This window comes from uncultured Amphritea sp., from assembly GCF_937127095.1.
GTDB lineage: Bacteria > Pseudomonadota > Gammaproteobacteria > Pseudomonadales > Balneatricaceae > Amphritea.
Map to the genome: position 1 here is coordinate 56,239 of NZ_CAKZLP010000011.1, position 57,671 is coordinate 113,909.

The window sequence follows — 57,671 nt, forward strand, 5'->3', positions numbered from 1 at the left end:
AAAAAGAGCGAATAAGGGTTACTAACAGAGATGCGCATCGATGATGGTGCGCATCTTCTCCTCTGATATTAATCCGATACAGTTCGTTTTTAACCCGTCGATTAGTGTAAAATGCAGCCCAAAACAGAGGCTGTAACCGGGCTAAATCTACAACCAGCTAAGCCTGTGCAATCTCTTTGTCGGTAGTGATATCGATATTCTTATAAAAGTTTCCGATAGAGTATTCAGATGGAAATCAAAGTTAATTTTTTAGAAAACCTCAGGCTTGAAGCTAAGTTTGACGATTTCACGGTCACCGCCGATCAGCCGATCCGTTATAAGGGGGATGGTTCTGCCCCCAGCCCATTTGACTACTTTCTGGCGTCATCAGCGCTCTGTGCTGCTTATTTTGTTAAGGTTTACTGTAACGCCCGGAATATACCGACCGATGATATCCGTCTCTCCCAGAGTAATATCGTTGATCCGGAAAACCGTTATAACCAGATCTTCCAGATTCGCGTTGAACTGCCTGAGTCGATCTCCGACAAAGATCGCACCGGCATTCTGCGTTCCATCGAACGTTGTACCGTGAAGAAAGTGGTACAGGAGGGGCCGGAGTTTAAGATCGAAACCGTTGAAAATCTGGATGCCGATGCCTCGATTATGGCGATGGGGATCCCTGATGATGGTGTGAACACCATGATTGAGGGGAAAGATCTGCCGCTGGAGAAAACCATCGCTAACATGACCGGCCTTCTCGAAGGGCTGGGCATGAAGATCGAGATTACCTCCTGGCGTAATATCGTGCCCAACGTCTGGTCGCTGAATATCCGTGATGCAGCCTCAGAGCTTTGTTTTACCAACGGTAAAGGCTCAACCAAAGAGAGTGCGCTCTGTTCCGCGCTGGGTGAGTTTATCGAGCGTTTGAGTTGTAACTTTTTCTACAACGATCAGTTCTTCGGTGAAGAGCTGGCTAATGCGGAATTTGTGCATTATCCAAATGAGAAGTGGTTCCCGCTGACAGGGGATGATTCCATTCCGGAGGGGTTGCTGGATGACTACTGTCTGGAGATCTACAACCCGGATGGTGAGCTGCAGGGTTCTAATCTGATCGATACCAATTCCGGTAACTATGAGCGGGGTATCTGTGCGATTCCTTATGTGCGCCAGTCTGATAATGAAACCGTCTATTTTCCCTCTAACCTGTTGGAAAACCTCTTTCTCAGTAACGGCATGAGTGCCGGTAACAACCTGTTCGAAGCGAAAGTGCAGTGTCTTTCAGAGATTTTCGAGCGGGCCGTAAAGCGGCAGATCATCGAACAGGAGATCGTGCTCCCGGATGTACCTCAGTCTGTTCTGGAAAAATTTCCAGGCATTCTGGCCGGTATTCAGGGGCTTGAAGAGCAGGGCTTCCCGGTGGTTATCAAGGACGCATCTCTGGGGGGTCAGTTCCCGGTGATGTGTGTGACTCTGATGAACCCTCGTACCGGCGGTGTGTTTGCCTCTTTTGGAGCACATCCCAGTTTTGAAGTCGCGCTGGAGCGCAGCCTCACAGAGTTGCTACAGGGCCGAAGCTTTGAGGGTCTGAATGATCTGCCACCGCCGACATTTAACAGCCTTGCGGTCACTGAGCCGAATAACTTTGTTGAGCACTTTATCGACTCAACCGGTGTGATCTCCTGGCGTTTCTTCAGTGCTAAGCATGACTACGGGTTTGTTGAGTGGGATTTCTCCGGTACCAACGAGGAGGAGTGTGGCCGTCTGATGGCGATCCTTGAAGCGATGGGTAAAGAGGTCTATGTCGCCACGTTTAATGGCTTCGGGCCTGATCAGAGCGCGTCTGCTTGCCGGATTCTGGTGCCGGACTACTCTGAGATCTATCCGGTGGAGGATCTTGTCTGGGATAACACCAATAAAGCTGTTTATTTCCGTGAAGATATTCTCAACATCCACGCACTGGATGATGAACAGCTGGCTGATCTGGTTGAACGGCTGGAAGAGAGTGAAGAGGATAACTACACCGAGATCAAGACCTTTATCGGTATTGAATTCGATGAAAACACTGTCTGGGGACAGCTCACCATTCTGGAGTTGAAGATTCTCACCTATCTGGCCCTGCAACAGCATGAAGATGCACTGGAGCTGGTGGAGAGCTTCCTGCAATACAATGACAACACGGTTGAACGGGGACTCTTCTATCGGGCGATGAGTGCGGTGCTGACAATCGTGCTGGATGATGAGCTGGAGCTGGACGATTACCTGCACAGTCTGCGGCGGATGTTTGGCGCAGAGATGATGGAAAATGTGGTTGGTTCTGTAAATGCTGAGGTGAAGTTCTACGGTCTGACACCCACCAGTATGAAGCTGGAAGGTCTGGACAAACATCTGCGTCTGATTGAGAGCTATAAGAAGCTGCATCAAGCGAGACAGGCGAATATCTAACGTTTTTATCCCTGTATAAAGGGTCGGGCATCAGGTTAGATAAACAAAAAAGACAAACCGGGGTTTGTCTTTTTTTGTTTTGAACTCAGGACGTTCTGCTATTCACTGCTTATACGAGCACTTAATAAAAGCACTTATAGCGATGGAATCACCGTTTCATCATGATTTTTAACGTCACCCAGGAGGATAGTTTTGTTTCCGGTGATTGTTCTTACCAGCGCAGAGTAATCGGCAGCACCGTCTCCGTCGGGCAGAAATTCAAAGATGGTTTCTCCATGGGAGGGCGAGCGGCTTAGCTGCTCGTCATACCGGATCGGTGTGCACACCTTATCTCCGTATAGGCTCTGCAGCTTACGGTAGATGTTTTGCGGCTGTTCAACCCGGGTATCGAGAAAGGTCGGCAGAATGTAATTGAGATCGATCTCTTTGTATTTCTTTATCGCATGGAGGTTCTTGGTAAACTCAGCCAGACCATGCAGCGACATGACTTCCAGTGATACCGGTGTCAGCACTTCGGTGGCATAAAAAAGCACGTTGACGGTTAACTGATCCCAGCCGGGAGAGGTGTCGATGATGACATAGTCATACTCTTTATCCAGATTCTCCATCGCTTCGGACAGGGTCCACTCAGAACCAAAACTTTTTTTATCAATAATTCGTTTGACGCCCGCCAGGGATCGTCCCCCGCCGAGCAGAAACAGATTTGGCCGCGCCTCTATGATGGTCTCTTTAGGCGTCAGTTCACCGGTTAGCAGCTCGGTCAGACCTGCCGGGGGTTTTTTACCTAACATAAAGGACGACTGACCCTGAGTATCGGTATCGATCAGCAGCACTTTATAGCCCGCCATCGCCAGGCCAGCGCTGAGATTTACGGCGGTTGTGGTTTTTCCCACCCCGCCTTTGCTGAGTGATACACAAATTTTCCTCGGAGTTTTCTGGCCTTGAGGAGGGGTAGGGGGTTGCAAACTTTCAGCTCCGGGATTGCTGGCAACCTGAGGCTGCACCGTCGGTGCAGGAGCTGCGTGAGTAACAACTGGCTGGATGACCTCGCTGTTATCAAGATTGATCAGAAATTTATGATCACACGCCTTGCACCGCACCACGAATCGTTTCTTCGCAGCCACTTTACTGGTATCAGCATGGTGCTTACGAGAACAGTTAGGGCAAACAATAATAGTCATGGGTTAGCCTTCTTAAGATCTTCCAGGATTGCCTTCAATGCAATCTTGGCCAGTCTTTCCACTGAGACGTTTGTTTTGGACTTGGTGATAAATTTAAGACTTATTTTGCCTTTTAACTTCCAGGCATGAATAGCAAACTGGTCGCTTTCGGTTTGCCAGATCAGCTCACCCTGGTCCTTACGCGACTCGGCTTCGTTTAAAGGTGTCGTTTCGGTGTCGCAAAAAATGAAGTTATTGAGTTGCTGCAGCTCATCGATATCGTCGCCGACCTCTTCGCTGAGCAGCATTCCCATAATATCCAGCTTTTCATTATCAGGCATTATTAAAAATCTCCTTGCGGAGGCGTATTAACATCTGCTCTAAGGATTTAAGAGTTTGTTCGTCGATCTTCAGCCACTGAATACCACAGATCCAGTTGCCGTCACCATCCAGAGAGGCATGAACGACCTCTCCCTCTAAGCCATCAAAGCTCTGCTCACCCAGAATCAGTTTGCAGCTCGGTTTGATATCTTCCGAGGAGATAGGGGATGCTGCTTCGATAGCGATACAGACCCCTTCCATACTAATGTCCATTAGAGGGTATGTTTTACCGTTGGCTTCAAGTAAGTGGGTAGCCCGGTCTCCGATGGGCAAACGGTATGATTTTCGGGAGACAAGTATTGATTCTGAATCACTCGAAATTTCTTCAAATTCAAGCGTGTCATCATTTATGAGTTTCATCGAAAAACCTCTTTGAGCACCAGGTCTATCCCCGCATAGTTGTAGTCAGATCGAAAGAATTACACTATTCATCTGATAATGAGGTTGATAAAGCTGAGAAAGACACTAAAAAGCCTTATAGCAAGGCTAGATTAAAAAACAGCTTATAACACCCATATAAACAATATTAACAGGCTTTCTCAAGAGGAGTACCTCTTAAAATGGGTATTACCTGCTGCGGTTTCTCTGCTCTGGATCAAGTTTTGCTGTTGTTACGCTGGCAGTGCCAACAACTGTTTGAATCGGCAATATCAGCATTGCAAATTTTCTAAATGTCATTGCTGGTTGCGGCTCTGTGGTGAGCGTTTTATCCTCTGGCCTGAGTTTAGTATATGATGAGACTGATGGCCCCGCCTGAATGTACTGGAAGATCAGTTCTAAGGGCATGTTTATAAATGAATTAACAGATGCTTAACTAATAAAGACCTCTTTTCTGCTCAGTTGAGTCAGGTTAGCGCTGATAAGTGAGTTCTAACCTGACTTTTTTGAGGGCTTCAAATGAAAACAATCGTAATCGTAGGGGGAGGTGCCGGTGGTCTTGAGTTGGCAACAAAACTTGGACATAAGCTGGGCAAAAAAAAGCGCGCTAATATCATTCTGGTTGACCGTAACCGCAGTCATATATGGAAACCATTGTTACATGAGGTAGCCACCGGCTCACTGGATATGAACAGTGACGGCGTTGTCTATCGGGCTCATTCGGCGGCGCACTATTATCAGTTTCAGCTGGGTACCATGATTGGCCTGGACAGGGTCGCGAAATCTATCCGTTTACAATCGTTTAAAGACGAAGAGGGTAAAGAGGTGTTGCCTGAGCGCGAGATCTCCTTTGATACTCTGGTGATGGCGGTCGGCAGTGTCAGTAATGATTTCGGTACCCCGGGTGTGGCGGAGCACAGCTACTTTCTGGACTCGCATCAGCAGGCTGAACGCTTTCATCGGGCATTGTTAAACCAGTTCTTACGTATCAATCAGAAAGCATCAGAAGCGAAATTGAGGCTGGCGATTGTCGGTGGTGGTGCCACCGGTGTTGAACTGGCGGCTGAGCTCTATCATGTTGCCGATCTGTTTAAGATCTACGGTATGCCCGAGATGTCGCGTAAACGACTGACTATCGAGCTGATAGAGGCGGGGCCAAGAATACTGCCTGCACTGCCGCTACGTATTGCTACGGCAGCTAAAAAAGAGCTGATGGCCCTGGGTATTACCATCCATGAAAATGTGCGGGTAACCAGTTCGACAGATGAAGGCTTTATAACCCATGAGGATACTCTGATTGGTGCGGACCTGCAGGTCTGGGCTGCCGGGGTTAAGGCGCCTGACTTTATCAAACAGATCGGTTTTTTTGATACCAATCGAAATGGCCAGATCGTGGTTAAGCCCACTTTACAGAGCACCGTGGATGACGCCGTGTTTGTCATCGGTGACTGTTGCGCTTGCGAGCAACCGGATGGCAGCTGGGTTCCGCCCCGGGCGCAATCGGCCCATCAGATGGCCAGTCTGGTCTACAAGAATATTCTGTTAATGGAGCAGGGTAAGCCGTTACAGGAGTACATATATAAAGATCACGGCTCATTGGTTAATCTGAGTCGCTATAGCACCGTTGGCAGCTTGATGGGTAATCTCACTAATGGGTCGATGTTTATCGAAGGAAAGCTTGCCCGGCTGGTGTATATATCTCTGTACCGGATGCATCAGATTGCTATCCATGGCTGGCTGAGAGCGGCCGCAGTGTACTGGGCTCAGAAGATTAGCGGTGCGGTGAAGCCGAAAATGAAGCTGCATTGATGTTGCGGAAGGTCATTGCTGGCTGTTAGCTTAAACGTTTGCTCTGACAATCGTTAGAACGTAAAAAAACCGGATCAGTTAAACTGATCCGGTTTTTTTGTCACTGCTTAAACTGAGGTTTTACGCTCAGGAAAGTGCCGCCAGAGCCGCATTCAGTGTTGCGCTAGGACGCATAACTTTTTTAACCGCTTCACGATTGGCGTGGTAATAACCACCCAGATCAGCAGGGCGACCCTGAACAGCACTCAGCTCAGCAATAATCTGTGCTTCGTTGTCTGCCAGTGTTTTCGCCAGCGGAGCAAACATCGCTGCCAGTTCGGCATCTTCTGTCTGAGCAGCAACTTCCTGTGCCCAGTACATACCGAGGTAGAAGTGGCTGCCACGGTTATCAAGCTCACCGGTTTTGCGTGAAGGAGACTTGTTGTTCTCCAGCAGGGTGCCGGTTGCAGCATCCAGGGTTTTAGCCAGAATCTCAGCGCGCTTATTGCCTTCTTTAATGCCCATCTCTTCCAGAGATACGGCCAGAGCAAGGAACTCGCCCAGTGAGTCCCACCGCAGATGGTTCTCTTCCTCAACCTGCTGTACGTGCTTAGGCGCAGAACCGCCGGCACCTGTCTCATACATACCGCCGCCTTTCAGCATCGGCACGATGGACAGCATCTTAGCAGAGGTGCCCAGTTCCATAATCGGGAACAGGTCAGTCAGGTAGTCGCGCAGAACGTTACCGGTGACAGAGATAGTATCGTTACCACGAATCATGCGGTCCATGCTGAAGCGGATCGCCTGATTGTAGGTCTTGATAGAGATTTCAAGACCTTCGATATCATAATCCTGCAGGTAGGTGTTAACCTTTTTAATCAGTTCACGGTCATGGGCACGTTTGTGATCCAGCCAGAACACAGTCGGCATGCCGGACTGACGGGCACGGGTAACGGCCAGCTTAACCCAGTCACGCACAGGTTCGTCTTTGGTTTGACAGGCGCGCCAGATGTCGCCTTTCTCAACATCGTGCTGCATCAGTACGGTGCCGTCAGCGGTGACAACACGCATGAAACCGTCGGCCATCATTTCAAAGGTTTTGTCGTGAGAACCGTACTCTTCTGCTTTCTTAGCCATCAGACCAACGTTGGGTACAGTACCCATCGTGGTAGGATCGAAAGCGCCGTTAGTTTTACAGAAGTTAATCATCTCCTGATAGATACGGGCATAGGTACTTTCCGGCATAACCGCTTTAGTATCCTTTGGCTTGCCGTCAGGGCCCCACATCTTACCGCCGTTACGAATCATCGCAGGCATAGAGGCATCGACGATAACGTCAGAAGGTACGTGCAGGTTGGTGATCCCTTTAACAGAGTCAACCATCGCCATTTCCGGGCGGTGCTCTAAACACTCATGGATCGCTTCTTCGATCTCTTCGCGCTTAGAGGTTGGCAGAGTGGAGATCTTGTCGTATACGCTGCCGATACCGTTGTTTGGATTAACGCCCAGCTCATCGAACAGGTCCTGATACTTGTCAAAAAGCTCTTTGTAGAACACGGTTACAGCATGCCCAAACACGATTGGGTGAGACACCTTCATCATGGTCGCTTTAACGTGCAGAGACCACATCACGCCGCTATCTTTAGCGTCCTGCATGGTTTCTTCAAAGAACTCACGCAGCGCTTTGCAGCTCATGCGCATGCTGTCCAGAATCTCGCCCTGTTCCAGGCTCAGTTCTTTCTTAACTTCGACATTGCCAGCCTTATCAACGAACTCAAGGCGAACATCGCCAGCCTGATCCATAGTGATGGACTGCTCGCTGGAGAAGAAATCCCCATCGCGCATATAGTCAGCGTGGGTACGGGATGCTTTGCTCCACTGGCCCATAGAGTGAGGGAACTTACGCGCGAAGGCTTTAACTGCTCCGGGCGCGCGTCGATCAGAGTTACCTTCACGCAGTACCGGGTTTACCGCTGAACCAAGAATTTTTGAGTAACGCGCCTGAATCGCTTTGTCTTCATCAGTCTGTGGCGCTTCAGGGTAGTTCGGGATGTCGCAACCCTGAGCCTGAAGTTCAGCGATACAGGCTTTCAGCTGAGGAATAGACGCAGAGATGTTGGGTAGTTTGATGATATTTGCGTGTGGATCCTGGGTCAGTGCCCCCAGGAACGTCAGACCATCTTCAGCTTTCTGTTCTTCAGACAGTTTTTCGGGGAATGCTGATAACACTCGACTTGCCAGAGAGATGTCGCTGATCTTGACGTCGATGCCCGCAGCTTTGGTAAAAGTCCTTACGATTGGCAGTAAAGAACAGGTTGCCAGTGATGGTGCTTCGTCGGTAAGGGTCCAGTAAATAGTTTGATTCGTTGTAGTCATTTTATCCCCTTGTCATTTGGCTGGTAGCCAGAGGCTTAACAGGGCAGCTTGTGACTGTCCTTAACATCTTTGCTTAAGCCTTATAATTAATTATTCCGCGGGCGCATTATACGTTAAAAAACTACTAATACTGAAGTAGGCACAGGTATTCCGTCGGGCTATATCGACTAAAAGATAGTATGGATGTAGTTTTTTTACCGCAGTGCAGCATCTGTTTTGGTGTTTTCTGAGTGGCCAGAACAAAAAAAAGGGATCCGAAGATCCCATTTTTGTGTCATTTAGCGTTTAGCGATTAGGTAACACGTCTTTCAGTTTAGCGTGCATCTCTAACAGCGTTTTCTCAGTGGTGTCCCAGTCGATGCAGGCATCAGTGATAGACACGCCGTACTGCAGATCTGCAGGGTTCTCAGTCATTTTCTGATTACCCCACCCCAGATTGGACTCAACCATCAGGCCAACGATGGATTTGTTGCCTTCGATAATCTGGTTGGTAACGTTTTCCATCACCAGAGGCTGTAAGGCCGGGTCTTTATTGGAGTTTGCGTGGCTGCAGTCAACCATGATGTTTTTCTTCAGGCCCGCTTTATCCAGTGCCTGTTCACACAGGGTAACATTGACCGAGTCATAATTCGGTTTGCCATTACCGCCACGCAGCACCACATGGCCGTACTTATTACCTTTGGTATGAACTTTAGAGACCTGTCCCTGCTCGTTAATACCCAGAAAATTATGCGGGTGAGACACCGATTCAAGTGCGTTGATGGCGACAGTCAGGCCTCCATCGGTACCGTTTTTGAAACCGACCGCGCCGGACAGGCCGCTGGACATCTCCCGGTGAGTCTGAGACTCGGTGGTGCGTGCACCAATGGCAGACCAGGCAATCAGATCTTGCAGATACTGCGGTGAAATAGGATCCAGCGCTTCAGTTGCCAGCGGCAGCCCTGCCTCAGACAGGTCAATCAGCAACTCGCGACCGATATGCAGGCCCTCTTCAATCTCAAAAGAGTCATCCATATGGGGGTCGTTGATCAGGCCTTTCCAGCCAATAGTCGTCCGGGGCTTCTCAAAATATACGCGCATAACCAGATAGAGAGTGTCCTGAACCTGTTCAGCCAGCTGTTTCAGCTTGTGACCATATTCGATCGCCGCTTTGGTATCGTGAATAGAGCAGGGACCCACCACGATAAACAGTCGCTTATCTTCACCCTTCAGAATGTTTTTTATCACCTGACGACCTTCCATCACAGTGGTCGCTGCAGATTCACTCAGGGGCAGTTTTGTTTTCAGCTGGTCAGGGGTGACCAGAACCGTATTACTCTCAATATTGAGGTTTTCGACTCGGTTATCAGACATCTCAATTTCCTAAAGTGTACAGCCTTTACCCTGTACACCCGTTAGCGCGTTCGTAAAGGACGTACTTTGTAACATATTAATGAACAAGGTTTAAGTGCTGATACGGGCTATCCGGTGATACAATCGGGTAAATTTACCGGCTTATGGTAAAGCCGAAGGTTATTTTCAAATTTTGATAAGCTTTCTGCCTGTTTATCCACAGGCTGGATCGAACTCCCCAGACCGCTTGCTGTCAATAAATCGTTCGATCAGACTTATACATTAAGGGGTTATTGTGCCGTTACTGCTTCAACGACTGACCACTCCAGTCATCGTTATCCTGATGTTATTGATAATGCAATTCAGTACACCTGCGAAAGCGGGCCTGTTTGATAACGCTAACCGGTTTGCTGCTGATGATAGACCGCTGCAGGTGGAACAGGCGTTTATCTTTGATTATGAACAGGATGCTGATGGCGCTGTAAAACTGGTCTGGACCATTGCCGATGGTTACTATCTATACCGGGATAAGATAGAGCTTACTTATGGGCCGGAACTGGAAGAACTCGATCGACGTTACTCCGATGCAGAACAGAAAGATGACCCCCTGTTCGGTCAGGTATGGGTCTATCATAATCAGGCGGTGATCAATCTTGATCTGACCAGCACCACCGGGCAACCGGTAGACAGTGTCGTGACGGTCAATTATCAGGGTTGTTGGGAAGGGGGGATCTGCTACCCGCCGGTTACTAAAACTTTCAATCTGAAGCAGTTGCCGGTAAATCCGGGAATGGCTGATGACGCGGAGGCCGTTACAGATAACGCCGTTACAGATAGCGCTGTTATAGATCGCTCTCAGGCAGCAGTCTCTCAGTCTGGTGTAACGTTACCCAGCGCGTTGCCTGCATCTTCAGTCATCCAGAGCGAACAGGACCGCTTTGCGGCACTGATTTCCGGTAGCAGTCTGTTACTTACCCTCGGAGCATTCTTTGTTGCGGGGCTGGCGCTGGCGCTGACGCCCTGCGTATTTCCGATGATTCCGATTCTTTCCAGCATTATTGCCGGTCATGGGGATAAAACTACGGCCCGGCATGGTTTCTTTTTATCCCTCATCTATGTGTTATCGGTTTCCCTGACCTATACGGTTGCCGGGGTTATTGCCGGAATGTTTGGTGAAAACCTGCAGGCGGCCTTTCAGAATGTCTGGATTATCGGGTTTTTCAGCCTGATCTTTGTGCTTTTGTCACTATCGATGTTTGGCTTTTATGAGCTTCAGTTGCCTTCGAGTTGGCAAAGTCGCCTGAACAGTATGAGTAATGGTCAGAAGGGCGGAACGGTGATGGGCGTCGTCGTGATGGGCCTGCTATCAGCATTGATTGTTGGACCCTGTATGGCGGCACCGCTGGCCGGTGCGCTGATTTATATTGGTCAGAGTGGCGATCCGTTATTAGGGGGGGCAGCGTTGTTCAGCCTGAGCTTAGGTATGGGTGTGCCGTTACTGATTGTCGGCGCGTCTGCGGGTAAGCTGCTACCCAAAGCCGGGGGCTGGATGGAGAGCGTTAAAGCAGGTTTCGGTGTCATGCTGTTGTTGCTGGCCGTCTGGATGCTGGACCGGGTGATTGCCGACAATATCGCCTTACTGCTGTATGCCGTGATTCTGCTGGTGGCAGCGGTGCATATGAAAGCGCTTGACCGGTTAAAGGATAACGCCGCTGGCTGGAGCTATTTCTGGAAGGGGATTGGGGTTGTGTTACTGCTCTACGGCGGCATCCTCTTTATCGGCGGACTGACTGGCGGTAAAAGCCTGATACAACCGCTGAAGGGTTTTGCTGTCACAGGTGCTCAGGCCCGGACTACTTCAGAGATGAGCTTTGTCACGGTCACCAACAAGCAGCAACTGGATAGTTTGCTCAGCGATGCTAAAGAAAAGCAACAACCGGTGATGCTGGATTTTTATGCTGACTGGTGTATCTCTTGTATCGAACTGGACTACGTCACCTTTGCTGATAGCTCAGTACAGCAGGGCCTTAGGGACTTTCAACGCATAAAAGTTGATGTCACTGCGAATGATGATGCGGCAAAAGAGTTAAGCGCGCTGTATAGCGTTATCGGCCCTCCGGCTCTGATCTTCTTCGATCGGGCTGGTCAGTATCATCCGAATATGACGCTGATCGGGGTGATAGACCCGAACGTTTTTGTCAGGCATATCGCCGGGCTTAATTAGTAGGTTATTCTAAATTAAAGCCCCTAACCAGACGCTTTAAACTAAACTTCCAGGGTAAACAACGAGCAATCAGCACACTCTTATCGCCCTGTACCGGGACATAAAATGCCGTCAACACACGAATGATGAAATCATCAAAGCATGACCCGGTGTTTAAACGTGCAAATAAACAGGTACATCGGCTGCTGAAAACACTTTCAGCGTCCCTCCCATCATCAGACACTCTTTCTGCAGAACAGGTACACAAGATTCGTGTGTGTAGCAAAAAACTGCGGGCATTATTACCGTTGTATCGACCCTGCTGCAAAAAGGCGGCGATCAGAAGTGTTAACCAGCAGATCAAACAGCTTTCAGCAGCATACTCAGGTCAGCGAGATACTGATGTTCAATGCGAGATGCTATCCATGGCGGCCATCGGTCTTGGTCAGCAAAGCGGATCAGATATTGAGGATTTACGAAGTTATTTTAACCGGGCGCGAGAGCAGGTTATCAGTCAGCACAGCTACTCTGACACAGAAAGTCGCTTGAAACAGATACTTGAATATTGGGACGTCACCTTAGCCACTGGTTCCTCTCCTGAGTGTCAGCAGGGGATCGATTTCACCTACCGTAAAGCCCGAGAGCTAGCCGATTCCGCATTATCAACGGGTGACGATGGCGCCCATCATCAGTGCAGGAAATGGGTTAAATACTATCTGTTCCAGTTACAGATGTTGTTGCCTGAGAAGATCACTAAAAAGAAGGGCACTAAAAAGCAGGGCACTAAAAACAAAAAGTATCTTAAAAAATTAACCCGTTTAGGTCACCGTCTGGGCGTGCTGCATGACCGTTGTGTACTGGAACAAACGTTAAACGATTTGTTAAGTTCCGTTAAAAGTGAAACAGATACACAGACTAATCCAGACTTAGAACGTTCCATCTCACTGACGCTAAACTGGTTAGCAGAGCAAAAACAGCAGGATAAAGCATACTGTCATACGCTGTTTAATAAAGTGTTCAAACAGTCAGAAAATCCAGTGACTCTTTAACTGTGAACGTTTAAACGCTCCGTTAGAAAGCCCAATAAAAAGGCTGAGGTATAAACAACAGCCCTTTAACTTAACCTGCACCAAAGCCAGGCAATCACGACGTTCATACGTGTTTTCCTTCGATGAACAACGAACCACTTATTTCCCCTATGCACTTTTCCCTGGTGCCCACTATTCAGGTTTTTGATTTCACTGAATGTCCAAACTATGATTTATCGATGGTTTTAGATAATAAAATGATATCTGAAGTTTACTCATATCGATTGTCAGTCACTCAATATGACACATGGGGAGTCGTGAAATGTTTGTAACATATTCACTGGAAGATGCGCGAATGCAGTTGCAGGATGCTGCGAATAAGCGACGTTTACACCAATGGACTAAAGAGCACCCTGATTCCTTTGCGCCTATAGTTTTTCCTTTTGAGTGTGTGCGCTTTCCGGTCGGTGTGTTTTTTATTCGAGGCGACAGGGCCGGTCCCGGTAAAACCCTTGCTGAGCAGGTCGTAGCCAGCTTTGGTTATTGGAACGATGATTCTGGCAAGTATTTTGACATGGTCTTCCCTGGATGGGCAAAAGATGGTGAGCTGATCCATTTCGACAGGGATGCTTTTCTCTCTTTCAGGCGCGAGATAGAGGCGATGTCTAAGTACAGATACAGTGGCCAAACAGACATTTTACTTCTGAATTACGATTACCCAGTTGGTGGAGAAATAGGGGACTTCTCTTTAGACGAAGCCATAGTGCTTCCAGTTGAAGAGATGGTGCGTGATGGCAGGATCAGCAATCTGGATGCTTTGATGCACGAACTGATTTGTGATGCTAAGGATATGTTTCAACAGGAAAGCAGTAATGTCATCTGGGATATAAGTGATAAAAGAGCTGTTGAAGGAGGCCGTAAAGCCTTACTTAAACTGATAAAACAGAAGTTTCTCAAAGATCTCGTCAAAGTCTACGATGAGTTGAAACCGTTTGCAGTCTGCGATCTACGCTTACCAAAGTGACGCTAATCGCTATGAGTAATACACGAAAGGCGATGGTTTATAGGGTCGTATGAACCTGAAAAAGGCTGATACATCAGGTATCAGCCTTTCTAAATAGACCAATGATTATTGTTTCAAATGTCCAATTATCACCACGTCCATACGCCTTTTCTAACCACTAGCAAGCGGCGAAGCCGCATCTAACTACTGCTTTTAAGCGAAGGTCATCTCTGGCACGTGGTCAGGTACAATCAGCTTGCCTTCGGTCTTCTCAATAATCTCTTCCACAGATACCCCTGGAGCACGCTCTTTCAGGTGGAAAGCGCCGTCCTTGATTTCCAGGAATGCCAGGTCGGTGAGGACTTTCTTGATACAACCCGCGCCGGTGAGAGGCAGGGTGCAATTGGTCAGCAGTTTTGATTCGCCATGTTTGGAGGCATGGGTCATGGTGACGATGATGTTGTCAGCGCCTGCCACCAGATCCATTGCGCCACCCATCCCTTTAATCAGTTTGCCGGGGATCATCCAGGATGCAATATTGCCATTAACATCGACTTCGAATGCGCCGAGCACGGTCAGGTCGACATGCCCGCCACGGATCATGGCGAAGGATTCAGCGGAGGAGAATATCGATGCGCCGGTGGCGGCGGTGACGGTCTGCTTGCCAGCGTTAATCATATCCGCATCAATTTCATCTTCGGTGGGGAAGGGGCCCATACCGAGCAGGCCATTTTCGGATTGCAGCATCACCTCGATGCCATCGGGAATATAGTTTGCGACCAGTGTCGGGATACCGATTCCCAGGTTGACGTAAAAACCATCTTCCAGTTCGCGTGCAATACGCTGTGCTATCTGTTCACGTGAGAGTGCCATTGTCTTTCCTCTTCTTTCTGACAGCGGTGTAACGCCAGGGCTATCAGAAATTCAATAAATTACCGGAGTGTCGTATCAGCCCTGGCGCACGGTGCGCTGCTCAATACGTTTTTCGAAACTGCCCTTAATCACACGATTAACGTAGATGCCTGGGGTGTGAATCTCGGTGGGTTTCAGTTCACCCGGTTGCACAATCTCTTCTACTTCTACCACGGTGATTTTACCGGCTGTTGCCGCCATTGGGTTGAAGTTCTGTGCCGTATCACGGTAGACAACATTACCGTAGGTATCTGCTTTCCAGCCTTTTACGATGGCAAAGTCGCCGGTGATGGACTCTTCCATAATGTATTTACGGCCGTTGAATTCGCGTACCTCTTTACCGTCACCCACTGGGGTACCGTAACCGGTAGCCGTATAAAAAGCTGGAATACCCGCGCCGCCTGCGCGCATCTTCTCCGCCAGGGTTCCCTGAGGGGTTAGTTCAACTTCAAGTTCGCCCGCCAGCAGCTGTTTTTCAAACAGAGCGTTTTCACCCACATAGGAGGAGATCATCTTTTTGATCTGGCGATCGACCAGCAGAATGCCAAGACCGAAGTCATCAACACCGCAGTTATTCGAAACAAAGGTCAGCTCTTTGGTGCCCATTTTTTTAATCTGAGCGATCAGATTCTCCGGGATACCACAGAGGCCAAAGCCGCCCGCGATGACGGTCATGCCATCTTCCAGGCCTGCCATCGCTTCTTCGTAGCTGTTTACAACTTTATTGAAACCCGACATGTGTGCAACTCCGCATTTTCGGTTCTTGTTATTAAGTTCTACTTAATGAGGTAGATACCCGGCTGGGACCGTTCCGTTCCCGGAACACCGGATATCTGTTTAGCGAATGGGTTAAGTCTCATATAGGTGGTATTATTTAGCAAATTTAATGATTTTAATTATTTATAAATTTTGTTTATAAATTTAACACATGTTAAGTGTGGCGAGATGCGTTTGAATAAAATTGGTCGGATGGCAGAAAAATGACGAATATTACCCTGAAGCAGTTAAGAGCTTTTGTTGCGGTTGCCCGTACTCAGAGTTTTACTGAAGCCTGCGTTCAGGTGCACCTGTCTCAACCCGCCCTGAGTATTGCGATTAAAAATCTGGAAGAGGAAGTGGGTGGCGCGCTGTTTAGTCGCACCACCCGCGCAATTGCATTGACGCCGGAGGGGGAGGAGTTTTATCCCGTGGCGCAGAAGATCCTGCATGATTGTGAATCTGCACTGGATGATCTCAACCAACGCTTTGCCCTTAATCGGGGACGGGTGGTACTGGCGGCGATGCCATCGTTTGCCAGCAGCTTGTTGCCGGGCATTATCAGCCAGTACCGCGCCCTCTATCCCAATGTCAGCATTACGGTGAATGATGTTATTGCGGAGGATGTGGTCGATATGGTGCGTAATGGTCAGGTTGAAGTGGGCATTACCTTTGACCCGGGCCGCTCTGAAGATCTAACCTTTACTCCGCTGTTTGATGACCGGTTTGTGGCGGTGGTTCATGCGGATCATCCACTGGCGGAAAGCGGCAGCATCCCCTGGCAGGCGCTGCTTAAAAATGACTTTATTACCTTGCAACGGCCCTCCAGTATTCGTCTGCTGATCGAAGCTAAACTGCGTCAGTTGGGGATGCAGGTGTCACCTGAATTTGAAACCCATCAACTGGCAACTATCGGCAGAATGGTGGCAACCGGTCTGGGGGTGAGTGCGGTGCCTTCTCTGTGTATTCAGCAGATGCGGGAACTCGGGGCGGTCTGCCGGGAACTGGATACCCCGGTGATGCAAAGGCCTGTCGGTGTGGTGATGCGCAAACGCTACCCACTGTCGACGGCAGCACGCAGTCTGGTTGACATTATTCTCGGTTCTGCCACGGATCTAAGCGAGAGGATAAAGCTATAACGCGGGCAACAAAAAGGGAGCCTCAGGCTCCCTTATCATTCATCACAAGTCAGTCAATAGTTAGCGTAAAAACCGAGTACTGAACTCTTTAAATTCCGGGGTCCCGGACTGCTGAATCCATTCGAAACCCACCATCTCTTTGGTGACGATATGGATACCGCAGTGGCGCATCCGCTCCAGCGCGGCCTGTTTGTCTGCTGGGTTACGTGAAGAGACTGCGTCGGCCACCACATAGACCTCCCGGGCCTGCTGTTTAATCTGAATTGCGGTTTGCATTACGCATACATGGGCTTCCATGCCGACAATCACCACCTGATTAGGACGAATGCTGTTGATCTTGGCATTACAGGCGTCATCAGCCATACATGAGAAGTGCAGCTTTTCCATAAAGCCATCTTCGGGGAGTACATCCAGTAACTCGGGCACTGTGCGTCCTAGTCCTTTCGGGTATTGTTCCGAGGTAAGCACAGGCACACCGGCCAGCTTTGCCACCTCAGCCAGCCAGCGGACATTGGTGACAAGGGCTTCACTTTCATGCACTGCTGGAACCAGTTTTTCCTGGATGTCGACAACTAGAAGGCAGGATGAGTTTGGGTAGATCAACATAAAATTCTCCAGCAAAATCGTACTTATTATTTGGGTGCTTTTTAATCTGAGCTTTTCAATCAGAGCTTATCAATATGAGCTGAGACATTGTGATGCTGATAGCATCATGGCAGACGAGAATGTCAGGTCTGCCAAAAATAAAGTGAATAAGGATATACCCTTATTAAAATTTTGGCTACGGTCGTGGGTATTGAAATTTAAGCCCTGAATATAAGCCAAGGATTTAAGCCCTCAATTTTTTTTCAATTCAGGCCTGAGGTTGTGTTCTGACGACTGGTGTGGGCTTTACGAGAAAAATGAAAGACACCATAGCCAGCATCGCCATCGCTGCGATAGTGACCGCCATCGTGGTGGGTGTGCCGCTGTGATAGTGGCCAACCAGCATACCCACCGTTGCAGCACAGATCGATTGTAAAAAACCAAGCAGTGAAGAGCCGGTGCCGGCAATCTTGGCGAAAGGTGCGAGTGCGCCCGCCATTGCCTGAGGCATTACCATGCCAACCCCAATCATATAAACGATCTGCGTTATTGTGGTTATCCAGAGGTAGTGAATATTTAATAGTGCGGGTATCAGCATCGCTATACCTGCGATGACCGAGATAGTTGTTCCCCGTTTCAGGACTCCGTTTATACCCACCTTAGAGCCAATTCGCTGAGCGATAATAGTACCGGTTAAAAATCCGAACGAGGCGACCGCATAGAAAATGCCACTGTGTTCGGCGGCTACGCCGAAGTAATCAACCAACACAAAGGGTGCGCCTGAGAGGAATGCAAATAGCCCTGAAAAGATGAAACTGCAACACAGGGAGTAGCCCAAATACTGACGATGCCTTAGTAGCGTGCCAAAGTTGTTGAGTATGGTTAACGGTTTAAGTGAACTGCGGTTTTCCGCTGTCAGTGATTCAGGTACTTTAAAGGCAATCAGAAGAGTGACTATGATGGCGTAGACGCTGAGGAAAATAAACGTTGAACTCCAGCTAAACAAGGCGACCATGTAACCACCGATAACCGGCGCAACCGCAGGCGCAAGTGCCATGATACTGCCCATCATTGAGAGCACCTTTGCTGCGTTTACCGGGCCATGGATATCCCGCACCATCGTCCTCCCCAATACCGGGCCACCGCAGGCGCCCAGTGCCTGGAGAAACCGGAACAGAATCAGTTCCTCTATGGAGGTTGAAACGGCACAGCCAACCGAGGAGACAAAGAACAGTATCAGACCACCGATCATCACCGGCTTTCGTCCATAGCGATCAGCCAGCGGGCCATAGACTAGTTGTGCAAAGGCAAAACCAAAGAGAAATACTGACAGCGTTACCTGCACCCGGTCCACCGATGTAGCAAAAACCCGGGTGAGATCGGGCAGGCTTGGCAGATACATATCCGTTGATAACGGGCCAAGTGCAACGACTGACGCAAGGGTGATAATGACCGCTGTAGACTGGGGTTTAAGCATTGGAAGTATAATCGCTACTGTTTCAGAGAATGGGGGATTGTGGGCAGTGACGATATATATTCTGCCACTATTAATTTATTTAACAAGTTAACTATATTGCCCGGAAATAAATATTGGGGTATTCCTGTATATTGAAATCCGCTAAAGTAGCGTCTGAATGCTTTACTGTCGGTAAAGCTGTTATCAGAAATATGGAAAACAGCTATGAAAGTCTACTCAATTGATGGTATTACCCCGGTTGTTCATCCAACGGCTTATGTTCATCCCACCGCTGTATTGATCGGTGACGTAATTGTCGGCCCCGGCTGTTATGTAGGACCGGCCGCCTGTTTGCGCGGGGATTTCGGTCGCCTGGAGCTTAAAAAAGGTGCCAACTTGCAGGACACCTGCGTCATGCATGGTTTTCCCGGCACCGATACGGTAGTGGAAGAGGACGGTCATATTGGTCATGGGGCGGTGCTTCATGGCTGTGTTATTGGCAAGAATGCCCTGGTGGGAATGAACTCGGTGATTATGGATGGGGCCATTATTGGTGAGTCATCTATTGTCGCGGCGATGTCATTTGTTAAGGCAAAGATGGAGGTTGCACCACGCACTCTGGTCGCCGGTTCACCGGCCCGCGTTATCAAAGAGCTGACCGATAAAGAGATCGACTGGAAATCCGCCGGTACCCGTCAGTATCAGGATCTGGCGATTCGCAGCATGAACACCATGCAGGAAGTTGAGGCGTTAACGGAGGTTGAAGCCGACCGTCCGAGGCTGCAAGTCGGTATTGAAGGGGTAGTGCCTAAATATAAAGCGGAAAGCTGATGGACGGCAACTGTTGAAAACGTAAGTCATCACGGTTTGATCAGGCATCGGTTAGCGATGCCTGATTGGATTCGCTCACAGAACTCTCTCTCAGAGCTCTCTCACAGAGCGCTCTCACAGAGCTCCCCATTACCACTGGCCTTCCGGCTGTTTGTTCTCATAAAACTCCTTGACCTGATCCCGAAGTCATTAGATCATGCGTCCAACATTCCAAATATAACAACCAGTTAGAGTGATTTTGCACCTAATAAACGGTTGTGTAGGTGGCATTGCATTATGGAATCACCTGGAAAAGGATTTTTGTTTCTATAGATATTTCGTCGTTATTAACAGGGTAACCATTGAGTTGCTTTGCATTAGTGTCGCTACCTTTAGCCTGTTTACATCGCTATGCGACACAGAAGTGAAGCTGCATTTTAATATCAATAACCGTGATAGCTGTTGTCCATTCCGGACAGACAGTTCGTTTTGCTTGCGAGTCAACCATCGTAGCGACAGGGGACGCCCTGACTGACAGGAGATAAACGTGGCTTTTGATTATGGATCGATTGATTTAGGGCTTAAAAATCCGTTTAAAAAGGAAGGGGCAGTGACTACTGTGCGTGGCTTAATTGTCACTGCTCTGGGGGTCTACCTGCTGATAGAAGCAGCATCTACGGTAAAAGCCGATGCCGCTGTTGGCTGGATCATCGTCCTGTTTGGGTTATTACTGCTGGGCGGCGGAATTGCAACCGCATCCGCGGGTATTATTGCATTGCTGCGCTACTTTGTCGGGCGTAACCATCCAACTTCACTGGCGCACAATTACAGCCGTTCAGAGGCCAGTACCGCCAGGGAAGAAGCGGCTTATCTCGCGTATAGTAAACAAGATCTGACGGAGATGCTGGTTGGCCGCAAAAACGCTACATTCATTGAACCTCAGGGAATTCTTGGTCGGTTAGCGCACAGTATTTTCCCCCGGTTGACCTATATGCCTTATCCGGTCAGAAATCTGGCTCAACGATTATTTGGTGCCTGGATTAAAACGCTGGTGGCATTGATCGCCTATGCCTTCGCCGCGTTCGTTTCGTTAGCGGGATTTGCGGGTGAAGTCGGGGCGTATGCTTTTCCGGTCTATTCCGTTGTTCTGACGCTCTACCTTATATTGACCTGGCGGGCCGCCGGCAAGTCGATTAATCGGATGGCTGACCGGTCCATCTCCAGCATGGGAAGTGCCGAGCTGGTTAAAATAATCAGTGGTGCAATCCTGCTGCCCGTCGTGGTGGGCTTAGGCTTAGGTTCAGCGTTGAATTCATCTGAGATGTCAGTGGCTCAGCTCAATCAGTATCTGGCATTCCTGCCGGTGCCACATACGCTGATCTACCTGCTGAGTATTCTGCTGGGAGCGGCGATAGTGACGGTGATTGCCACGATCATGCTGCGTCAGCGGATGAGCTATGCCGATCCTAAGGTTGAAGTGTCTGAGTTGCGGGAAAACTGGCAGGAGTCGGTTCACCCGAATGAGATTTTCATTAATCTTGATAATCTGGTGATGGCCAACCGCCGCTATAAAGAGGTTCCTAACCGGGTATATCAGGAGTTAGAGCCGACTCTGGATGAACAGGTTGAGGGTAAGGGTAAATTCTTTGGTGAGATGATTCAGGAGATTCAGCCTCGTTTTAAAGCGATGAAGCTTGGTAATGCTTTTAATCTGGCACGATTAATCAGCCTTATCACCGGACATACGTTGTTTGTCGTTGCCGCTATACTGACGGTTTTACTGGCCTTCACTATTGGTGATGCTTATGCCTATTTTCAGGGGACTGGATTTAACAAGCTTTCCCGCAATATGCCTCAGGCAGATGTAGCGATGATCTCGGAGTTTGCCGGAACGATCTTCCATCTGTTTATCGCAGGAATGCTGATTCGTGCTTTTGCCCGCATTCTGGCGAATTCAGCGCATCTTTTCTTCGCGGAGATGCTGTTTGAAAGTAATTTGATATACCTGAAAATTGAAGGCACTTTCACTGAGTCTAAAATCTCCACAGGTACCGGTATCCATGATTCTACCCGTTCAGAAAATGTGCTGGTGCGATCCAGTATCACTCCCTGGGTGATTGTTTGTCGTATGGTATCCAGCACCTTTGCTGGCACCGGTATGCGCAACCTTGAACACCCCCGTTACATTTTAGAGATGCATAAAAATGATGCGGAACTGAAGAGTATCAAAGATGATGTCATTGGTTTTCTCAAAGATCGGGAATCGATTGCATCTATTACCAGCGAAAGAGATCTGCGTAATGCCTCGCAGATTCATGGGATCAATCAGCAGTCCAGAGCGATTCCTATGCAGAACGCGCTGATGCAGAAGGATGAAGAAGCAGCAGGGTATCTGAGGCAGGAGGCCGGAGAGATAAACTCCGTTACATCAGAGCATAAGGCGCCTCTGGAAGGGGCTTAAGCGGTTCAGCGATGCGGAATCTGGTCGAATATCATTTTGCTGATACCCGTTAGTAAGCTGATATCTTTTGGCTATGTCGCGATGATTGCCGGAATTCAGGGCGCACTTAACTGAAGCAGTTTTACGCCTATCATAAAACTGCTTTCAAAGAGACGCGCTCAGTATGCCAGGCCGATCCGCTGTTGCGGGTGGGCGCCAGATTCCACTTCATCCAGCAGTCCTGAGGCGTAATCCTGGACACTGATCTTACTGTTACCTTCAGCATCCGCCAGTAGCTGATCACCCCCGACACGATAGTGACCGCTCTTTTCACCCGGAAAAATCTCTGCAGCGGGGCTGACGTAATGCCAGTTGACAGATGTATTGCTGTTTTTGAAAACGGCTAACGCTTCACCCTGCGCGATAGCTTCAGCTTTGTACTCTTCCGGAAAGCCCGGTGCTGATAGCAGCGCCACACCCGGTGCTACTTCTAATGATCCTGCACCACCCACCCAGATTAACTGATTAATATCTGTGTCAGCCAGTTCTGTCAGCATTTTCTGCGCGGTAGCGGCGACGATTTCATGATTATCGAGAGCGCGCCCGCCAATGGCAACGATCAGGGCATCCGCTCCGGCGATTGCATCTTTCAGCGAGTTGTCACCCTGGATGTCGTAGCTGCGCTTTGAAGTGATCGCTTCAGGCAGCTTATTAATATCCCGCGCCAGGCCGATAATCTCATGTCCGCGTGACAGCGCTTCAGCCGTAATTGTTGAACCGATCCAGCCAGTGGCACCTAAAATCGCAAGTTTCATATTAATTCTCCTCAGGTTTAAAGCTGTTTATTAACGAATATGACTAGTCTATTGATTACGTTTACGTTGATAAATAAGTTATATTGAATATGTTTGTATCATTATGAGAACTAATCTATGAGTAAACTCGAGGCGATGCGCAGTTTCGTCGAGGTCGCATCGGTGGGTAGTTTTACCCGGGCTGCTGAACGGCTGGATGTTCCCCGTATCCGGGTGACAAGGGACGTGCAGGAACTTGAAGACTGGTTACAGATTCGGCTGTTACACAGAACGACCCGCAGAGTGAGCCTGACAACGGCAGGTGAAGATGCGCTAAAAATATGTGAGCGTATTTTGAATGACGCGGCTGAGCTGGAGAGCAACGCTCATCTGCATTCCCGTGAGCTGGTGGGTGATATCCGTATTGCTGCGCCGATCGGCCTGGGGCAAACACAGTTATTACCCATAATTGCGGACTTCAGTCAGATCCACCCTAAAGTGAGTTTTCAACTGTTGCTGTCGGATAAAAATGCACAACTGGTGGAGGAACGAGTCGACATTGCGCTGCGATATACCCGTCTGCCGGATGAAAATCTGATCGCCCGAAGGTTGCTGAATGTGGGTATGGTTGTCTGTGCCTCACCTGGCTATTTAGAGTTAAACGGTGTGCCACAGCAGTTACGTGATCTCACTCAACACCGCTGTCTGGTGCATATTAATCAGCATGTCTGGGCATTTCCCAATGGCGAAGACGTTGACGTTTCCGGGCCCCTCAGGGTTAATGATGCCGTGACTCTGGTGGAAGCCGCGAAAGCGGGGATGGGCATTGCCCGTCTGCCGAAAGATTTAGCGGCAGACTATCTTAAGTCCGGGGAGTTAATCGCACTACCTGAGTGTTTTGATTTAGCCCAACAGGCCGTTTGGGCGGTCTATCTGTCACGCAGTTATCAGCAGCCGGTTGTGCGTGCTTTTATCGATTATGCAGCAGCTAAATGGCAAGAAACCCCTTGACCTTAAGGGGTTATCAAAAGATTATTGTTGGGCTTTAATCATCCCTGGTTATATTAAATGAGTCATTTAACCAATGATTCATTCTTATTGGTAAAAGGAATTGCCATGAAATTTTTACATCTCTGTGTATTGTCTACGTGTTTAATTCAATCTGTTTATGCAACCGATCTGTTACCTGAAGGAGTCATTCAGGCGGGTAGTCTTGCAAGCGAAACACTCATTCATGATGCCATGATAGGTGTTGCAGCTAAAGTTGCGGGACAAGGCTGTAGCCGTCCTGAAAATTTCACTCCCTACATTACGGCGATGCCGGTTGGCGAAGTTGGCGCCAGACGTTGGCGAGAACTATGGATGGTTACAGGGTGTGGACATGAGTATCCGATAAAACTTGGTTTCATGGAAAGCGGTTTGGATGCTGCTGACTGGTTTGTTGAGTAACATTAAAACGCTTGATCTGTGGAGATAGGGGTTTTAAATATTGCTCAGTTTTCAAAAGGATATTGAGGAGGCAGTGCTTCAAATGGACATGATAATTTTTGTGGTTGTGCTGAATGCGGTTATTACCGGCGCTATTTTATGGATTGCCAGTAAGATTACCGCGGTTCATCTGAATTTTTCACATACACTTATCGCCGCAGGCGGGGCAGCGCTAGTATCGCTGATACCCTCATTTGGCTGGGTGCTATCAATTATTGTACTGTTTTATCTGTTAAAACAGTTCAGTGATGCAGATATCTGGCCGGATATTATTTTACTGGTGCTGGTCAGCCAATTGATATTGTTTGCCGTGGGCACCACTCTGGGCAGCATATAGATTATAGTCTTGTAAACTACAGGGGCTGATCAGCAACACTCCTGTTCCAGCTTCCACAGAAGCTGCAAAGCCTCCTGATTATCAAGCTCTTCAAAAAAACTGTAGAGATTGTTCATCTGTGCACTGACAAAGAACAGATCGTCATGTTTCATTCGGGCCTGCTCTTCAAATTTCATGGCAAAATACTGTTGCCACTGAGCACTCCCGCCTGTCTCCAGCGTCTCTTTGAGTTCACTGACCAGCGCTATTGCCCAGCTATCGCATTCAATGCCACAAAAACTGACTTAGCGGTCGGTATTGGCTGCCTGATCCATAAAAGATCGCTCCTGAATAAATGAAATAGCCATTTTAGGGATGAGAGTGTTATGTCTCTAGCGAAATTAAGCTCAATGACGAGATTACTTGCGTTATATCAACTCCTTGAATGAACGACCTAAAAGGTAGTATCACTGCCTATATCTACTTGTTGAGCAGTGTGTCATTCCGGTAGAATCTGCCGCACATCATTTGATAGCGTTTTTTGCTAAATAACTAAAAACACAGGAGTCGCTTGTGGAACTCGCATGTCTTGACCTGGAAGGTGTACTGATCCCTGAGATCTGGATCGCTTTCGCTGAAGAAACCGGAATTGAAGAGCTTAAAGCGACTACCCGTGATATTCCTGACTATGACGTGCTGATGAAACAGCGTTTGCGTATTCTGGATGAACACGGCCTGACACTGCCACAGATTCAGGCAACCATCGATCGTCTCTCCCCGCTGGAAGGTGCCCGTGAGTTTATCGACTGGCTGCGTGAGCGTTTTCAAGTGGTTATTCTGTCCGATACGTTCTACGAGTTTGCCGCACCGCTGATGAAGCAACTGGGTAATCCAACACTGTTGTGTCATAAGCTGGAAGTGGATGAGAACGGTCGTATTACCGACTACACTCTGCGTCAGAAAGATCCTAAGCGTCAGTCCGTGCGTGCGTTTCAACTGCTGAACTACCGTGTTATCGCGGCGGGTGATTCCTACAATGACACCACGATGCTGACTCAGGCAGAAGCGGGTGTACTGTTCCATGCACCACAGAATGTTATTGATGAGTTCCCGCAGTTCCCGGCGGTGCATACCTTCGAAGAGCTTAAGCAAGAGTTTATCAAAGCGAGCAACCGGGATCTGTCTCTTTAACAGCGGTTGTTAGATGTGGCTTCGCCACTGGCCAGAAAAAGATTAAGAGCGCTTTGGCGCTCTTTTTTGTACTCAGAGATCTCTTTTAAACATGATAGAAGCGGCAGGTATTAAACGATGTCATGCGGTTAGATAAATTTATCTGTAAAAGCACCCACTATACGTTGGCTGAAGCGCTGATGCTGATAGAAACTGGTCGGGTTATTGTCAACGAAACGGTTGTTTTTGAGGTGTCTTATCAGGCTCACAAGAACAGTGTTGTGACCCTGGATGGTCATAGTCTTACCCCCAGACCATTCCGCTATTTTATGCTGCATAAGCCTGTCGATATGATCTGCTCAAACGTCGATGAGAAATATCCTTCGGTACTCAATCTTCTTGATGTTGATAGCGTTAGTGAGCTACACATTGCCGGGCGCCTGGATGCCGATACAACTGGCCTGGTGCTGGTGACCGATGATGGACACTGGTCTTTTAATCTGACTTCACCCAGCAATAAGTGCGAAAAAGTGTATAAGGTGTTGTTGTCTAAACCCATATCACCGGACGCGGCACAGCGTTTTGCCGAGGGCATTTTGCTTCAGGGTGAATCAAATCTGACGCTTCCGGCGACATTACAGATTATTGACCCCTATAATGTGTTTTTAACCCTGACAGAGGGGCGCTTTCATCAGGTGAAACGGATGTTCTCTGCGATTGGCAACCGGGTTAAATCGCTGCACCGTCAGCAGATCGGCAGTCTGGAACTGGATATTGAAGAGGGCCACTGGCGCAGCTTAACTCTGGCCGAAGTTGAAACACTTTCAGTTGAGCATTTGTCATAACTCACTTCCTCAGTGACCATTTTGATAAATCACATGTCAGCTGCTGCTAGGAAACACCACTGTGAACACAGGGGCCACAGATAAAAAGCCATTGCTAAGCCAGTCGCAAAGAAAGCTTCGTTTGGCTACCGTTCGACCACGGTAAATTGACAGAAAAATACTTAATTCTCCAGAGCGATAAACCGATACTATGACGAGAAAAACACTGAGTTTGAAGGCGAAAAAAAATCAAGAGGTCACACCGGTAAACGAGGTGCTCAAGGATCAATTTGATGGTGACCCGCAAAAGCGTTTTTTAAATGGTGTTGCTATCCATCCGTCCCCTGGTCTTCGGCTGGAAGCGGGCTCTCAGCAACTTTCTATGCGCGCGATGGATCTGATTACGCCTATAGGCCTGGGACAGCGGGGGTTGATCGTTGCACCGCCAGGCTCGGGTAAATCAACTCTGTTAAAACATCTCTGTCAGTCAGTGGGTCAGGCTTATCCCGACATAAAGCTGTATGCGCTGCTCATTGATGAGCGGCCGGAAGAGGTCACTGATTTTAAGCGTAGCGTGTCGGCAGAAGTACACGCCTCATCCTCTGATGAAAGTTATGCTCATCATGTCAGGGTGGCGGATCAACTGCTTGACAGAGCCCGCAGAGAGGCGGGTGAAGGTCACGATGTGATGATTGTGATCGACTCACTCACCCGGCTCTCACGGGTGCATAACGCCGAGCAGAGAAGCAGCGGACGCACCATGTCAGGCGGGGTAGATGCAAGAGCCCTGGAGATACCCCGTAAACTGTTTGGCTCGGCTCGTAAGATTGAGAATGGTGGGTCGCTGACGATTCTGGCAACCATCCTCGTTGATACCGGAAGCCGCATGGATCAGGTGATCTTTGAGGAGTTCAAGGGCACCGGTAACATGGAGGTTGTTTTATCCCGCGAAGCGGCCAACCGGCGGATCTTTCCCGCGCTGGATATTGCCAAAAGCAGTACCCGTCGTGAAGAGCTGCTGCTGAATCCGAAAGATCTACAGGTTGTCAGGGCTTTGCGGCGCAGTCTTGTCAACCTTAAACCGGAAGAGGGTGCCAGAAAGCTGGTCGAGTTGCTCGAGAAATATCCAACGAATGAAGAGCTTTTAAAAGCAGTTGCTAGTGGTTAGACGTGGCTTCGCCACTTGCTAGACGTCGCTGCGCGACTTGCTCGAAAAAGATTAAGAGCGCTGAGTTGCTGCTGTATTGCAGGTCATTGCAAAGGGTGTCTTACTGAATGCCCTCTATTTGGTTATATACAGCCTCCTGTTTTTGCTTTATGTTTCTATCGGTTTTTTGTCTGCAGATCATTGGTACTAAACATCTTATTCTTTGTAGACGATAAATCCTGATCTGATTTTTGTGGTGGCCGCAGGACTGCAGGTTATCGAAATACTATAAAAAGTGCAGGCAATAGGAAAGGACGCGGTAGACGTACTCCAATATGCTGATATGTATTGCTTTTTTACTGGATAGTTAAGTGTTAAACCATGCCTGAAAAACGAAGCAGCTTGACCAGATTCAGATATAAAGAAGATCGCTGGCCTGTCTTTATTGTTCTGATGCTGACCCTTATAGACTTTATACTCTATTTTACACTCGATAGTATGGCCGTCTTTTGCGGCTATTATCTGTTGATGTTACTGCCAAAGGGCGTCATCTGTGCCTGGAATCACCACCACCAACACCTCTTTACCTTCAGACATGCATTCCTTAATCGTGGTTTAGAATTCGCCTATGCCTTACACACCGGTGTAACCACGCACCTTTGGCGTCTGCACCATGTGTTGGGACACCATCTTAACTTTCTTGATCAAGAGAGAGATGAGAGCCGCTGGAAGCGTAAAGACGGAACCCGGATGGGAGTCATCGAATATACGCTAAATGTCGCTGTGACCGCCTATACACGAGGTTATAAAGTAGGGATAAAATACCCTAAACAGCTATCCCCCTTTCTGATATTTACCGCGATCACATTTACGGTTGTAGCCGTGCTGGTCTGGTATAAACCGGTAGCAGGCTTGATGCTATTTGTCCTGCCAATGATCACTAGCCTGCTGTTTACCGCTTATGTCACCTACGAGCACCATTCAGGCCTGGATACGCAAAACGAATTTGAAGCGTCCTACAACAACCTCGACCCGTTGTTCAATCGTCTCACCGGCAATCTCGGATACCATACAGCGCATCATCATAAACAAGGCGTTCACTGGTCAAAACTGCCAGCACTCCATGCCCAGATTGAAAGCAAAATCCCTGCACATCTGTACCAAAAATCAATATTTACCCGGATGATATTGAGGGGGTAAGAGCAGTCGCTGCGCTTCTAAAAGCAGTGGCTAGTGGTTAGACGTGGCTGCGCCACTTGCTAGGAAAAGCCGTGGCTCGTTGTTCGATCGTCACAAAGATTGCGACTTGTTCGTGGCTGGAATGTCGCTATGCAACTTTACAGAAAAAGAAAAAAGAGCGCTCAGGTGTAACAGCTTAAGCGCTCTTTTTTTGTGCAGGCATCAAGTTCTTTCAATTAACCCCAGATATGTTTGTTGGGTCGGTTCTCGTCTTTATCGGTTGAGGTTTTGCTGGGTGTTTTACCTCTGGTTTGTGACGGGGCTTTTTTTGATGAGGGTTGTTTTGATGAGGCTGTTTTTGATGAGCTTTTAGGCATCGGTGGTTTGCTGGTGCGGACAAAGTTCAGCACAGAGATAGGTACCTCTTTTCTAACTGGAAAACCTTCAATTTCTTTTCGCTCGATTAGCTGATCTAAGCGGCTTTCAATGGCGCAGAGGTTTTTAAAATCGCCCATGGCGACAAAGGATATTGCTTCACCGGTGGCTCCGGCACGTCCGGTACGGCCGATGCGGTGGATATAATCTTCTGGTTTGAATGGCAGGTCGTAATTTACCACGCGACTCAGTTCACCAATATCCAAGCCCCGGGCAGCGACTCCGGTGGCCACCAGATATTTTAGTTCGCCCGATTTGAAATCGGCGAGAATCTTTTCACGCATCGCCTGGCTTCTGTCACCATGAATGGCTTCGGCAACAATACCGCGTTTAGCCAGCTGGACGACCAGTTTGGCCGCAGCGTGCTTCTTCTCGATAAAAATGAGAGCCTGATCCCACTGCTGCTCATTAATCAGGTGGCTTAGCAGTGCGGATTTAGTGTCTTTATCGACGGTGATTAACCACTGATTGATCGTGGCTGCGGCTTTGGTTTTCGGTGAAACCGAAATCTCAACGGCCGGGTTGCTCACTTTACTATCAGCAAAACTATCGGCGATATCACGCACGTCATCGGACATGGTGGCCGAAAACAGCAGGTTCTGACGGACGTTGGGCAGGCGATCGATGATCTTATTGATATCCCCGACAAAGCCCATATCCACCATACGGTCGGCTTCATCTAACACCAGTACTTCCAGTTCATCAAAATGCAGCGCCCGCTGGTGGGCCAGATCCAGCAGTCGGCCAGGTGTCGCGACTAAGATGTCGACGCCTTCGATTAAACGCTCTTTTTGTGGCTCGGCATCAACACCGCCATACACGGCCAGAGAACTGAGATTAAGATGTTTACTGTACTCAGCTACATTGGCCGCCACCTGGATGGCTAACTCCCGTGTCGGGGTCAGAATCAGCGCCCGGATGCGTTTCCCCCGCAATATCCGCTCCTGGTTAAATAACTCCAATATCGGCAGCACAAACGCACCTGTTTTACCGGTACCGGTTTGTGCAGTGGCAATCAGGTCTTTACCCGCAAGAATGAGGGGAATCGCTTGCTTCTGGATAGGGGTCGGGGCGGTATATCCCAGCTCTTTAATGGCTAATAGAAGCGGGGCGGATAATCCAAGGTTTGAAAATGGCATAGAGGCTCAGGAAGGTATCAAAAGGAGAGAAGGGGGGAGTATAGCTTAAAAGCAGTTGCTAGTGGTTAGACGTGGCTTCGCCACTTGCTAGATAAAGCATAAAAGCCTTTTTTCGTAGCTCGAACGTCACAAAGAGCGTGACTTGCTCGTCGCTCGGGTGTCGTTGCTTGATCGGTTAGGGAAAGATGGGAAAAGAGTCAAAACCGTGGCTCGATGTTCTTTTATACTAACGTTTTCTGTGCAAGTATTGGTCAACCAAGGATAAGAACGAGTCATCTCAGGGAGTCAGAGTGAGAATGAATCCGATTAATGCTCATGTCGAAGATTGTCTGCAGATAGACGACACGCTGTCCTATTTTCCTCAAGTGCCTTTTCGAATATTTAGCTATTAGATCGCCAAGGAGAGAAATATGCAGTGTAAGCATGTTAAGGGGAACACCCGTATTTAAGATGGAAGCATTGATACGAGCACGACCGGTTCTGTTAGCAGTATTTATATGTGCATTGGCATTAACTGCTATTGGATCTAGTTTAGAAATAAATTTCTTCTATCTCGTAAGTGGGGTTGCTGCACACATTGCACTACTATTATTTACGATAACTGAGTCATTTGGCACTCTTTCAAAGCGAAGGCATTTTTTTGTAAGAATTTTAGCCCGGTTGTTTCTCGTCATATTAGCCCTTGCTGTCGGTAATATGCTTTTCTATATTTTAGTCGTTTTTTTGTCGTGATATTCGCGATACCTAACAAGAGACTGTGGTGTTCCAACCCACCGAATAAACGTTTTTTCTAGCACGCCACGCAGTCGCGTCTAACCACTATCCGGCCGCAAAGCAGCGGTCTGGCCAAACAGAGAATTTGATTTATTCATGCCGTGCTTCTGTGCGAAATCTTAGATGGCTCAATTTTTTAAATTGGCTTGAGTCATTGTGATTTTCCCCTTTTCACCTACCGTTTAGTATGTAAGCATTGAGCAGCAAAGGATAAGTGCGAAGTAATTACTCAGGGAGCATGAGTAAGAATGAACCTATTAATCATCATTTCCAAAATCCCCTGTAGATATACGACAGCGCCTCATCTTTGCTCAAGCTTATTTCAAGCTAGTTTTTAACTCCCCTAAACCTGTTGGATCTTATAGATGAAGAAGTTCATATCGCTTGTTGCAGTTATTTTACTACTATCGGGTTGTGCTAAACCGCTACCAGAAGACCGGTTGGATTATGTTGGCGAATGGCAGAGCAACCAAATGGGATTGTTAATCCTTGCGGACGGAACTGTTGCCTATAAACGCTTAGAAGGTGGTGGTTCATCCTCTGTGAATGGCCCTTTAAAAGAGTTTATCGGTAATAATTTTGTGGTTGGGGTGCTTTTTATGACTACGACATTTGACGTTTCAGAACCCCCTCACGAAGTTGAGGGTATCTGGAAAATGACCGTTGATGGGGTAGAACTAACGAGAATAAATGAGTAATGCATTTTAACATGCACAGAGTGCCGCCCGCTTCAGGCTTGACAGACTAACGGGCGGCACTCTGTGCTGAACTCCTGTTGACGTTACCTCGAATCAGAGCAGTTGATCTGAATGTATGAAGTGTTTGTCAGGCTTTGTATCATGTTGGGATTCGTACCTCATCCCAACCTAGGTCATTTTCCTGGAAAACGACGCAGTGGCATCGAACCACCAGCAAGGGCGAAGCGCGTTTTAGCGGCGGCTCTTTCAATCAGAAGGGGCAGGTTTGTTGATTTTGGCCGATGCTGTGCGAGCCCTGGTCGTTCAGGTTTCGATTGACAATTAATGTCTTGTATATAACGATAAAACCATGAAAACGAACCTTAAGCAGCAGGCAGTACGATTTATCATCATTCTTTAGGAATGGTGGGATGGTTGTTGCGCGTACAATTTTTCAAACCCACCCAAGAGGTGGGTTTTCTGTTTCTGCCTCATGGGAATTATCTGTGTTAAGGAGGTAGTGTGAATAAAATAGCTGTTTTTGGTAAACCGGGCAGCGGCAAATCTGTATTGAGTAAAGCGCTGGCATCAGCCACGGGTATACCGCTATATCAGCTGGATTTAATGGTGTATCAGAAAAGTGGTGAGCTGGTTGATCGTACAACATTCGATGAAGCGCATGACAAAGCCCTGTCGTCTGATCGCTGGATCATTGATGGATTTGGCCCGATAGCATCCTTTTATACACGACTGGAGACCGCCGATACTCTGATCTACATCGATCTGCCCTATCTTACCAGTTACTGGCTGGTGACAAAGCGGCTTTTGAAGGGCCTGGTTGTCAGACCAGAAGGCTGGCCAGAGGGAAGCTCCGTGTTTAAGGGGACGCTGCAAAGCTACAAAACGTTAAGACTGTGTCCGGGGTTCTGGAATCAGGCTTTTATGGAGCGGCTGGATAAACTCGCGGTTAATAAAACGCTCTACGTGATCCGCTCGGTGACTGAACTAAATAACTTTATCGATAAGACTATTCAGGGAGGCAAGCGTGCTTAAACCCGTCGTACAGGAAGAACCGACCGGATGTGGAATCGCCTCTGTTGCGAATATCCTGGGAAAGAGTTACGCAGAGATGAAGGCCATCGCAAACGCTATGGGTATCTATGCTGCAGATAAAGCCCTTTGGTCTGACACTCAGTATGTAAGACGATTGCTGTCACATTCGGGTGTTGATACATCCGCTGATGAGATCCCTTTTGAGTCCTGGAGTAAGCTGCCTGATATGGCGCTGCTGTCCATCAAACATCATCAGGATGCAGGGAAGAGCTTTTGGCACTGGGTTGTTTTTCAGCGTGATGAAAATCAGGCTTTTGTTCTCGATTCTGCAAGCTATCTGCCATCGAATATTCGATCTGATTTCGATGAGATGAAGCCTGAGTGGTATATCGAGGTCAGGAGAGATGAGTCAGTATCGAAGCGCTTTTCTTACAGGCCCTGATCTTACAAGCTCGGACCTTACAAGCTCGGACCTTACAAACTCGGAGCTTACACGCTCTGATCTAAGGGCCTTGTACCTCTGACGTAGGCTACTCTGTGATAGTTGATAATGGGTTTCTATCAGGGGTGATATCTTTGCTGCGACGATTTAGCTGTGAAAAGTAAGCTCATTAAAAATAAGCTGTTAAAAATAAGCTCTGAAATTTAAGCTCGACAATGAAGGTGTAAGAATGATCGATCAAACGACACTGCTGACCTATCTGGCAATCCTGCTGGGGTTTGTTTTTATTCCGGGGCCTGCGGTGTTGTTGACGCTTGCGCGAGCCACCCGTTCGGGTACCCGGGTGGGAATGGCTACCGGTTTGGGTATTGCTGCCGGTGATCTGGTGCATACGCTGTTAGCGGTGGTGGGAATCTCTGCTATCGTGCTGGCTTCAGCGCTGCTGTTTGCCATTGTTAAATATATGGGAGCGGCCTATCTGGTGTATCTGGGGGTGAAGGCTATTTTGAAGCGAGCCGATACGGGTCTTGTGCTAGCCGCCCCCTCTCTGAATGCAAAAACCGCTTTCCGGCAGGCGATTGTGCTGGAGATTCTCAACCCTAAATCGGCAATGTTTTTTCTCGCGTTTCTGCCGCAGTTTGTTAACCCGACAAATGGCTCAGTGGGCTTGCAGCTGATTATTCTTGGTTTACTGTTCGTGCTAATGGGGCTGCTGACGACGATTCTGGTGGCGGTTAGCGCCGGGCAGGTGAGCCGTTTTCTGCAGCGCAATCCACTGGTGTTACGCTGGCAGGATCGGGTGGTTGGCGGTATTTATTGTGGCCTCGGGGTGCGCCTCGCGTTCACTGAAAAATAACGTTTAACGCACCGGGATCATGAGTGTCGGCAGAACACTAAGGTATAGTTGTATGTGTCAATTAAGTGCGTCAGGATGCACGCATTCATTCAATATGGAGAGCTGGTTATGAGCAGTATTGAGTATATACGGATATTTGCCGATGCAGATGGATGTTCTCACTGTAGAAAAGAGTCGATTGAACTTAAATCGATACACTACGCGCCACCCGCTGCCTCGCTGAATACTACGGCACTGACTAAAGCTGATAGCTCAGTGTTTCTGGAACTACCTGCCGCATGGCATGGTGACTGGCACCCCACACCTGTAAGGCAATGGTTGATTCTGATGTCGGGCTGCTGTGAGTTTGAGGTGGGCGATGGAGAGCGGTTTATCTGTAAAGCGGGGGATGTTGTGTTGCTTGACGATACCACCGGTCGCGGGCATAAAACCTGGGTGCTGGGGGAAGAGAGCGTGCTAATCTCGGCAATTCACTTCTCATAGGTCGAAACCGGCGTCGGCATGAAATAGTCTGAAAAGTAAAAGAGGCAGCAATCGGTGTTTATATAGCTACAACCGATCAACGCCGCCTCTTTATCATTTCTGCTGGCGTTTCAGGCTAGCAGTTTATTCCGGTTTCCATGCGGCAGCCGCAGTAAAAAATGAAACTGATTCATTGGTTAGCTCGGTATCATCACCGGGTGGAAAATAGCTTAGTTTGACGATCACGGTGTTGCTGGTCGGATCGACGAAGATAAACTGTCCCTGTAGACCAATCGCTGTATAGGCGTCGCTGTCAGCAACGGTCCACCACTGGTAGCCATAACCACCGGGGCCACCGTCACGGTCTTCGGGCCCTACCGATTTTGTTGAGAGTTTTACCCACTCAGGTGAGACAATCTGTTTGCCGTTAATCTGTCCTTCGTTCAGCATCATCTTGCCAATACGGGCGTAATCTCTCATTGTGGCATTGTAGCCTGCGCCATTAAACTCCCGTCCTACATCGGGCTGTCCATCCATGATGAAGAAACCGTCAGACTCTGCGCCCAGGGGTTCCCACAGATGTTTGGTCATATAGGAGGCGATGGTGCCGCCCTCTGAAACACGTTCAATCAGCAGACCAAGCACTGCAGTGTCGATGGTTTTATAGGCGAAAACTTCACCCGGTTTATGGGCGCGTTTGATGGTTTTGGCCGGCTCGACGAAGCGGGCAACATTCTTCACCAGTGCGAGAATATGGTTGCGGGCTGCCAGACCAGGGTTTTCGAAGTCATAGCGTTCTTCATAATCCACGCCGGAACGCATGCCCAGCACCTGACGGATAGTAACGCCGTTGTATGCACCCTCCTTGAGTTCAGGCAGGTAGTCGCTAATATCGTCATCCAGCGACTTAATTCGACCCTCCTCAAGAGCACAGCCGATCAGGATGGAGGTGAGTGATTTAGTCATTGACCAGCCCATAAAGTGGCTTTGGGCATCGCTGTTGTTGCGGTAGTTCTCATAGACGATATTACCGTCTTTCATAATCAATAACGCATTGGTGTAGGTTCTGTTGAGGAACTGATCCGGAGTGTAGCTCTCGCCATTAAACTGATAGTTGAAGTTTAGCGGCTTGTCGGTGCGGGATAGTGGGCTGGGTATGCCTGAGTGAGTTACTTTGCGGGTAGTAAACAGCCTGTCCATGCTGCGAAAGCTTAGTGTATTGAAGTAAGGTTGTAACATTGCCCAGCGGGTGTTCTGAACGGCAACCGGTACATCTGATACAGGGCCTACTGCTGCAACCAATGGGTCAACTGTCGATGCGGCATTCACACTTCCACCGTTGACTAATGTGGCGATAACACTTGCACAAGCCAGGGCAGACTTTAAAGGGTATTTTTTGCTCATCAGGTTGTAACTCCTTTGGATTATTATATTTTTCAGATCTAAAGCTGTTTATAACCAAAACAATTTCTATTTAAATCTATTCAGAGCTTACGTCCGGGTGTCACTAAGGGCCATATCACGGAAGGGGTAGTGAGTTGGTGGCGCTGATAAGGCTCTGTGTATCGTTGGGAATTGTGTTAAATATTACAGAGGGGTGTCGAGTCGGGTGTTAAGACGGAGTAAAAAGTTGAGGCAGGGAATATGAAAAGGCGCACCCATGAGGCGTGCGCCCTTTAGTGTTAAATAATTATTTACCGGGTCTGATTAACGGTTTAGTTAAGCTCAAAGCGATCAGCATTCATTACTTTATTCCAGGCCGAGACAAAGTCGGTGACAAACTTCTGCCGGGCATCGCTCTGAGCGTAGACCTCCGCAATGGCTCGCAGTTGTGAGTTGGAACCGAATACCAGATCAACCCGGGTTGCGGTCCACTTCAGCTCTCCGCTGCTGCGATCATAACCTTCGAACAGTTCTTCATCTTCAGAGGTGGCTTTCCACCGGGTCGCCATATCCAATAGATTGATAAAGAAGTCGTTGGACAGCGTTTGCGGACGCTGGGTAAAGACACCATGCTGAACATTGCCGCTATTGACCCCCAGTACCCGCAGGCCGCCAATCAGGACAGTCATCTCAGGAGCCGTGAGCGTTAGTAGTTGACTTCTGTCGATCAGCAGCTCTTCTGCTGACACACTGTAGCGGGCTTTCTGGTAGTTACGGAAACCATCCGCGGCGGGTTCCAGTGGAGCAAAGGACTCAATGTCGGTTTGCGCCTGGGTTGCATCAGTGCGCCCCGGTTTGAACAGCACGGTAACGGGTTGACCGGCAGCAATAGCCGCTTCCTCAATAGCGGCACAACCACCCAGTACGATCAGGTCAGCCATTGACACCTTTTTGTTGCCGGACTGGGCAGTATTAAATCGAGACTGAATGCCTTCCAGTGTATCCAGTACTGTAGCAAGCTCTGCAGGCTGGTTAATTTCCCAGTCTTTCTGCGGTGCCAGGCGGATGCGGGCACCGTTAGCCCCGCCACGCATATCTGAGCCGCGGAAGGTGGACGCTGAAGCCCAGGCGGTGGATACCAGTTGCGATATCGACAGGCCCGACTTAAGCAGCTCCCCTTTCAATACCACAATATCCCGGTTGTGGATCAGTTCATGGTCCACCGCTGGCAGTGGGTCTTGCCAGATCAGTTCCTCTGCAGGCACTTCAGAACCGAGGTAGCGGGAGAGGGGGCCCATATCCCGGTGGGTCAGTTTGTACCAGGCACGGGCGAAGGCATCGGCAAACTCATCTGGATTGTTGTGAAAGTGTTCAGATATTTTGCGGTAATCAGGATCTTCCCGCATCGCCATATCCGCGGTCGACATCATGGGAGCATGACGTTTTGACGGGTCATGTGCATCGGGAACCGTATCTTTCGCTGCGGCATCTATTGGCGTCCACTGCTGCGCACCGGCGGGGCTTTTGGTGAGTTCCCACTCATAGCCCAGCAGAGTATCAAAATAGCTGTTGTCCCACTGAGTTGGCGTTGGCGTCCAGGCGCCTTCCAGTCCACTGGTGATGGTATCAACCCCTTTACCGCTGCCCATGCTGTTTATCCAGCCTAATCCCTGCTCGGCAATTCCGGCGGCTTCTGGTTCCGGGCCGACATTTTCCGGGTCGCCGGCACCGTGGGTTTTACCGAAGGTGTGGCCGCCAGCGGTCAGCGCGACGGTTTCATAATCATTCATCGCCATTCGGGCGAATGTCTCGCGGATATCACGGGCAGAACCCAGTGGGTCAGGATTACCATCCGGACCTTCAGGGTTAACGTAGATCAGGCCCATCTGTACTGCGGCCAGCGGATTTTCAAGATCCCGCTCACCGCTGTAACGTTTGTTGTCCAGCCACTCCTGTTCTGCGCCCCAGTTGACATCCTCTTCCGGTTCCCAGATATCTTCACGCCCACCGGCAAAGCCGAAGGTTTTAAAGCCCATCGATTCCAGCGCACAGTTGCCCGTCAGAATCATCAGATCGGCCCAGGATATTTTGTTACCGTACTTCTGTTTGATGGGCCACAGCAGTCGGCGAGCTTTGTCGAGGTTGCCGTTATCCGGCCAGCTGTTCAGCGGGGCAAAACGTTGTGAGCCAGAACCGGCGCCGCCACGGCCATCGCCGATACGGTAGGTGCCTGCACTGTGCCATGCCATACGGATAAAGAACGGGCCGTAATGCCCATAGTCAGCCGGCCACCATTCCTGAGAGTCGGTCATCAGATCATAGAGATCCTGCTTCAGGGCGGACAGATCGAGTTTTTTAAATTCATTGGCATAACTAAAACCCTCAGGCAGTGGGCTGATCTGAGGAGCGTTCTGATGCAGGATTTTAAGGTTGAGTTGGTTTGGCCACCAATCCTGATTGGCGGTGCCCCGATCACTCATCTGTGTTCTGGAACCATGCATGAAAGGGCACTTGCCTGCAGGGGTATTGTTACTCTCACTCATCTTATCCTCCTTGGTTAAATACGCGGTCACCTGATGATTAATAACAAAATGACATCACAAGCCAGGTGAGCCGTTTGAAATGGCTACGTGTGCTGATGCTGTTTAGATCATCCTGTGATCGCTTAAGTAGTCTGTAGCTTAGTTCATTTTTGGCTACCCATTAGTTATAGCTGTTGATAGCAGCAGAACTAAATTGGATATCTTCATAAGGCTGATAGCCTGAACTTATTCGTCAGTTGTGCCCGCGAACTCAGGGGCAATTGTAGGTGTTGTTTTACTATAAAAGAGGCAATAGGAGAGGGCTGGTAGGGGGCTGGTTTTCAATCAAAAAAACAGCACTGGCGTTATTCCCGGTAACGCCAGTGCTAGCGGTTAATTAAATGAGCGTTGTTTTTAATGAACAGATTTTTTGTAATGATTTGTATGATATATACTTGTAACAGTTATTAATAATCATATAGTTACTAGTATTAGTGAATGTTATAGATTGCATGTAGGTGCTTGTTAATGTTTGATCTTATAAGCATCAATGCGCTGTGAAAACATCATCGGTACATACAACTGATCCCCCTTGGCGGCGATGTCGGCTGAATGTTTTCCGGCATTGAACAGCAGGTGAACCGCTGCGTTTTTGAACTCGAAAATATTGCCATTCATCCAGTCACTGATCAGCAGAGAATCGCCCATAGCGGTAACACCATCAAGATTGCCAAACTGCTGCGCATCTTTGTAGGGAGTCAGGGTTGCCGTCTCTGGGGTAACCGCAAACAGCCCTCCCGGAGTCTCCGTTGAGAAGTCCTCTTTGAGTCCTTCCCCCCAGGTGGCGACAATCAGTTTCCCCTCCCTGAAAATCAGGCCATTAGGATGCGGCAACTGCTCAGCCGTGATCCATTGGCTCAGGGTGTTATTCATATAACGGTACAGACCGCCTCCCAGCAGGTCACTGATATAGACGACCCCTTTATCATCGATGGTGACATCGTTGAGCATTTTACTGCTGGCCGCTTTCACCGACTTAACCAGTACGCCCTGTTCGATATCGATTATATGTAACTGCTGCATATCCGCGACGTAGAGGTATTGTGCGTCCATCGCCATACCTTTGGGGGCATTCATACCGTTAACCCAGACGTGGCGGATTATCCTGCCTTCGCTGGACAGCAAGCTGATATAGCCTTTGCCATTCAGTTCGGTCGGGCTACCGTTCATATTTGAGACGAACAGCAGAGGTTGGGTGGGATGAACTAGCACAGACTCCGGTTCATCGAAGCCTTCCAGACTCCAGGATAGCTGCGGTGCAGAGATTGCTGTCTGGGAAGCGATTGATAGTGCTACGACAGACGTACGTAAGAGGGTTTGAAATGTTGTGTTCATGGTTAGCTCCTTGAGGTAATAGAGCCCGATTGTGCTATATTTGATCCTTGATTTTATAAAATTCATATGGGGTATCTTTTTTTGATACTTTAACGGCGCATCAGGTACCTAAATGACAGATCTGGCTTCAGGTGGCATAAAACAATCGAGTCTCGCGGCTGATGACGACCAGCAACGTGAGAATCTGTTTACTCTGCTCAAACAAGCGCTGAAAGCCCGGGGCTTTACCTATGCTCGATTGGCGGCAGAGATGAATATGAGTGAGTTATCTATCAAGCGTTTGTTTAAAGAGAAAGACTGTAAGATGAGTCGGCTTTTGGAAATATGCTCGATCATCGGATTAAGCATCGATGAGTTGGTTCAGATGCAACAGCGTTTCAGGCAGATACCTGAGTTTTTGCCTGAATCTGTTGAAGCTGCGCTGGCAGCAGATAAGCAGCTGTTTATGATATTGATACTGTTGGTCTCACAGGTCGATATTCCGACCGTTCAGAGTCTGATGGAAGTGGATAAAGCAAAGTTATATCTGCACTTGCGAGCACTGGAGAAGCTTGGGTTGATTGAGCTGCAGTCCGCTGATCGGTTTCGTTTCTGCGTACCTCTGCCGATTCAATGGCGTATGGGAGGCAAGCTGGCCGATCTGATTAAGGGGATTAACAGACGTTATATCGCGCACTGCCTGGATCATGAGAAAGATTCTGAATATGCATTTACAACCGCTAGCCGGCTGATGAGCAAGGGTAGTGTACTGCAGATCCAAAACAATTTGCGCCGAATACGGGAAGAGTTTGATTATCTCAGTAGCCAGGATCAGATGTTTTATAAAGTCGGGGAGCTGCAGTTTTATAAGTTGGTGTTTGGTATGGGGCCGTTCCCAGTGGATGTGATTCTGGTGGATGAGTAGACGTGATGCGGCAAGTAAAGTAAGAGGGTGGAAGATTGATAGCCTGATCAGGGTCTCAATTTGAGGTGTCTGAAGAGTTAATTAAGCCTGATCAGTGATTTGGGGGTATATACTGTATAGGTGTTGGCAGTGATCTCATTTCGAAGTGATTTGAACAGGCGTAGGAACATGCTTTACGCTTTCGGCCTACAGGGAATACTAAGGACCGTTCTTACCTTACTGATTAAACTTTCATGATCAAACAAGGTAGCTCCTATGCACAACAATAACAGTATTCGCTTAGCTCAGTCCTGTCTAACCGATACCTCCGCAGCGGTTGCCGAGTTTTTCGCAAAGGTCAGCCAGCCTGATATGGAGCTGGTGCTTTTTTTCTGTTCCAGTAAATACGATCTTGAAGTGCTTGCCAAAGAAGTCAATCGGCTGTTTGAGGGGGTTCAGGTGGTTGGCTGTACTACGGCGGGAGAGATCGGGCCAGCCGGATACCTACAGCATAGTTTATCTGGTGTCAGCTTCCCCCGACAACAATTTACAATTGTCAGTGGAGCCCTGAATGGGCTGAAACAGTTTGAGCTGAGTCAGGGGAATGACTGTGTTCAGGGGGTGCTGCAACAGCTGGAGAGCAAAGTGCCGTATGCTGATGGACAGAACAGTTTCGCATTTATGATGATTGATGGTCTGTCAATGTGTGAAGAGGTGGTCACTCATTCACTGCAACACTCACTTGGTGATATCAGGCTGGTTGGCGGGTCTGCCGGAGATGACCAGAAGTTTATCTCTTCATCTGTTTTTAGTGGTGGCCAGTTTCATACCGACAGTGCGGTGGTTGTCGTGATTAACACGAGTAATCCTTTCACTCTGTTTAAAACCCAGCATTTTGTTTCGAGTGATGAGCGGATGGTGGTTACCGAGGCCGATACCACACAGCGAATAGTGAAAGAGATTAATGGCTTGCCAGCAGCAGAAGAGTATTCGCGTCTGGTCGGTGTAGCCGTTAGTGAACTCGATTCTATGCGTTTTGCCGAGTCCCCAGTGGTTGTATTGATTGATGGCACCGATTATGTGCGCTCCATCCAGAAAGTTAATGCTGACGGCAGTCTGACTTTTTACTGTGCAATCGAGGAAGGGGTAGTGTTCCGGGTGGCACATGGCGTCAGTCTGGTGAAAAATTTACAGGAGACCTTTGCAACCCTCAATAGCAAGGTCGGCCACCCGCAACTGGTGATAGGTTGTGATTGTATCCTGCGCAATCTAGAGGTTCGTCAGCGGGGTCTTGAGTCCCAGGTTGAGCGTCTGTTTAAAGAAAATAATACCATTGGTTTTAGCAGTTACGGTGAACAGTACGGTGGGGTGCATATCAACCAGACCCTTACCGGCGTGGTGATTGGCGAGGCTATTAATGCTGAATAGAGGGACACATGATGACTGAACAGTTAGCACCTTCTGTTGATGACTTACAGGCCGAGATAAAACGATTAAATAAGATTATTCAATCGTTGATGAACCACGCTGAGCGCAATACCAGTATCAAGGGCTCAGAATTTACCCTATTTCAAACCGCTATCATGCTTGAAGATCAGGTAAAAGGTCGAACGGGTGAGCTGGAAGTCGCACTTAAAGAAAATGAAAAAATTAATCGGGCTTTGCGCCAAAGTGAATATAATCAACGTGTGTTGATTGAAAATGCGCCGGTGAGCATTCATGAAATCGATATGGATGGCCGTATTATTTCCATCAATAAGGCCGGGTTATGTATGAATGGGCTAACCGGGGAGGACGCGATACTGGGGAGCCTGTACCTCGATAATGTCGGTGTATCAGACTGTGACCGGGTTGCTGGCTTGCTTGAAAAAGCATATGCCGGTGAAACCAGCCATTTCGAATATGACGCTGCGATTATGAGTGGGAGAACATATAAATCCTGCTTTGTACCGATCCTTAACAATCAGTCTTCAGTAACCAAAATTATGGGGATTACAGAAGATATTACGGAACGGAAAAAAGCGGAAGAACAGATTCATCACTTTGCATTTAACGATGCTTTGACACAACTCCCGAACCGGCGCCTGCTACACGACAGATTAAAACAGGCTATTGCAGCCTCGTTTCGCAGTGGTATGTATGGTGCCGTTATGTTTCTCGATCTGGATAATTTCAAACCGCTTAACGACACTCATGGACATGAAGCAGGTGACTTGCTGTTAATTGAGGTGGCGCAGCGGCTGATCACCTGCGTCAGAAGCACCGATACCGTGGCGCGAATCGGCGGTGATGAGTTTGTGGTTTTGTTGAGCGAACTCCATATTGATATGGCACTGTCCATTAAGCAAGCTCTAAGCGTGGCTGAAAAAATTCGTGCCTCGCTGGCGCTGCCTTATATATTGAGGCGTGAGCATGAAGGAGCGGTAACCACGATGGAACATCACTGCACGGCGAGTATTGGGCTGACGCTGTTTGGTATGAATGAACGTTGTGAAGAAAAAATTCTGAAAGCAGCGGATAAGGCAATGTATCAAGCGAAGGAATCAGGACGAAATAACGTTTTTATGTCTAATTTAAAAACACGTTAACAAAATAGCAGATAACCCTGCCGACGGTGTAAATGTGAAAACCCGCAACAGCGGGTTTTGAGCATAATTGTATCTGCTTTAGACGTTATTTTTTCACCAGACTGTTGAGTTTGAAATCAGCATCTTCTATCTGTGCCTGAGTGGGCGATACTCCGGCAGTGATCAGCTTGCGACCGGCCATATGATCGGCTGGTCGATTGACTGTGTGTATCGCTATCAACTTCTCATCGCGGAAGAAAAACAGCGAAAACTTGTCGTCCTCCTGACTACCGCGTTGATAGAAATGGGTATAGCCGTCATGGACACCCACCATCTGCAGTTTGATATCGTACTGATCAGACCAGAACCAGGGCACTGAATGGTATTCGGCGTCCTGACCTGCGATTACCTGAGCGATCACTTTTGCCTGATCAACCGCATTCTGCACCGATTCCAGGCGGATCTCAGTACCGGTGAAGGGGTTGTCGTAGCGGGCTGAATCGCCGGCGGCAAAAATATCAGGATCATTAGAACGACACTGGGCATCGACCACCACACCATCGTGACAGAGCAGTTTTGCAGCAACCGCCAGTTCGGTATCTGCGGTGACACCGATGCCTGCCAGCACCAGCTGAGCGGGTAGCAGTGTGCCATCTTTCAGCCGCACCGCTTCAACATTGCCGCTGCCATCATCGGCAATATGGTCAACCTCAGCACCAAAGCGGATATCGACGCCATGTTGATGGTGGATATCGAGCATATACTGAGACAGTTCCGGGGTGACTGCGTTTGCCAGAATACGCTGGCCTCTGACCAGTACCGTAACCTTCTTGCCCAGTTTTGCCGCGGTAGCCGCAAACTCCAGTGCGATAAAGCCGCCGCCAATAATAACGGTTTCTTCAGTCTGGCTGAGGTGAGACTGGATATAGCGGATATCATCCAGGCTTTTTATGTAGCCGACGCCATTCAGGTTTGATCCGGGCAGATCAAGCTGTCGCAGTTTTGCTCCAGTCGCCAGCACCAGCTTGTCGTAGCTCAGCGTTTCACCGCGATCCAGCTCAACCTGTTTATCAGCACGATGGATTGCGGTGACCCGGTGACCGAGTTTCAAACCGATGTTGTGGTCATCGTAGTAGCTTTGAGTGCGGAACAGCAGCACCTCTTCGCCAGTATCGTTGAGCAGATGGCTTTTCGACAGAGGTGGACGCTGATAGGGCAGATGGCCTTCACCATCGACCAGGGTAATCTCACCGTCATAGCCTGAGCGGCGCAGTGAATCAGCGCATTGATAGCCAGCATGACCGCCGCCAACAATGACAACGCCACTCATTACTCCTGCTCCTCAGGCATATGGATGACGATGCCATCCAGTGCAGCGGTGGCTTTGATCTGGCAGCTCAGACGACTGTTGGGCTTACGTTCAGAGGCGGTATCGTCGAGCATCTCATCTTCGTTTTCTGACATCGCCGGCACTTTAGCCAACCAGGCGTCATCAACATAACAGTGACAGGTTGCGCAGGCACAGGAACCACTGCACTCACCCTCAATACCTTCAACGCCATTCATCACGGCGCCCTGCATAATGGTCATACCCTCGGCCAACTCAAGCTGAGTAGACTGTCCATCGAAACTTACATAATTAACGGTTGGCATAGATTCTGTCCCCATTCGGTCCTAAAAAGAGCACCAGCCTCTGAGCTACAGAGGCTGGCTTTTTTTATGATTATATAAACATTTACGCTTTAACTTGTAGCTCCAGCGGGCTGCGGAAGTTGGTCGAAGGCATCCAGCGCAGTTCCTGATCAACTTTAGACAGGTTAGGGAACGCTAGCAGTAACTCTTCTACCGCCACTTTACACGCCAGGCGCGCAATAGCTGTACCCAGACAGGCATGCACCCCGCCACCAAAGCCCAGGTGGCCTTTTGGCTTGCGGCTGAGGTCATAGACATCCGCATTCGGGAACACATCCTCATCACGGTTACCCGCGCCATAGGCGAGAATAACAAAGTCACCGGGTTTCATCGTCTGACCATGCAGCGTGGTCTCTTTCATCACACAGCGACGGAAGCGCTGTGCAGATGTATTGAAACGCAGGCTCTCTTCAATCGCATCCGGAATCAGATCCGGATTTTCCACCAGCGCTTCACGCACTTCAGGATGATCGGTGATGTTCTTGATCAGCATCGTCATAAAGCCAGACAGTGATTCGATACCCGCCATAATCAGCGTGGTAACGGTCAGCAGAATCTCTTCATCTTTCAGCTTATCACCATCGATCTCAGAGAGAATAAACTGACTCAGCAGATCTTCACCCGGGTTCTTCTTGCGTTCCTGCACCAGATTACCGGCATATTCACGCATCCATTCATAGGCCGCCAGGTGTTCAGGGCCTTTCTGACGGGTAACCGGGTCAGTCTGAACCATCATTACCGCTTTATCACGCACGGTTTCCAGATCAGCCGGTGGCAGATCAAACAGATAGACGATCAGATCTACAGTGTACTTTGATGAAAACTCAGCCACAAAATCAAACTGTTCACGGCCTTTCAGAGCTTCCAGATGCTTCTGCGCAACGGATTGAGCCGGAGCCATCAGGTGAGCCAGTGCCCGTTTGGTCACTGCTTTCTGGATCAGCGCACGTAGACGGTCGTGACGGGGTGGATCTGTGGTGCCCAGGGTTGAGCCTGCACGGCCAGGCAGTTCATTCACCAGGTTGCCTTTGGCTGAGGAGAAGGTCTCCCAGTCATTCAGTGCCATCACAATATCTTTGTGACGGGACAGCACCCACATCTCAGCATCTTCGCTCCAGAAACAGGGGTATTCCGCCCGCAGGGTGGCGTAAGCCGGAAACGGATCGGCGTCGATCTCGGGTGAATATGGATTAAATCTGAACATTCGCACTCCTCACAACAGTTTCGTTCTTGTTATTGGAACTGTGTTCAGTGTAGGAGTAATAACATACTTTAAAAATGGATATTCTGAGCAAAGCATTGTACTTTTATAACAGTTAAACTATCAATAAATGCACTTAATGCTAGAAATGATGAATAAAACTAACAGTGATGCCGGGACTGAGCGGCTAATTTCAACCTACTCACTCTACAGCGAAGAGCAATCACTTGGGGATCCGGAGTTTATCCATATCGAGGATATCCGCACCCGGGCAGAGCTGTTTGACTGGACCATTAATATCCATACTCACCCGAAGATGTTTCAAATCATCTACATACGTAAAGGCAGTGCCAGAATCCATATCGATGGTCTGGAGCAGGTGGAATCCGGCCCCTGTCTGATTACGCTGCCGGCTGGGGTGGTGCATGGATTTGAGTTTGATCAGGAGCGAACCGAAGGCGCCGTGGTGACCGTATCGCAGCTGCTGATGCTGGATGAACAGTTTCAGCGACGCTTTCCTTTCAAAGAGGAGTTGTTGAGTAAAGCACTGATTATCCCACTCTCAGAGAACGATCCGGATCAGGCATTAATCGATCAGCAGGTCAAAGATCTGAGGCGGGAGTATTTTGACAATCAACCCGCCAAGGCACTGATGTTTGAGTGGTTGCTATTCTCACTGCTGGTGCGTATCGGACGTAAGCTGCACTCAGCTTACGGTCGCTCTGAAGTGGGTAGCCGCTATGAGCAGCGCTATAAAGAGCTATGTCAGCTGATTGAGATGCACTATCGGGAACACCTGTCGGCGAATCAGTATGCCGAGATGCTGAATACCACGCCCATCGGTCTGAACCGTGCGTGTGCAGCGGTGGCAGGGAAAAACGTCAGTGAGTTATTGCAGGACCGGCTGATTCTGGAAGCTCAGCGGTTTTTGATCTACACCGCCGCTCCGGCTTCGCTGATTGCCTATGACCTGGGGTTTAAAGACCCAGCGTACTTTTCACGGTTTTTTAAAAGGAGAGTCGGGCTGAGCCCGGGGGCGTTCAGAAACCAGCGGGACAGATAAGCCCCGCTGGACTGATAGTGACAGTCTTCAGCTTAACGATTCAGAGCAGCAGATGAGTCAGCCCCATCACCGCCAGATAACCGCAGGTATAAGCGATCAGCAGCCAGTGAATAAAGCGCAGATAGCTGATAAAAGAAAGTTCTTCGAGTTTGCTCAGCGCAATTACACCGGCAGCAGAACCGACGATCAGAATTGAACCACCAACGCCTACCGCATAGGTCAGACCCAACCATTCACTGGTTGTCATCGGAATGTCCGATTGCAGAATTGCCGCAGTTAGCGGTACGTTATCCACGAACGCAGAAAGAATACCGATGATGTAGTTGGCCACAACCGCTGGCATCAGCGTATACAGCTCAGGCAGTAGTTCGAGTACGGATAGCTCTTTCAGCATGCCGACTAACAGCAGCACCCCAAGGAAGAATAGCAGAGTATCAAACTCGATTTCGCGGACATACTCCAGCACATTCGGGTTCTGTTCTTTGCGAAAAATAATCCGGTGGACAATAAACATCAGCGCCAGGCCAAACAGGAAGGTCAGCACCGGTGGCACAGCGAATAATACGCTCATCGCCAGAGTGCTGATGATGGTCAGGAGAAACAGTGCGGCAATCAGTTTGTCACCAGCGGCGATGGGACGCTTGAACTTTGGCAGGGTGATAATCTCGTTGCTGCCCTGCATCAGAATCAGTGCCAGAATCGCAACACCGATGATGGCTGGAATGACCAGCAGCAGCAGGTTGAGAATTGAGACTTTACCGTTGAGGAAGATCATCAGCGTGGTCACATCGCCGGTAATCAGCGATACACCTCCGGAGTTAACCGCAAATACAATCAACGCAGCAAACTTCAGGGTGTCTTTGGTTTGTAATTTTAATGAGGCCAGCAGAGATAACATGATCAGCGATGCGGTGATGTTATCTGCCAGCGATGAGAACATCAGACCCAAGAGTGCGATCAGAATCATCAGTGAGCTAAGCTTCAGCTCACTGGGGAGCATTCGGTAAACCAGCTGGGTAATCAGGCCTTTTTCGTTGAGATAGGCCACAAAGGTCATCGCGGCCATCAGGAACAGCCACAGTATAGCGATATCAAGGAGCTGCTCATTGAGCGCTTCCTGTATTGCCTGAGGTGATTTTTCGGGGAAAACGAAGGCTAAGATCCAGACCAGAGTACCGATAAACAGCGTCGACTTTGCTTTGTTCAGATGAACAACATCCTCAAAGACGATCAGTACAAAGGCGAGGATAATCAGGCCTAGTAACAGATAATGCATTGTTATTCTCAACATCAAAATTTTATAAGGCCGCTATTTTCTACTTTTGTATAACGTCATGACAATAGATATAACGCTCTATAGGATAAGAAAATTAGGATTAGTACTTTTTAGCCTCCTACTAATATTAATTTGCTGTTTTTCAGATCATTTTTGTACAAATGCCTGGCCTGAAAGCCCGCGGAGTGGTCTCGTCGGTTAGATGCAGGAGCGCTTGGAAAGTGATTTCATATCCTTGTATCGTTAACATTAGTGATATCCACTGTTATCAGCGTTACCACTTGCATAAGTGGCTGTGTCAGGGCTATATCTGTGTCTGTGTTTTAGAAATGTGTATTTAGAAAGGAAAAGAACATGTCTGATAAACGCCTGTTTTATATTGATGGTCGGTGGACTGCCCCGACTCAGAGTAATGACTTTGAGGTGATTGACCCATCGACTGAAGAGGTTTGCGCTGTCATCTCTTTGGGGGGTGAGGCAGATGCTAACGCAGCAGTGGCCGCCGCCCGAGGAGCTTTTGATCAGTGGAGCCAAACGTCAAAAGAGGAGCGGCTGGCGCTGCTTGAGAAACTTCAGGATATATATAATGAACGCTCAGAGGAGATGGCTGCGGCGATCTCTGTAGAGATGGGCGCGCCGATTGCGCTGGCTCGCACCGCTCAGTGCGGCAGTGGTTCTGGACATATTAAAAGCCTGATCCGGGCGTTGAAGGGTTATGAGTTTGACAAGCCTTTGGGGGCGCATGCACCGGATAATCGTATTCTGCATGAGGCCATTGGTGTCTGTGCCCTGATTACACCGTGGAACTGGCCGATGAATCAGGTCACCCTGAAAGTGGTTGCCGCACTGGCTGCAGGCTGCACCATGGTGTTAAAACCCTCTGAAATCGCGCCGCTGTCTTCGATGTTATTCGCTGAGATGATCGATCAGGCGGGATTTCCTGCCGGGGTGTTTAATCTGGTGAACGGTGATGGGGCCGGTGTTGGTTCCGCCCTGACAGGACATCCGGAAGTGGACATGGTCTCCTTTACCGGTTCAACCCGTGCCGGTATCGCGATCTCTAAGAACGCTGCGGACACCGTTAAGCGTGTGGCACTGGAACTAGGTGGTAAGGGTGCCAATATCGTCTTTGCCGATGCTGATGATAAGGCCGTGATGCGTGGCGTCCGTCACTGCTTCAATAACAGTGGCCAGTCCTGTAACGCCCCGACCCGGATGCTGGTGGAACGTTCGATCTACGATCAGGCGGTAGCAACCGCTGCGGAGATTGCCAGTCAGACTACGGTTGATCGTGCAGCAATTGATGGTCGGCATATCGGCCCGGTGGTGTCACAGTTGCAATATGACAAGATTCAGGCCCTGATTGAAAAAGGTATTGCCGAGGGTGGCCGCGTAGTAGCGGGCGGCCCGGGTAAGCCAGAAGGGCTGGAGAAAGGCTATTTCGTTAAACCGACAGTGTTTGCCGATATCAATAATCAGATGAGTATCGCCCGTGAGGAGATTTTTGGCCCGGTGCTGACAATCATCCCCTTTGATACTGAAGAAGAGGCGATCGCGATTGCCAATGATACTCCTTACGGACTGACTGACTATGTTCAAACCCAGGATAGCGAAAAGGCTGCCCGGGTTGCTCGTCGCTTGCGTGCGGGTATGGTGCAGATAAACGGTACCAGCTTAGGCGCAGGTTCACCGTTTGGCGGATATAAGCAGTCAGGTAATGGCCGTGAAGGCGGTGTCTGGGGGCTGGAAGACTTTCTGGAAGTTAAAGCCGTATCCGGTTGGAACGTATAATTCGTTAAAACCTGCGATCTGATAAGCTTTTGAAAGGGACAATCTTTTGAAAGGGTAGAGTCTTTTGCAAGGGTAGAGTCTTTTGAGACGGGCATGGCCGATGGGTCATGCCCTTTTTTTTTAAATCTCGCTGTGCCCAATATGATCTTCCCGTTGCGGTGGTCTATGGGGCGTTTATGAGAGTCAGAAAGGGCCAGTGTCTGCCAGGTTTCAACTTTATGCTGACCGCTTCGCCAGGCATTTTTGAACAGCATCAACAAAGGGCCGGTGATGTATCACCCAGCCGCCGATATAACCGATAAAGCTGCCCAATATAATATCGAATAACCGTGACAGTATCAGAATGTCTGTTGATGTGTTTGCAATAGCAACATCTGAAAATATGACTGTCAGAGGCGTAATAAATATAACCGCCAAACCGTAGTTACGGGTTATTAGTACTTCGATAAAAAAGCTCAGTAGAAAAATCAGCAGTGCTAATGTCCAGGTAGAGGGGGACAGAGAAAAGATTGCCCAGGCGATACCCATCCCAATCGTCGTGCCAACTATTCTGTGAACATTACGGTGCCAGATGGCGCGAAACGTCGCCCCCTGCATAATCGCCGCGGTTGATATGGGCACCCAGTAGGGATTGTCGAGGTTAACCAGCAGGGCGAACAGATATCCGCCACCGACAAACAGACTGATAGCCGCAGACTCGATGCTGATTGCGAGGATGTGATGATCAGGCTCTTCCGTCGGTCTGTGAGTGTACTCTTTAGAAAAATAGATCTGGTAAACGCTATAGCAAAACGCCAGTAAGCAGGCACTCATTGAACCGAACATCAGAATTCCGGTTCGCTCAGCGGCCAGAGGCAGATCGAAGGGGATGGTTCTGGCAAGGCATGCGACGACCACAAAGAACAGCGTGCCAGGGGGCGGAACCGCGTAAAAGCGACAGATGAGTGTTGCCAGAAAGACATTCAACGTCAGGGTTGCCGCTGAAACTAAAGGGTCGAAGCTGGTTAATACGCCGACAGCAAAGCTCAGTGCAAAGCCAAAGGCGCAGGTGGCCAGGGTCATCATTCTGCGGGAGATGTTGGTCTGTCGCATGTAGAGAATGGCCAGTCCGCCCATGCAGGCTAACATCGCCGTTGAAAACTCACCCAGCCAGGCACCCACGAATGCTGGTAACGCGACAGAGAATGCCGAAATTGCCAGAAATCCCAGAGGGCGTTTGTGCTCACTGAGCACTAATAACGGTTTAATCACCTCCCAGATGCCTGCGCTACCGGGTTTTACAGCGTTATTGTTGCTCAATGATTGTCCTTAATTTCAGCGCTACAGGTGTGGATGGCTTTTTGAACAGAAAAGCAGAGACTGACACTCTGTGTCAGATATTTGCTATTTGAAAATGCTTTAAGTGTAAGGGATAGAGTGTACTGGATAGTAGGGGAGGTAAACAATATTTGCGATACCGTCCTGGCAACAAAATGGTTTTAATCATGCGCTATCCGCAGGCCAATGACTGCGTAAGAATACTTGACTCAAAATTAGGGTTGTTATTCACTGCTTCGGCTTATTAGCGTGAAGCGTTATTCAGATCTTTCTCCTCCTATGGAAAGACGATAAGGGAAAATAAAACGATGTCGGAACTACTAGAAAAAATTGATGTTAACCAATACTTTCCAGCAGCGCTGGACTGGGCAAGCAATATCCTTCTGGCCATTGTTATTCTGTTGCTGGGGCTATGGGTTGCGGGCAGAATGAACAAAGTGATTGTTGCTGCCAGCAAAAAGAACAAACACCTTGATGATACGCTGTTCCGCTTTCTCGGCAGTGTGGCCCGCTACATCATCATCGCGTTCGTGATGATCGCCGTATTGAACCGCTTTGGTGTGCAGACTGCGTCTATCGTTGCGCTGCTAGGTGCTGCGGGTCTGGCGGTAGGTCTGGCGCTTCAGGGAGCGATGTCAAATCTGGCTGCCGGCGTTATGCTGCTAATTTTCCGGCCCTATAAAGTGAATGATTTCATTGAAGCGGCAGGGCGCTTTGGTAAGGTGACAGAGATCGATATGTTTACCACCATTTTGCAAACCTTCGATAACCAGCAGATCATTGTGCCTAACTCGCAGATCTGGGGTGATCAGATTATCAACCACTCTCATTATGATGTGCGGGGTGTCGATATGCATTTTGGCGTGGCGTATGCTGAAAGCACTGATGCCGCTCGTGCAGTCATCGAAGCGGTTCTGGCAAACCATCCTCATGTATTGAAAACACCCGCGCCCTTTGTTGAAGTGGAAACCCTGAATAACAGTTCAGTCGATTTTCTGGTGCGGCCATTCTGTAAGGGCGAGCACTACTTTGATTTGTTGTACTCTGTGCCTGAACAGATTAAGAAAGCGCTGGACGAGAACAATATTGAGATTCCATTCCCACACCGTAAAGTGATTCTGGTGAATGAAACGACTAAAGAGTTGGTGTTATAAATAGCTTAATATTTATTTCTCAAGCTATTGATTTTAAAGTTTTGTGATATTTAAAAGCCCTGATTTTTTGCCAGGGCTTTTTTATTCATCCAGCAAAATATTTGTGATCTCTCCAGGCGTATCAGCCTCGTTTCCAGCGGTGAAACTTCTCCAGCCAGCCGAGAATCTTTTGTGGTGCATGCTTCTTTTTCCACTCGCCGGCGACAAAACGATTCGCTTCATTAAGGGTTGGGTACGCGTGCAGAGTACCGAGAATTTTGTTCAGGCCCAGTTTGTTTTTCATCGCCAGGGCAAACTCCGGCAACATCTCTGCGGCATGTTCGCCGACCAGCGTAACCCCGATGATCTTATCGCTACCGGGCTTTAATAGCACTTTAACAAAACCAAATGCGGCTTCATCGGTAATCGCCCGATCCAGCTCATCCAGATTGTAGCGTACCGCTTCATAGGCAATCCCTTTATCTATCGCCTGTTTCTCATTCAGGCCAATACGCGCTACTTCAGGGCTGGTGTAGGTGGTAAAGGGGATGAAGGAATAATCCACCTTGAATTTACGGAACTGCCCAAACAGTGCATTTACCGAGGCGTACCATGCCTGGTGAGCAGCGGCATGGGTAAACTGATAAGGCCCGATGACATCACCGCAGGCCAGTATGTTCGGGATCCGGGTGCGTAGATAGGCATCCACCTGGATGGTGCCACCGGGTTTCGCTGTGATACCCAGCTCTTCCAGTCCAAATCCGCTGACATTGGCGGTACGGCCGGTGGCGACCAGCAGTTTGTCAAAGCCGATACGTTTTTCTTGGTCATTGTAGCGACAGACCAGCTCAAACCCGGTTGGGGTTGTCTGAAACCTGAGGGGCGTATGGCCGGAGCAGATGCGGATGCCATCCTGTTTCAGTCGTTCTTCAACCAAGGCAGCGGCATCCTGATCCTCACGGGTGAGTACCTGATTGCCTCTGAAGAGAATTGAAACATCGCTGCCGAGCCGGGCAAAGCACTGTCCCAGTTCACAACCGATAGCGCCTGCGCCGAGTACCAGAAGACGTTCAGGGCGCTGACGCAGTCCCCAGATAGTGTCTGATGTTAGCGGGTCAACCAGTTCTATACCGGGTATCTCCGGGAGAGTCGGGCGGGCGCCGGTTGCAATAACAATGTTGCGGGTGGTGATGATCTTGCCATTTACTTCCACTTCCCAGGGGCTGCGAATATGTGCATCACCGGTAACGCAGTCAACGCCGAGTGATTCATAGCGTGCGATTGAGTCGTGCGGCTCAATGGTTTTTATCACCCGTTGAACCCGGTCCATTACCTCGGAAAACTCATATTCTACTTCAGCTTTACGGATGCCAAGCCCTTCGGCGTCGCGAATATCCGCCAGGAAATGCGTGGTACGGATCAGTGCTTTGGAGGGGACGCAGCCGGTATTGAGGCAGTCGCCGCCCATCTTGTGGCGCTCTATCAGAGTGACTTTGGCTTTAGTGGCGGCTGCGATGTAGGACGTTACCAATCCACCGGCACCCGCACCGATGACCACTATGTTGGTCGAAAAGGTTTTTGGCCGGGTAAAGCCTTTATAAACCCTGCGCCGTTTAACCGCATCAACAACGGATTTGGCGATCCAGGGGAAGATGCCCAACAGACAGAACGAGAGTATCAGGCTGGGTGAGAGGATATCGCCGGGTTTTTCGATGGCGGCCAACTGGGTGCCTGCATTGACGAAAACTGCGGTGCCCGGCAGCATGCCTAGCTGGCTGACCCAATAGAAGGTGCCCGCTTTCATCCGGGTCATCCCCATGACGGCATTAATAACGAAAAACGGGAATAGGGGTACCAGTCTCAGGGTGAACAGGTAAGAGATACCATCTTTTTCAATCCCCCGGTTGATTGGCTCAATATATTTGGAAAATTTGTTGGTCAATGGCTCCCGTAGCAGATAGCGGGAGATCAGGAACGCCAGGGTTGCGCCAATCGCGCTGGCAAATGACACCAGAAACAGACCGGTAACCAATCCGAATACCGCCCCCCCCATCAGGGTCATTACCACTGCGCCGGGAAGGGATAGGGCGGTTACCACGATGTAGATCAGCATAAATGCGGCAATCGCTGATAACCTGTTATTCACTACCCAGCTTTGTAAGCTGTCCTGTTGTGATTTTACATATTCAAGATTCAGGTAGCTGCCCAGGTCCAGTAGGAAAAATGCACTGATCAGGGCTGCAATGATAACGATCAGAATAATTTTTTTACGATTCATAAGCAGGTTTGCTCATCAGAGGTTGGCGGTGTGTTTGAAGTATTAACGCTGTACGTCAGGTTGTTTCGGTCTTGTCCCGAAATATAGTGTCATACTAACCTGAAAATAGCCTGAAAATAGCCTGAAAATAGCCTGAAAATAGCCTGAAATAGTGAACTTAACGATGATCATAGGTTCAATGATATGTTGATCGGTTAGGTCGCAGATTTTACGCTGCCTCCACCTATGTAGAAAACTCTGAGAATGGCCAATAAAAAAAGGCCTTTTATGGTCTCCGTAGGAGGATAAAAGGCCTTTTTTACAGCGATTAGTCTCAACTGTGATTATTGGCGGCTTCCAGGGTGTTTTCCATCAGTGTAGCGACGGTCATCGGGCCGACACCGCCAGGCACTGGTGTAATCCAACTGGCTCTTTCTGCAGCTACTTCATAGTCAACATCACCCACCAAGCGGCCATCTTCGAGACGGTTGATACCCACATCAATAACAATAGCGCCGGGTTTAATCCACTCGCCCTTGAGCAGGCCCGGTTTACCGACACCGACAACGACGATATCAGCACGCTGAACGTGACTGGCAAGGTCCTGAGTAAAGCGGTGGGTTGTAGTGGTGGTGCAACCCGCCAGTAACAATTCAAGGGTCATAGGCCGGCCAACGATGTTGGAAGCGCCAACGATCACTGCATCTTTACCGCGGATCGGTTCGCCGGTTGATTGCAGCAGTGTCATGACACCTTTGGGTGTGCAGGGGCGCAGTGCTGGAAGTCGTTGGGCAAGACGTCCCAGATTGAATGGATGAAAACCATCAACATCTTTTTCAGGCCGGATGCGCTCAAGAATCTCATTCGCCTCCAGGTGTGCTGGCAGGGGTAGTTGCACCAGAATGCCATCAACGCTTGCATTACCGTTAAGCTCATCGACCAGATCCAGCAACTGTTGCTGGGTGGTTTCGGCAGGAAGGTCGTAAGAGACCGATTCGATACCGACCTCTTTACAGGCATTTTTCTTGTTTCTGACATAGACCTGAGAGGCAGGGTCGAAGCCAACCAGAACCACTGCCAGACAGGGGGCACGTTTACCCGCGTCAATACGGGCTTTAATCCCAACTGCAACCTGTCCGCGAACATTTTGGGCAATCTGTTTGCCGTCAATTATCTGAGCGCTCATCTTACGAATGTTTTCCCCAGTCATTAATTTTGATGGCGCGGATTGTCTCATGGTTGCACCTATCCTCCAAGGGGAATTGCTTCAGGCTTTCTTTATAGGCTGCTGGGCTATATCGCTTTCAAGCAGTCTTGTATATATCGGTTTTACTGTGGGTTTTCCTCTCTATAAATTTTTGCGTTCTTATGGTTGTTTTGAAAAGTGCATTCAATAAGCGCTTTCAATGAGTGCTTTTGACAAGTGCTTTCAATAAGAGCTTTTTATAAGCGTTTTTAAAAGTTGACCGGGTTCAGGATCGGCGGGAGATGGAAAATCGCTAAGTGTCTTATTTTGTTAAATTTTTAAAAAAGGGTGTTGACGGGATATAAAGCGATATATATTATGCGCACCACCTTGAAGGGAGGGCAGTGACGTACTCCGGTACAGATAATTCTTCAGGCAAGGTCGGGCAGTGTCAGGCGCCCGTAGCTCAATGGATAGAGCACTCGCCTTCTAAGCGAGCGGTTGCAGGTTCGAGCCCTGCCGGGCGCGCCAAAAAAGGCTGACAAAAAATGTATTGTTATGGTGGGCGTAGCTCAGTTGGTAGAGCTCCGGATTGTGATTCCGGCGGTCGTGGGTTCAAACCCCATCGTCCACCCCATTTCTCTGTTTTTCCGTATTCTTTCTGCTTATATAAACCCCATCTGAATCTGATATTGCTGTTTGCTCTGTATACGTTGATATTCAACGCTTTTCACTTGACTAATAGTGCCGCTTCCCGGACAATTTCCGCCTTTAGAAATTCTGGCACCTGTTGTTACGGGCTTTATGTTCATACATAAGGGTAAATAGCGGGTCAATTTTCAGATTTGTAACGATACAAATAATTTTGTGAGGAATTCCATGCAAGTATCCGTAGAAACCACTACTGGTCTTGAACGTCAGCTGACTGTTGTTGTACCTGCTGATCGTGTTGACGGCGATGTAGCTAAGCGTGTTCAGCAAACAGCCCGTACTGTTCGTCTGGACGGTTTCCGTCCTGGTAAAGTGCCTCTGAAAGTGGTTAAAAAACGCTACGGCCAGGGTATCCGTCAGGAAGTGATCG

50 protein-coding genes, 2 tRNA genes and 1 pseudogene (2 of these 53 only partly in view) are annotated in these 57,671 nt (G+C 48.9%); 31 read left to right on the forward strand and 22 right to left on the reverse strand.

What is annotated here, in order from left to right; all coding sequences use genetic code 11:
• Both rsgA and Q0499_RS02850 read left to right on the forward strand, forming a co-directional pair.
• Positions 1-15: the final stretch of a ribosome small subunit-dependent GTPase A gene (gene rsgA / locus Q0499_RS02845; RefSeq protein WP_299195838.1), read on the forward strand. The gene continues 1,029 nt to the left of window position 1, outside the view; the window shows 15 of its 1,044 coding nt (coding positions 1,030-1,044); its start codon lies beyond the left edge, outside the window; its stop codon occupies positions 13-15.
• Positions 16-228: 213 nt separating this feature from the next.
• The gene (locus Q0499_RS02850) at positions 229-2,421 is read left to right on the forward strand and encodes an OsmC domain/YcaO domain-containing protein (RefSeq protein WP_299195840.1); all 2,193 of its coding nucleotides are present in this window, start codon (positions 229-231) and stop codon (positions 2,419-2,421) included.
• 134 nt (positions 2,422-2,555) lie between these two features.
• On the opposite strand, the gene Q0499_RS02855 is transcribed toward Q0499_RS02850, so the two are convergent.
• The 3 genes from Q0499_RS02855 to Q0499_RS02865 are packed head-to-tail and all read right to left on the reverse strand — an operon-like array spanning position 2,556 to position 4,322.
• Positions 2,556-3,602 (reverse strand): AAA family ATPase, encoded by a 1,047-nt coding sequence (locus Q0499_RS02855; RefSeq protein ID WP_299195842.1) that lies wholly within the window; start codon positions 3,600-3,602, stop codon positions 2,556-2,558.
• A complete protein-coding gene (locus tag Q0499_RS02860) occupies positions 3,599-3,922 on the reverse strand; it encodes a hypothetical protein (protein WP_299195844.1) in 324 nt (107 codons plus the stop codon). Before Q0499_RS02860 ends, Q0499_RS02855 begins: the two co-directional genes overlap by 4 nt.
• On the reverse strand, positions 3,915-4,322 hold the full coding sequence (locus Q0499_RS02865) for a PilZ domain-containing protein (protein WP_299195846.1): 408 nt from the start codon (positions 4,320-4,322) through the stop codon (positions 3,915-3,917). Before Q0499_RS02865 ends, Q0499_RS02860 begins: the two co-directional genes overlap by 8 nt.
• 537 nt (positions 4,323-4,859) lie before the next feature.
• Here Q0499_RS02865 and Q0499_RS02870 point away from each other — a divergent pair.
• Positions 4,860-6,149, forward strand: coding sequence for an NAD(P)/FAD-dependent oxidoreductase (locus Q0499_RS02870; RefSeq protein WP_299195848.1), 1,290 nt, complete (start codon positions 4,860-4,862; stop codon positions 6,147-6,149).
• 126 nt (positions 6,150-6,275) lie between these two features.
• On the opposite strand, the gene Q0499_RS02875 is transcribed toward Q0499_RS02870, so the two are convergent.
• Together Q0499_RS02875 and Q0499_RS02880 are read right to left on the reverse strand one after the other, a co-directional pair.
• Positions 6,276-8,504, reverse strand: a complete 2,229-nt coding sequence (locus tag Q0499_RS02875) for an NADP-dependent isocitrate dehydrogenase (protein ID WP_299195850.1) — start codon at positions 8,502-8,504, stop codon at positions 6,276-6,278.
• Between the two features lie 285 nt (positions 8,505-8,789).
• Complete coding sequence (locus Q0499_RS02880) at positions 8,790-9,857, reverse strand: 3-deoxy-7-phosphoheptulonate synthase (RefSeq protein WP_299195852.1); 1,068 nt, start codon at positions 9,855-9,857, stop codon at positions 8,790-8,792.
• Positions 9,858-10,131: 274 nt separating this feature from the next.
• On the opposite strand from Q0499_RS02880, the gene dsbD reads away from it, so the two are divergent.
• The 3 genes from dsbD to Q0499_RS02895 all read left to right on the forward strand — a co-directional run bounded on the left by dsbD (position 10,132) and on the right by Q0499_RS02895 (position 14,091).
• Positions 10,132-12,060 (forward strand): protein-disulfide reductase DsbD, encoded by a 1,929-nt coding sequence (gene dsbD / locus Q0499_RS02885; protein ID WP_299195855.1) that lies wholly within the window; start codon positions 10,132-10,134, stop codon positions 12,058-12,060.
• A 122-nt stretch (positions 12,061-12,182) separates the two neighbouring features.
• On the forward strand, positions 12,183-13,088 hold the full coding sequence (locus Q0499_RS02890; RefSeq protein ID WP_299195857.1) for a CHAD domain-containing protein: 906 nt from the start codon (positions 12,183-12,185) through the stop codon (positions 13,086-13,088).
• Positions 13,089-13,389: 301 nt separating this feature from the next.
• A complete protein-coding gene (locus Q0499_RS02895; protein ID WP_299195859.1) occupies positions 13,390-14,091 on the forward strand; it encodes a hypothetical protein in 702 nt (233 codons plus the stop codon).
• Positions 14,092-14,283: 192 nt separating this feature from the next.
• Here the strand turns inward: Q0499_RS02895 and Q0499_RS02900 are convergent, their stop codons facing one another.
• Positions 14,284-14,943, reverse strand: coding sequence for a CoA transferase subunit B (locus tag Q0499_RS02900; protein ID WP_299195861.1), 660 nt, complete (start codon positions 14,941-14,943; stop codon positions 14,284-14,286).
• Between the two features lie 75 nt (positions 14,944-15,018).
• A complete protein-coding gene (locus Q0499_RS02905; RefSeq protein ID WP_299195863.1) occupies positions 15,019-15,720 on the reverse strand; it encodes a CoA transferase subunit A in 702 nt (233 codons plus the stop codon).
• A 242-nt stretch (positions 15,721-15,962) separates the two neighbouring features.
• Between Q0499_RS02905 and Q0499_RS02910 the strand changes: the two genes are divergently transcribed.
• Complete coding sequence (locus Q0499_RS02910) at positions 15,963-16,877, forward strand: LysR family transcriptional regulator (protein WP_299195865.1); 915 nt, start codon at positions 15,963-15,965, stop codon at positions 16,875-16,877.
• A 60-nt stretch (positions 16,878-16,937) separates the two neighbouring features.
• On the opposite strand, the gene Q0499_RS02915 is transcribed toward Q0499_RS02910, so the two are convergent.
• Together Q0499_RS02915 and Q0499_RS02920 are read right to left on the reverse strand one after the other, a co-directional pair.
• Positions 16,938-17,483: a hydrolase gene (locus Q0499_RS02915; RefSeq protein ID WP_299195867.1), complete on the reverse strand. Its 546-nt coding sequence runs from the start codon at positions 17,481-17,483 to the stop codon at positions 16,938-16,940.
• 247 nt (positions 17,484-17,730) lie between these two features.
• Positions 17,731-18,939 (reverse strand): Bcr/CflA family multidrug efflux MFS transporter, encoded by a 1,209-nt coding sequence (locus Q0499_RS02920; RefSeq protein ID WP_299195869.1) that lies wholly within the window; start codon positions 18,937-18,939, stop codon positions 17,731-17,733.
• Positions 18,940-19,143: 204 nt separating this feature from the next.
• Between Q0499_RS02920 and paaY the strand changes: the two genes are divergently transcribed.
• Entirely contained in the window at positions 19,144-19,749 is a 606-nt protein-coding gene (paaY, locus tag Q0499_RS02925) for a phenylacetic acid degradation protein PaaY (protein ID WP_299195871.1), read from the forward strand.
• A gap of 526 nt (positions 19,750-20,275) precedes the next feature.
• The gene (locus tag Q0499_RS02930) at positions 20,276-22,189 is read left to right on the forward strand and encodes a hypothetical protein (RefSeq protein ID WP_299195873.1); all 1,914 of its coding nucleotides are present in this window, start codon (positions 20,276-20,278) and stop codon (positions 22,187-22,189) included.
• A gap of 158 nt (positions 22,190-22,347) precedes the next feature.
• Here Q0499_RS02930 and Q0499_RS02935 read toward each other — a convergent pair whose 3' ends face one another.
• Positions 22,348-22,983 carry an NAD(P)-dependent oxidoreductase gene (locus Q0499_RS02935; protein WP_299195875.1) on the reverse strand — a complete coding sequence of 212 codons (636 nt, stop codon included), beginning with the start codon at positions 22,981-22,983 and terminating at the stop codon, positions 22,348-22,350.
• Positions 22,984-23,100: 117 nt separating this feature from the next.
• Between Q0499_RS02935 and Q0499_RS02940 the strand changes: the two genes are divergently transcribed.
• The 3 genes from Q0499_RS02940 (at position 23,101) to Q0499_RS02950 (ending at position 24,787) form a co-directional block, all read left to right on the forward strand.
• Entirely contained in the window at positions 23,101-23,973 is an 873-nt protein-coding gene (locus Q0499_RS02940; protein WP_299195877.1) for a LysR family transcriptional regulator, read from the forward strand.
• A gap of 57 nt (positions 23,974-24,030) precedes the next feature.
• Complete coding sequence (locus Q0499_RS02945) at positions 24,031-24,411, forward strand: hypothetical protein (RefSeq protein WP_299195879.1); 381 nt, start codon at positions 24,031-24,033, stop codon at positions 24,409-24,411.
• 82 nt (positions 24,412-24,493) lie between these two features.
• Positions 24,494-24,787: a hypothetical protein gene (locus Q0499_RS02950; RefSeq protein ID WP_299195881.1), complete on the forward strand. Its 294-nt coding sequence runs from the start codon at positions 24,494-24,496 to the stop codon at positions 24,785-24,787.
• A gap of 29 nt (positions 24,788-24,816) precedes the next feature.
• Here Q0499_RS02950 and cowN read toward each other — a convergent pair.
• A pseudogene (gene cowN, locus Q0499_RS02955) lies at positions 24,817-25,059 on the reverse strand (N(2)-fixation sustaining protein CowN); the annotation flags it as partial.
• Positions 25,060-25,339: 280 nt separating this feature from the next.
• On the opposite strand from cowN, the gene thrH reads away from it, so the two are divergent.
• From thrH to Q0499_RS02975, 4 genes are all read left to right on the forward strand, one after another.
• The gene (thrH, locus tag Q0499_RS02960) at positions 25,340-25,957 is read left to right on the forward strand and encodes a bifunctional phosphoserine phosphatase/homoserine phosphotransferase ThrH (RefSeq protein ID WP_299195884.1); all 618 of its coding nucleotides are present in this window, start codon (positions 25,340-25,342) and stop codon (positions 25,955-25,957) included.
• Positions 25,958-26,079: 122 nt separating this feature from the next.
• The gene (locus Q0499_RS02965) at positions 26,080-26,781 is read left to right on the forward strand and encodes a pseudouridine synthase (RefSeq protein ID WP_299195886.1); all 702 of its coding nucleotides are present in this window, start codon (positions 26,080-26,082) and stop codon (positions 26,779-26,781) included.
• Positions 26,782-26,971: 190 nt separating this feature from the next.
• A complete protein-coding gene (gene rho / locus Q0499_RS02970) occupies positions 26,972-27,928 on the forward strand; it encodes a transcription termination factor Rho (RefSeq protein WP_299195889.1) in 957 nt (318 codons plus the stop codon).
• 381 nt (positions 27,929-28,309) lie between these two features.
• A complete protein-coding gene (locus Q0499_RS02975) occupies positions 28,310-29,107 on the forward strand; it encodes a fatty acid desaturase (protein ID WP_299195891.1) in 798 nt (265 codons plus the stop codon).
• A 215-nt stretch (positions 29,108-29,322) separates the two neighbouring features.
• Here the strand turns inward: Q0499_RS02975 and Q0499_RS02980 are convergent, their stop codons facing one another.
• Complete coding sequence (locus Q0499_RS02980) at positions 29,323-30,660, reverse strand: DEAD/DEAH box helicase (protein WP_299195893.1); 1,338 nt, start codon at positions 30,658-30,660, stop codon at positions 29,323-29,325.
• A gap of 1,139 nt (positions 30,661-31,799) precedes the next feature.
• On the opposite strand from Q0499_RS02980, the gene Q0499_RS02985 reads away from it, so the two are divergent.
• The 6 genes from Q0499_RS02985 (at position 31,800) to Q0499_RS03005 (ending at position 34,945) form a co-directional block, all read left to right on the forward strand.
• A complete protein-coding gene (locus Q0499_RS02985; protein ID WP_299195896.1) occupies positions 31,800-32,132 on the forward strand; it encodes a hypothetical protein in 333 nt (110 codons plus the stop codon).
• A 501-nt stretch (positions 32,133-32,633) separates the two neighbouring features.
• Entirely contained in the window at positions 32,634-33,164 is a 531-nt protein-coding gene (locus Q0499_RS02990) for an adenylate kinase (protein ID WP_299195897.1), read from the forward strand.
• Positions 33,157-33,606, forward strand: coding sequence for a hypothetical protein (locus tag Q0499_RS02995; RefSeq protein ID WP_299195899.1), 450 nt, complete (start codon positions 33,157-33,159; stop codon positions 33,604-33,606). Before Q0499_RS02990 ends, Q0499_RS02995 begins: the two co-directional genes overlap by 8 nt.
• The gene (locus Q0499_RS23650) at positions 33,569-33,688 is read left to right on the forward strand and encodes a pentapeptide repeat-containing protein (RefSeq protein WP_363317768.1); all 120 of its coding nucleotides are present in this window, start codon (positions 33,569-33,571) and stop codon (positions 33,686-33,688) included. Before Q0499_RS02995 ends, Q0499_RS23650 begins: the two co-directional genes overlap by 38 nt.
• Positions 33,689-33,835: 147 nt before the next feature.
• Complete coding sequence (locus Q0499_RS03000) at positions 33,836-34,462, forward strand: LysE family translocator (RefSeq protein ID WP_299195901.1); 627 nt, start codon at positions 33,836-33,838, stop codon at positions 34,460-34,462.
• Between the two features lie 108 nt (positions 34,463-34,570).
• Positions 34,571-34,945, forward strand: coding sequence for a hypothetical protein (locus tag Q0499_RS03005; RefSeq protein ID WP_299195903.1), 375 nt, complete (start codon positions 34,571-34,573; stop codon positions 34,943-34,945).
• A gap of 123 nt (positions 34,946-35,068) precedes the next feature.
• Here the strand turns inward: Q0499_RS03005 and Q0499_RS03010 are convergent, their stop codons facing one another.
• The 3 genes from Q0499_RS03010 to Q0499_RS03020 all read right to left on the reverse strand — a co-directional run bounded on the left by Q0499_RS03010 (position 35,069) and on the right by Q0499_RS03020 (position 40,224).
• On the reverse strand, positions 35,069-36,328 hold the full coding sequence (locus Q0499_RS03010) for a serine hydrolase (protein WP_299195905.1): 1,260 nt from the start codon (positions 36,326-36,328) through the stop codon (positions 35,069-35,071).
• A gap of 311 nt (positions 36,329-36,639) precedes the next feature.
• Positions 36,640-38,850 carry a catalase/peroxidase HPI gene (katG, locus tag Q0499_RS03015; protein ID WP_299195907.1) on the reverse strand — a complete coding sequence of 737 codons (2,211 nt, stop codon included), beginning with the start codon at positions 38,848-38,850 and terminating at the stop codon, positions 36,640-36,642.
• 504 nt (positions 38,851-39,354) lie between these two features.
• Positions 39,355-40,224 carry a hypothetical protein gene (locus tag Q0499_RS03020; RefSeq protein ID WP_299195909.1) on the reverse strand — a complete coding sequence of 290 codons (870 nt, stop codon included), beginning with the start codon at positions 40,222-40,224 and terminating at the stop codon, positions 39,355-39,357.
• A gap of 112 nt (positions 40,225-40,336) precedes the next feature.
• On the opposite strand from Q0499_RS03020, the gene Q0499_RS03025 reads away from it, so the two are divergent.
• The 3 genes from Q0499_RS03025 to Q0499_RS03035 all read left to right on the forward strand — a co-directional run bounded on the left by Q0499_RS03025 (position 40,337) and on the right by Q0499_RS03035 (position 43,695).
• Entirely contained in the window at positions 40,337-41,128 is a 792-nt protein-coding gene (locus Q0499_RS03025) for a helix-turn-helix transcriptional regulator (RefSeq protein ID WP_299195911.1), read from the forward strand.
• Between the two features lie 255 nt (positions 41,129-41,383).
• Positions 41,384-42,535, forward strand: coding sequence for a nitric oxide-sensing protein NosP (gene nosP / locus Q0499_RS03030; RefSeq protein ID WP_299195913.1), 1,152 nt, complete (start codon positions 41,384-41,386; stop codon positions 42,533-42,535).
• 11 nt (positions 42,536-42,546) lie between these two features.
• On the forward strand, positions 42,547-43,695 hold the full coding sequence (locus Q0499_RS03035) for a GGDEF domain-containing protein (RefSeq protein ID WP_299195915.1): 1,149 nt from the start codon (positions 42,547-42,549) through the stop codon (positions 43,693-43,695).
• An 85-nt stretch (positions 43,696-43,780) separates the two neighbouring features.
• Here Q0499_RS03035 and Q0499_RS03040 read toward each other — a convergent pair whose 3' ends face one another.
• The 3 genes from Q0499_RS03040 to Q0499_RS03050 all read right to left on the reverse strand — a co-directional run bounded on the left by Q0499_RS03040 (position 43,781) and on the right by Q0499_RS03050 (position 46,570).
• The gene (locus tag Q0499_RS03040) at positions 43,781-45,004 is read right to left on the reverse strand and encodes an FAD-dependent oxidoreductase (protein ID WP_299195917.1); all 1,224 of its coding nucleotides are present in this window, start codon (positions 45,002-45,004) and stop codon (positions 43,781-43,783) included.
• Positions 45,004-45,327 carry a 2Fe-2S iron-sulfur cluster-binding protein gene (locus tag Q0499_RS03045; RefSeq protein WP_299195919.1) on the reverse strand — a complete coding sequence of 108 codons (324 nt, stop codon included), beginning with the start codon at positions 45,325-45,327 and terminating at the stop codon, positions 45,004-45,006. The genes Q0499_RS03040 and Q0499_RS03045 overlap by 1 nt, the downstream gene beginning before the upstream one ends.
• 82 nt (positions 45,328-45,409) lie before the next feature.
• Positions 45,410-46,570: a cytochrome P450 gene (locus Q0499_RS03050; RefSeq protein ID WP_299195921.1), complete on the reverse strand. Its 1,161-nt coding sequence runs from the start codon at positions 46,568-46,570 to the stop codon at positions 45,410-45,412.
• 148 nt (positions 46,571-46,718) lie between these two features.
• Here Q0499_RS03050 and Q0499_RS03055 point away from each other — a divergent pair, with 148 nt between their 5' ends.
• Positions 46,719-47,630: a helix-turn-helix domain-containing protein gene (locus tag Q0499_RS03055; protein ID WP_299195923.1), complete on the forward strand. Its 912-nt coding sequence runs from the start codon at positions 46,719-46,721 to the stop codon at positions 47,628-47,630.
• A 40-nt stretch (positions 47,631-47,670) separates the two neighbouring features.
• Here the strand turns inward: Q0499_RS03055 and nhaD are convergent, their stop codons facing one another.
• The gene (gene nhaD, locus Q0499_RS03060) at positions 47,671-48,906 is read right to left on the reverse strand and encodes a sodium:proton antiporter NhaD (RefSeq protein ID WP_299195925.1); all 1,236 of its coding nucleotides are present in this window, start codon (positions 48,904-48,906) and stop codon (positions 47,671-47,673) included.
• 354 nt (positions 48,907-49,260) lie between these two features.
• On the opposite strand from nhaD, the gene Q0499_RS03065 reads away from it, so the two are divergent.
• A complete protein-coding gene (locus tag Q0499_RS03065) occupies positions 49,261-50,697 on the forward strand; it encodes an aldehyde dehydrogenase family protein (protein WP_299195927.1) in 1,437 nt (478 codons plus the stop codon).
• A 216-nt stretch (positions 50,698-50,913) separates the two neighbouring features.
• On the opposite strand, the gene Q0499_RS03070 is transcribed toward Q0499_RS03065, so the two are convergent.
• On the reverse strand, positions 50,914-51,996 hold the full coding sequence (locus tag Q0499_RS03070; protein ID WP_299195929.1) for an FUSC family protein: 1,083 nt from the start codon (positions 51,994-51,996) through the stop codon (positions 50,914-50,916).
• Between the two features lie 326 nt (positions 51,997-52,322).
• On the opposite strand from Q0499_RS03070, the gene Q0499_RS03075 reads away from it, so the two are divergent.
• Positions 52,323-53,168: a mechanosensitive ion channel domain-containing protein gene (locus tag Q0499_RS03075; protein WP_299195931.1), complete on the forward strand. Its 846-nt coding sequence runs from the start codon at positions 52,323-52,325 to the stop codon at positions 53,166-53,168.
• A 121-nt stretch (positions 53,169-53,289) separates the two neighbouring features.
• Here the strand turns inward: Q0499_RS03075 and Q0499_RS03080 are convergent, their stop codons facing one another.
• Both Q0499_RS03080 and folD read right to left on the reverse strand, forming a co-directional pair.
• Entirely contained in the window at positions 53,290-55,425 is a 2,136-nt protein-coding gene (locus Q0499_RS03080) for a bifunctional TVP38/TMEM64 family protein/FAD-dependent oxidoreductase (RefSeq protein WP_299195933.1), read from the reverse strand.
• A gap of 313 nt (positions 55,426-55,738) precedes the next feature.
• Positions 55,739-56,590: a bifunctional methylenetetrahydrofolate dehydrogenase/methenyltetrahydrofolate cyclohydrolase FolD gene (gene folD, locus Q0499_RS03085; protein ID WP_299195935.1), complete on the reverse strand. Its 852-nt coding sequence runs from the start codon at positions 56,588-56,590 to the stop codon at positions 55,739-55,741.
• 455 nt (positions 56,591-57,045) lie between these two features.
• On the opposite strand from folD, the gene Q0499_RS03090 reads away from it, so the two are divergent.
• The 3 genes from Q0499_RS03090 to tig form a co-directional block, all read left to right on the forward strand.
• Positions 57,046-57,121 (forward strand) — tRNA-Arg (locus Q0499_RS03090).
• 30 nt (positions 57,122-57,151) lie between these two features.
• Positions 57,152-57,227: transfer RNA gene (locus tag Q0499_RS03095), tRNA-His, on the forward strand.
• 242 nt (positions 57,228-57,469) lie between these two features.
• Positions 57,470-57,671: the start of a trigger factor gene (tig, locus tag Q0499_RS03100; RefSeq protein WP_299195937.1), read on the forward strand. It continues 1,136 nt past the right edge of the window; 202 of the gene's 1,338 nt are visible here — the first part of the coding sequence; its start codon is at positions 57,470-57,472; its stop codon lies beyond the right edge, outside the window.

Coding starts and splice junctions, on each gene's coding strand:
- Q0499_RS02850 (WP_299195840.1), top strand. CDS start 229: ATGGAAATCAAAGTTAATTTTTTAGAAAACCTCAGGCTTGAAGCTAAG.
- Q0499_RS02855 (WP_299195842.1), bottom strand. CDS start 3,602: ATGACTATTATTGTTTGCCCTAACTGTTCTCGTAAGCACCATGCTGAT.
- Q0499_RS02860 (WP_299195844.1), bottom strand. CDS start 3,922: ATGCCTGATAATGAAAAGCTGGATATTATGGGAATGCTGCTCAGCGAA.
- Q0499_RS02865 (WP_299195846.1), bottom strand. CDS start 4,322: ATGAAACTCATAAATGATGACACGCTTGAATTTGAAGAAATTTCGAGT.
- Q0499_RS02870 (WP_299195848.1), top strand. CDS start 4,860: ATGAAAACAATCGTAATCGTAGGGGGAGGTGCCGGTGGTCTTGAGTTG.
- Q0499_RS02875 (WP_299195850.1), bottom strand. CDS start 8,504: ATGACTACAACGAATCAAACTATTTACTGGACCCTTACCGACGAAGCA.
- Q0499_RS02880 (WP_299195852.1), bottom strand. CDS start 9,857: ATGTCTGATAACCGAGTCGAAAACCTCAATATTGAGAGTAATACGGTT.
- Q0499_RS02890 (WP_299195857.1), top strand. CDS start 12,183: ATGATGAAATCATCAAAGCATGACCCGGTGTTTAAACGTGCAAATAAA.
- Q0499_RS02895 (WP_299195859.1), top strand. CDS start 13,390: ATGTTTGTAACATATTCACTGGAAGATGCGCGAATGCAGTTGCAGGAT.
- Q0499_RS02900 (WP_299195861.1), bottom strand. CDS start 14,943: ATGGCACTCTCACGTGAACAGATAGCACAGCGTATTGCACGCGAACTG.
- Q0499_RS02905 (WP_299195863.1), bottom strand. CDS start 15,720: ATGTCGGGTTTCAATAAAGTTGTAAACAGCTACGAAGAAGCGATGGCA.
- Q0499_RS02910 (WP_299195865.1), top strand. CDS start 15,963: ATGACGAATATTACCCTGAAGCAGTTAAGAGCTTTTGTTGCGGTTGCC.
- Q0499_RS02915 (WP_299195867.1), bottom strand. CDS start 17,483: ATGTTGATCTACCCAAACTCATCCTGCCTTCTAGTTGTCGACATCCAG.
- Q0499_RS02920 (WP_299195869.1), bottom strand. CDS start 18,939: ATGCTTAAACCCCAGTCTACAGCGGTCATTATCACCCTTGCGTCAGTC.
- paaY (WP_299195871.1), top strand. CDS start 19,144: ATGAAAGTCTACTCAATTGATGGTATTACCCCGGTTGTTCATCCAACG.
- Q0499_RS02935 (WP_299195875.1), bottom strand. CDS start 22,983: ATGAAACTTGCGATTTTAGGTGCCACTGGCTGGATCGGTTCAACAATT.
- Q0499_RS02940 (WP_299195877.1), top strand. CDS start 23,101: ATGAGTAAACTCGAGGCGATGCGCAGTTTCGTCGAGGTCGCATCGGTG.
- Q0499_RS02945 (WP_299195879.1), top strand. CDS start 24,031: ATGAGTCATTTAACCAATGATTCATTCTTATTGGTAAAAGGAATTGCC.
- Q0499_RS02950 (WP_299195881.1), top strand. CDS start 24,494: ATGGACATGATAATTTTTGTGGTTGTGCTGAATGCGGTTATTACCGGC.
- Q0499_RS02965 (WP_299195886.1), top strand. CDS start 26,080: ATGCGGTTAGATAAATTTATCTGTAAAAGCACCCACTATACGTTGGCT.
- rho (WP_299195889.1), top strand. CDS start 26,972: ATGACGAGAAAAACACTGAGTTTGAAGGCGAAAAAAAATCAAGAGGTC.
- Q0499_RS02980 (WP_299195893.1), bottom strand. CDS start 30,660: ATGCCATTTTCAAACCTTGGATTATCCGCCCCGCTTCTATTAGCCATT.
- Q0499_RS02985 (WP_299195896.1), top strand. CDS start 31,800: ATGAAGAAGTTCATATCGCTTGTTGCAGTTATTTTACTACTATCGGGT.
- Q0499_RS23650 (WP_363317768.1), top strand. CDS start 33,569: ATGAGTCAGTATCGAAGCGCTTTTCTTACAGGCCCTGATCTTACAAGC.
- Q0499_RS03000 (WP_299195901.1), top strand. CDS start 33,836: ATGATCGATCAAACGACACTGCTGACCTATCTGGCAATCCTGCTGGGG.
- Q0499_RS03005 (WP_299195903.1), top strand. CDS start 34,571: ATGAGCAGTATTGAGTATATACGGATATTTGCCGATGCAGATGGATGT.
- Q0499_RS03010 (WP_299195905.1), bottom strand. CDS start 36,328: ATGAGCAAAAAATACCCTTTAAAGTCTGCCCTGGCTTGTGCAAGTGTT.
- katG (WP_299195907.1), bottom strand. CDS start 38,850: ATGAGTGAGAGTAACAATACCCCTGCAGGCAAGTGCCCTTTCATGCAT.
- Q0499_RS03020 (WP_299195909.1), bottom strand. CDS start 40,224: ATGAACACAACATTTCAAACCCTCTTACGTACGTCTGTCGTAGCACTA.
- Q0499_RS03025 (WP_299195911.1), top strand. CDS start 40,337: ATGACAGATCTGGCTTCAGGTGGCATAAAACAATCGAGTCTCGCGGCT.
- nosP (WP_299195913.1), top strand. CDS start 41,384: ATGCACAACAATAACAGTATTCGCTTAGCTCAGTCCTGTCTAACCGAT.
- Q0499_RS03035 (WP_299195915.1), top strand. CDS start 42,547: ATGACTGAACAGTTAGCACCTTCTGTTGATGACTTACAGGCCGAGATA.
- Q0499_RS03040 (WP_299195917.1), bottom strand. CDS start 45,004: ATGAGTGGCGTTGTCATTGTTGGCGGCGGTCATGCTGGCTATCAATGC.
- Q0499_RS03045 (WP_299195919.1), bottom strand. CDS start 45,327: ATGCCAACCGTTAATTATGTAAGTTTCGATGGACAGTCTACTCAGCTT.
- Q0499_RS03050 (WP_299195921.1), bottom strand. CDS start 46,570: ATGTTCAGATTTAATCCATATTCACCCGAGATCGACGCCGATCCGTTT.
- Q0499_RS03055 (WP_299195923.1), top strand. CDS start 46,719: ATGAATAAAACTAACAGTGATGCCGGGACTGAGCGGCTAATTTCAACC.
- nhaD (WP_299195925.1), bottom strand. CDS start 48,906: ATGCATTATCTGTTACTAGGCCTGATTATCCTCGCCTTTGTACTGATC.
- Q0499_RS03065 (WP_299195927.1), top strand. CDS start 49,261: ATGTCTGATAAACGCCTGTTTTATATTGATGGTCGGTGGACTGCCCCG.
- Q0499_RS03075 (WP_299195931.1), top strand. CDS start 52,323: ATGTCGGAACTACTAGAAAAAATTGATGTTAACCAATACTTTCCAGCA.
- Q0499_RS03080 (WP_299195933.1), bottom strand. CDS start 55,425: ATGAATCGTAAAAAAATTATTCTGATCGTTATCATTGCAGCCCTGATC.
- folD (WP_299195935.1), bottom strand. CDS start 56,590: ATGAGCGCTCAGATAATTGACGGCAAACAGATTGCCCAAAATGTTCGC.